51 protein-coding genes, 2 tRNA genes and 1 pseudogene (2 of these 54 running past the window's edge) are annotated in these 55,844 nt (G+C 70.8%); 25 read left to right on the top strand and 29 right to left on the bottom strand.

Annotated elements, in window-relative coordinates:
- Both DS837_RS09315 and DS837_RS09320 read right to left on the bottom strand, forming a co-directional pair.
- Positions 1-1,301, bottom strand: partial view of a sensor histidine kinase gene (locus DS837_RS09315; RefSeq protein WP_149164487.1) — the 5' portion only. Its footprint begins 262 nt before the window's first position; only the first 1,301 of its 1,563 coding nucleotides appear in the window; the start codon lies at positions 1,299-1,301; the stop codon falls past the left edge of the window.
- A gap of 11 nt (positions 1,302-1,312) precedes the next feature.
- Positions 1,313-1,783, bottom strand: coding sequence for a putative pterin-binding protein (locus DS837_RS09320; protein WP_247889836.1), 471 nt, complete (start codon positions 1,781-1,783; stop codon positions 1,313-1,315).
- 271 nt (positions 1,784-2,054) lie between these two features.
- On the opposite strand from DS837_RS09320, the pseudogene DS837_RS32625 reads away from it, so the two are divergent.
- Positions 2,055-2,378: pseudogene (locus DS837_RS32625) on the top strand (2-amino-4-hydroxy-6-hydroxymethyldihydropteridine diphosphokinase); the annotation flags it as partial.
- A gap of 186 nt (positions 2,379-2,564) precedes the next feature.
- Here the strand turns inward: DS837_RS32625 and DS837_RS09330 are convergent.
- On the bottom strand, positions 2,565-3,293 hold the full coding sequence (locus DS837_RS09330) for an SDR family NAD(P)-dependent oxidoreductase (RefSeq protein WP_149164490.1): 729 nt from the start codon (positions 3,291-3,293) through the stop codon (positions 2,565-2,567).
- 47 nt (positions 3,294-3,340) lie between these two features.
- Positions 3,341-3,417 (bottom strand) — tRNA-Arg (locus tag DS837_RS09335).
- A 215-nt stretch (positions 3,418-3,632) separates the two neighbouring features.
- On the opposite strand from DS837_RS09335, the gene DS837_RS09340 reads away from it, so the two are divergent.
- Positions 3,633-5,321 (top strand): hypothetical protein, encoded by a 1,689-nt coding sequence (locus tag DS837_RS09340; RefSeq protein WP_149164491.1) that lies wholly within the window; start codon positions 3,633-3,635, stop codon positions 5,319-5,321.
- Between the two features lie 25 nt (positions 5,322-5,346).
- Here the strand turns inward: DS837_RS09340 and DS837_RS09345 are convergent, their stop codons facing one another.
- The 5 genes from DS837_RS09345 to DS837_RS09365 form a co-directional block, all read right to left on the bottom strand.
- Complete coding sequence (locus DS837_RS09345; RefSeq protein WP_149164492.1) at positions 5,347-6,645, bottom strand: bifunctional folylpolyglutamate synthase/dihydrofolate synthase; 1,299 nt, start codon at positions 6,643-6,645, stop codon at positions 5,347-5,349.
- Between the two features lie 7 nt (positions 6,646-6,652).
- A complete protein-coding gene (accD, locus tag DS837_RS09350) occupies positions 6,653-7,654 on the bottom strand; it encodes an acetyl-CoA carboxylase, carboxyltransferase subunit beta (RefSeq protein WP_149164493.1) in 1,002 nt (333 codons plus the stop codon).
- 62 nt (positions 7,655-7,716) lie between these two features.
- On the bottom strand, positions 7,717-8,571 hold the full coding sequence (gene trpA, locus DS837_RS09355; protein WP_211102151.1) for a tryptophan synthase subunit alpha: 855 nt from the start codon (positions 8,569-8,571) through the stop codon (positions 7,717-7,719).
- Positions 8,568-9,785 (bottom strand): tryptophan synthase subunit beta, encoded by a 1,218-nt coding sequence (gene trpB / locus DS837_RS09360; protein WP_014238652.1) that lies wholly within the window; start codon positions 9,783-9,785, stop codon positions 8,568-8,570. Before trpB ends, trpA begins: the two co-directional genes overlap by 4 nt.
- Before the next feature lie 208 nt (positions 9,786-9,993).
- Positions 9,994-11,037: an amino acid ABC transporter substrate-binding protein gene (locus DS837_RS09365; protein WP_170295793.1), complete on the bottom strand. Its 1,044-nt coding sequence runs from the start codon at positions 11,035-11,037 to the stop codon at positions 9,994-9,996.
- Between the two features lie 230 nt (positions 11,038-11,267).
- On the opposite strand from DS837_RS09365, the gene DS837_RS09370 reads away from it, so the two are divergent.
- Complete coding sequence (locus DS837_RS09370; RefSeq protein ID WP_149164495.1) at positions 11,268-14,897, top strand: ATP-binding protein; 3,630 nt, start codon at positions 11,268-11,270, stop codon at positions 14,895-14,897.
- 87 nt (positions 14,898-14,984) lie between these two features.
- Positions 14,985-17,339: a PAS-domain containing protein gene (locus tag DS837_RS09375; protein WP_149164496.1), complete on the top strand. Its 2,355-nt coding sequence runs from the start codon at positions 14,985-14,987 to the stop codon at positions 17,337-17,339.
- Positions 17,340-17,362: 23 nt separating this feature from the next.
- On the opposite strand, the gene DS837_RS09380 is transcribed toward DS837_RS09375, so the two are convergent.
- From DS837_RS09380 to DS837_RS09390, 3 genes are all read right to left on the bottom strand, one after another.
- On the bottom strand, positions 17,363-18,724 hold the full coding sequence (locus tag DS837_RS09380; RefSeq protein ID WP_149164497.1) for an NAD(P)/FAD-dependent oxidoreductase: 1,362 nt from the start codon (positions 18,722-18,724) through the stop codon (positions 17,363-17,365).
- A gap of 113 nt (positions 18,725-18,837) precedes the next feature.
- Entirely contained in the window at positions 18,838-20,217 is a 1,380-nt protein-coding gene (locus tag DS837_RS09385) for an ATP-binding protein (protein ID WP_149164498.1), read from the bottom strand.
- A 1-nt stretch (position 20,218) separates the two neighbouring features.
- On the bottom strand, positions 20,219-20,944 hold the full coding sequence (locus DS837_RS09390) for a response regulator (RefSeq protein WP_149164499.1): 726 nt from the start codon (positions 20,942-20,944) through the stop codon (positions 20,219-20,221).
- A gap of 186 nt (positions 20,945-21,130) precedes the next feature.
- Here DS837_RS09390 and DS837_RS09395 point away from each other — a divergent pair, with 186 nt between their 5' ends.
- Positions 21,131-21,709 carry a Spy/CpxP family protein refolding chaperone gene (locus tag DS837_RS09395; protein ID WP_149164500.1) on the top strand — a complete coding sequence of 193 codons (579 nt, stop codon included), beginning with the start codon at positions 21,131-21,133 and terminating at the stop codon, positions 21,707-21,709.
- A gap of 75 nt (positions 21,710-21,784) precedes the next feature.
- Here the strand turns inward: DS837_RS09395 and DS837_RS09400 are convergent, their stop codons facing one another.
- Positions 21,785-22,807, bottom strand: coding sequence for an NAD(P)/FAD-dependent oxidoreductase (locus DS837_RS09400; RefSeq protein ID WP_137115202.1), 1,023 nt, complete (start codon positions 22,805-22,807; stop codon positions 21,785-21,787).
- Positions 22,808-23,017: 210 nt separating this feature from the next.
- Between DS837_RS09400 and DS837_RS09405 the strand changes: the two genes are divergently transcribed.
- From DS837_RS09405 to DS837_RS09445, 9 genes are all read left to right on the top strand, one after another.
- On the top strand, positions 23,018-23,443 hold the full coding sequence (locus tag DS837_RS09405) for a hypothetical protein (protein WP_149164501.1): 426 nt from the start codon (positions 23,018-23,020) through the stop codon (positions 23,441-23,443).
- Positions 23,444-23,462: 19 nt separating this feature from the next.
- A complete protein-coding gene (gene tsaE, locus DS837_RS09410; RefSeq protein ID WP_149164502.1) occupies positions 23,463-23,960 on the top strand; it encodes a tRNA (adenosine(37)-N6)-threonylcarbamoyltransferase complex ATPase subunit type 1 TsaE in 498 nt (165 codons plus the stop codon).
- The gene (locus DS837_RS09415) at positions 23,957-24,970 is read left to right on the top strand and encodes an aminoglycoside phosphotransferase family protein (RefSeq protein WP_247889837.1); all 1,014 of its coding nucleotides are present in this window, start codon (positions 23,957-23,959) and stop codon (positions 24,968-24,970) included. The genes tsaE and DS837_RS09415 overlap by 4 nt, the downstream gene beginning before the upstream one ends.
- A gap of 2 nt (positions 24,971-24,972) precedes the next feature.
- A complete protein-coding gene (locus DS837_RS09420; protein ID WP_149164503.1) occupies positions 24,973-25,758 on the top strand; it encodes a nucleotidyltransferase family protein in 786 nt (261 codons plus the stop codon).
- Positions 25,759-25,872: 114 nt separating this feature from the next.
- A complete protein-coding gene (gene addB / locus DS837_RS09425; protein WP_149164504.1) occupies positions 25,873-28,851 on the top strand; it encodes a double-strand break repair protein AddB in 2,979 nt (992 codons plus the stop codon).
- 151 nt (positions 28,852-29,002) lie between these two features.
- Positions 29,003-32,473 (top strand): double-strand break repair helicase AddA, encoded by a 3,471-nt coding sequence (gene addA, locus DS837_RS09430; protein WP_149164505.1) that lies wholly within the window; start codon positions 29,003-29,005, stop codon positions 32,471-32,473.
- Between the two features lie 211 nt (positions 32,474-32,684).
- Positions 32,685-33,008, top strand: coding sequence for a thioredoxin TrxA (trxA, locus tag DS837_RS09435; protein WP_014238663.1), 324 nt, complete (start codon positions 32,685-32,687; stop codon positions 33,006-33,008).
- 275 nt (positions 33,009-33,283) lie between these two features.
- Positions 33,284-34,180, top strand: coding sequence for a transcriptional regulator GcvA (gene gcvA / locus DS837_RS09440; protein WP_149164506.1), 897 nt, complete (start codon positions 33,284-33,286; stop codon positions 34,178-34,180).
- 106 nt (positions 34,181-34,286) lie between these two features.
- Entirely contained in the window at positions 34,287-34,484 is a 198-nt protein-coding gene (locus DS837_RS09445; protein WP_149164507.1) for a DUF1127 domain-containing protein, read from the top strand.
- A 10-nt stretch (positions 34,485-34,494) separates the two neighbouring features.
- Here the strand turns inward: DS837_RS09445 and DS837_RS09450 are convergent, their stop codons facing one another.
- The gene (locus tag DS837_RS09450; RefSeq protein WP_149164508.1) at positions 34,495-34,968 is read right to left on the bottom strand and encodes a low molecular weight protein-tyrosine-phosphatase; all 474 of its coding nucleotides are present in this window, start codon (positions 34,966-34,968) and stop codon (positions 34,495-34,497) included.
- 69 nt (positions 34,969-35,037) lie between these two features.
- Here DS837_RS09450 and DS837_RS09455 point away from each other — a divergent pair, with 69 nt between their 5' ends.
- Together DS837_RS09455 and DS837_RS09460 are read left to right on the top strand one after the other, a co-directional pair.
- Positions 35,038-35,784, top strand: coding sequence for an NAD-dependent deacylase (locus DS837_RS09455; protein WP_149164509.1), 747 nt, complete (start codon positions 35,038-35,040; stop codon positions 35,782-35,784).
- Positions 35,781-36,371, top strand: coding sequence for a uracil-DNA glycosylase family protein (locus tag DS837_RS09460; protein ID WP_149164510.1), 591 nt, complete (start codon positions 35,781-35,783; stop codon positions 36,369-36,371). Before DS837_RS09455 ends, DS837_RS09460 begins: the two co-directional genes overlap by 4 nt.
- Positions 36,372-36,373: 2 nt before the next feature.
- Here DS837_RS09460 and DS837_RS09465 read toward each other — a convergent pair whose 3' ends face one another.
- Complete coding sequence (locus DS837_RS09465) at positions 36,374-36,727, bottom strand: metallopeptidase family protein (RefSeq protein WP_149164511.1); 354 nt, start codon at positions 36,725-36,727, stop codon at positions 36,374-36,376.
- Positions 36,728-36,922: 195 nt separating this feature from the next.
- Here DS837_RS09465 and DS837_RS09470 point away from each other — a divergent pair, with 195 nt between their 5' ends.
- Positions 36,923-37,225, top strand: coding sequence for a 4a-hydroxytetrahydrobiopterin dehydratase (locus DS837_RS09470; RefSeq protein ID WP_014238670.1), 303 nt, complete (start codon positions 36,923-36,925; stop codon positions 37,223-37,225).
- 155 nt (positions 37,226-37,380) lie between these two features.
- On the opposite strand, the gene modD is transcribed toward DS837_RS09470, so the two are convergent.
- Genes modD through DS837_RS09495 form a run of 5 tightly spaced genes read right to left on the bottom strand, consistent with a single transcriptional unit; the run spans position 37,381 to position 40,774 of the window.
- Positions 37,381-38,208: a ModD protein gene (gene modD, locus DS837_RS09475; RefSeq protein WP_149164512.1), complete on the bottom strand. Its 828-nt coding sequence runs from the start codon at positions 38,206-38,208 to the stop codon at positions 37,381-37,383.
- A 20-nt stretch (positions 38,209-38,228) separates the two neighbouring features.
- Entirely contained in the window at positions 38,229-39,218 is a 990-nt protein-coding gene (locus DS837_RS09480; RefSeq protein ID WP_038525742.1) for a magnesium transporter CorA family protein, read from the bottom strand.
- Complete coding sequence (gene folD, locus DS837_RS09485; protein ID WP_149164513.1) at positions 39,215-40,123, bottom strand: bifunctional methylenetetrahydrofolate dehydrogenase/methenyltetrahydrofolate cyclohydrolase FolD; 909 nt, start codon at positions 40,121-40,123, stop codon at positions 39,215-39,217. The genes DS837_RS09480 and folD overlap by 4 nt, the downstream gene beginning before the upstream one ends.
- Positions 40,116-40,490 (bottom strand): DUF167 family protein, encoded by a 375-nt coding sequence (locus tag DS837_RS09490; protein WP_149164514.1) that lies wholly within the window; start codon positions 40,488-40,490, stop codon positions 40,116-40,118. Before DS837_RS09490 ends, folD begins: the two co-directional genes overlap by 8 nt.
- A complete protein-coding gene (locus DS837_RS09495; RefSeq protein WP_014238675.1) occupies positions 40,490-40,774 on the bottom strand; it encodes a YggT family protein in 285 nt (94 codons plus the stop codon). Before DS837_RS09495 ends, DS837_RS09490 begins: the two co-directional genes overlap by 1 nt.
- 206 nt (positions 40,775-40,980) lie before the next feature.
- On the opposite strand from DS837_RS09495, the gene DS837_RS09500 reads away from it, so the two are divergent.
- Positions 40,981-41,056 (top strand) — tRNA-Ala (locus tag DS837_RS09500).
- A gap of 139 nt (positions 41,057-41,195) precedes the next feature.
- Here DS837_RS09500 and DS837_RS09505 read toward each other — a convergent pair.
- From DS837_RS09505 to DS837_RS09535, 7 genes are all read right to left on the bottom strand, one after another.
- Positions 41,196-42,233, bottom strand: a complete 1,038-nt coding sequence (locus DS837_RS09505; protein WP_149164515.1) for a DMT family transporter — start codon at positions 42,231-42,233, stop codon at positions 41,196-41,198.
- 82 nt (positions 42,234-42,315) lie between these two features.
- Complete coding sequence (locus tag DS837_RS09510; protein ID WP_149164516.1) at positions 42,316-43,005, bottom strand: ABC transporter permease; 690 nt, start codon at positions 43,003-43,005, stop codon at positions 42,316-42,318.
- 3 nt (positions 43,006-43,008) lie between these two features.
- Positions 43,009-43,713 carry an ABC transporter permease gene (locus DS837_RS09515; RefSeq protein WP_149164517.1) on the bottom strand — a complete coding sequence of 235 codons (705 nt, stop codon included), beginning with the start codon at positions 43,711-43,713 and terminating at the stop codon, positions 43,009-43,011.
- An 89-nt stretch (positions 43,714-43,802) separates the two neighbouring features.
- A complete protein-coding gene (locus DS837_RS09520) occupies positions 43,803-44,636 on the bottom strand; it encodes a transporter substrate-binding domain-containing protein (RefSeq protein ID WP_149164518.1) in 834 nt (277 codons plus the stop codon).
- Between the two features lie 121 nt (positions 44,637-44,757).
- A complete protein-coding gene (locus tag DS837_RS09525) occupies positions 44,758-45,564 on the bottom strand; it encodes an ABC transporter ATP-binding protein (RefSeq protein WP_145622999.1) in 807 nt (268 codons plus the stop codon).
- A gap of 215 nt (positions 45,565-45,779) precedes the next feature.
- Positions 45,780-47,459 carry a putative transporter gene (locus DS837_RS09530; RefSeq protein ID WP_149164519.1) on the bottom strand — a complete coding sequence of 560 codons (1,680 nt, stop codon included), beginning with the start codon at positions 47,457-47,459 and terminating at the stop codon, positions 45,780-45,782.
- Positions 47,460-47,530: 71 nt separating this feature from the next.
- On the bottom strand, positions 47,531-49,210 hold the full coding sequence (locus DS837_RS09535; protein ID WP_149164520.1) for a putative transporter: 1,680 nt from the start codon (positions 49,208-49,210) through the stop codon (positions 47,531-47,533).
- A gap of 381 nt (positions 49,211-49,591) precedes the next feature.
- On the opposite strand from DS837_RS09535, the gene ccmA reads away from it, so the two are divergent.
- Together ccmA and ccmB are read left to right on the top strand one after the other, a co-directional pair.
- Positions 49,592-50,296 (top strand): heme ABC exporter ATP-binding protein CcmA, encoded by a 705-nt coding sequence (gene ccmA / locus DS837_RS09540; protein ID WP_149164521.1) that lies wholly within the window; start codon positions 49,592-49,594, stop codon positions 50,294-50,296.
- Positions 50,293-50,958: a heme exporter protein CcmB gene (gene ccmB / locus DS837_RS09545; RefSeq protein ID WP_014238686.1), complete on the top strand. Its 666-nt coding sequence runs from the start codon at positions 50,293-50,295 to the stop codon at positions 50,956-50,958. The genes ccmA and ccmB overlap by 4 nt, the downstream gene beginning before the upstream one ends.
- Positions 50,959-50,961: 3 nt before the next feature.
- Here the strand turns inward: ccmB and DS837_RS09550 are convergent, their stop codons facing one another.
- Together DS837_RS09550 and DS837_RS09555 are read right to left on the bottom strand one after the other, a co-directional pair.
- Positions 50,962-51,396, bottom strand: a complete 435-nt coding sequence (locus DS837_RS09550; RefSeq protein ID WP_149164522.1) for a type II toxin-antitoxin system VapC family toxin — start codon at positions 51,394-51,396, stop codon at positions 50,962-50,964.
- A complete protein-coding gene (locus DS837_RS09555) occupies positions 51,393-51,647 on the bottom strand; it encodes a FitA-like ribbon-helix-helix domain-containing protein (protein ID WP_149164523.1) in 255 nt (84 codons plus the stop codon). The genes DS837_RS09550 and DS837_RS09555 overlap by 4 nt, the downstream gene beginning before the upstream one ends.
- Before the next feature lie 216 nt (positions 51,648-51,863).
- Between DS837_RS09555 and DS837_RS09560 the strand changes: the two genes are divergently transcribed.
- The 5 genes in view from DS837_RS09560 to DS837_RS09580 are tightly spaced (at most 55 nt apart) and all read left to right on the top strand, a layout consistent with a single transcriptional unit that may run on beyond the window.
- The gene (locus DS837_RS09560) at positions 51,864-52,583 is read left to right on the top strand and encodes a heme ABC transporter permease (RefSeq protein ID WP_137139735.1); all 720 of its coding nucleotides are present in this window, start codon (positions 51,864-51,866) and stop codon (positions 52,581-52,583) included.
- A gap of 31 nt (positions 52,584-52,614) precedes the next feature.
- Positions 52,615-52,833, top strand: a complete 219-nt coding sequence (gene ccmD, locus DS837_RS09565; protein ID WP_149164524.1) for a heme exporter protein CcmD — start codon at positions 52,615-52,617, stop codon at positions 52,831-52,833.
- Complete coding sequence (ccmE, locus tag DS837_RS09570) at positions 52,830-53,285, top strand: cytochrome c maturation protein CcmE (protein ID WP_149164525.1); 456 nt, start codon at positions 52,830-52,832, stop codon at positions 53,283-53,285. The genes ccmD and ccmE overlap by 4 nt, the downstream gene beginning before the upstream one ends.
- A 55-nt stretch (positions 53,286-53,340) precedes the next feature.
- Positions 53,341-55,332 carry a heme lyase CcmF/NrfE family subunit gene (locus DS837_RS09575; RefSeq protein ID WP_149164526.1) on the top strand — a complete coding sequence of 664 codons (1,992 nt, stop codon included), beginning with the start codon at positions 53,341-53,343 and terminating at the stop codon, positions 55,330-55,332.
- 13 nt (positions 55,333-55,345) lie between these two features.
- Positions 55,346-55,844: the 5' portion of a DsbE family thiol:disulfide interchange protein gene (locus DS837_RS09580; RefSeq protein WP_149164527.1), read on the top strand. It continues 38 nt past the right edge of the window; only the first 499 of its 537 coding nucleotides appear in the window; its start codon is at positions 55,346-55,348; the stop codon falls past the right edge of the window.

Raw genomic sequence — 55,844 nt, forward strand, 5'->3', positions numbered from 1 at the left:
GCGATGACGAAGCCGCCCTGCGGGTCCAGCCACGCCTGCACCTCGATCACCGACGGGGCGGTGCTGAACTTCACCGCGTTGGACAGCAGGTTCAGCAGCATCTGCCGCACGGCCCGCTCGTCGGCTTGAAGCACCGGCCAGACCGCCCCCGCGGCCGTCCGGATCGTCCGGCCGCGCCCGGCCTGGGTGCCCAGCACGGTGGCGATGGCGGTGCCCGTCACCTTGCGCGGGTCCACCGAATCGAAGGTCAGATTGGCATGGCCCGATTCCATCTGGGCGACCGTCAGGATGTCGATGACCAGACCCAGCATGTGCCGGGCGCTGGTCAGGATGTAGCCCGCATACTGGGCGTGCTCCCGGCGGGAACTCTCCCTGGCGTTTTCCTTCGTGCTTCCGGGCGTCGTTCTTCCGGAAGGGGCGCCGACGGCGCCGGAGCGACCGCCGCCATGGATCTCGCCGTCATCGCTGATCAGTTCCGAAAAGCCGATGATCGCGTTCAGCGGGGTGCGCAGTTCGTGGCTCATGGTCGCCAGGAAGCGGGTCTTGGCCTGGCTGGCCTCCTCCGCCTGGGCGATGGCGGTTTGCAGCGCGCCGGCCATCGCCTCCATCCGGTCGTGCGCCCGCCGGATGGCCCGGTTCTGGATCAGCAGCACGGTGATGAACAGAACGCCGCAGACCGCCAGACCGGCAGCCAGCGCGGAGAACAGCCCATGCAGATAGAGCAGGTGGTCGTGCCCCTCGTCCACCAGTTCCCCACCGAACTGGGAAGCGACGGAGGCAAAGGCGTTGAGTTCGCGGTCGACGGGTTCCAGCACCGCCAGGGCGGCCAGAGCCTTGTCCGCCGGCGGCAGCGGCCCGGCCAGAATCGTGCCGACGGTGTTCAGCGCCTCCTCCAGCCGGGCCACCGTGCGGCGATGCTGCGGGTAGCGGTCCATGAAGAGGGAAGCCTGCCCCCGCCCCAGCACGGCGATGCGGTTGCGCACGATGTCCAGCCGGAGCTGCACCTCCTCCGCATCGACCTTGGCCCCCGGAAGGGCGCTGGCCAGGATGCGCTGCTCCAGCCGCGTCACCTCGCCCACCGTCTGGCTGGCGGCCCAGGCGAAGTTGTAGGGCGCGGCACCGCGCAGCGCCTCGCCGTAATTCACCACCAGCAGCGACAGATAGGCGGCGGCCAGGCCGAATCCCCCGGTCAGGATGGCCAGCCAGAGCCCAATGCGGCGCGTGCGGTCCTCCGACGCCCAGCCCAGCAGGCGGGACAGCCGCGAGCTCCCTTTCGGCGCGGTCTCGGTCGGCGGAGTCACGGGGAGTGCCTTCACTTCACGGTCAGACGGGCAACCTGCCAGACCGAGCGTCCGAAATATTTCTGCCGGTTGGCTTCCGGATCATGGTCGAAATCATAGACGATGAACAGCGGTCCCTTGTCGCTGACCGGCATGTAGGCCCCGTCGCGCTTCAGCGCCAGAATCACCTTGCGGTTGCGCACGTCGTCCATGGGGATTTCGCCGGTGTAGTCGTTCAGCGCCGTCGCGGTCAGCGTTTCGCCGCGCGCCTCGACACGCTCCATGAGGCGGGCCAGCGGCACCCCCTCGAAGGTCACCGGTTCCTTGTACCAGGGGGTGGCGGTGGTGAAGGTCACCATGCCCAGCGCCTCCAGCATGGGACGGTCGAAGACCGCCATACCGTCGCGGTTGGTCACCCCGATCTGGCCCGACACGACCAGGATCGGCTTTTCCGTCGGCTCCGGCAGCGTCCCGGCGCTGGCCGCACCGGCAAGTACAAACAACGCCAGGGCGATAAGACGGCAAACAACTCTATCCACCATATCGGCTAACCGTCCGCTATTCGGCCATGCAACCTTTATCATGATTGCATTCTACGAACGATCCAACGAAAATTCTGTAAAAATCAGCCCCTCAATTTTCTCATGCGGAAAGGCATATCGAAATTCGTTCATATTTGGCTCATGAAATGACCAGCCTGCAACGATTCGGCATCATTGTTTCTCTCCGGCTTTTCACATCCTTCGCATGCACATCCCAACCAACGGAACGCTTATGGACGCATTGATTCCGATCCCCTCCGCCCCCCTGCCACCGGCCGGCTACATCCTGGGAATCGGAACGAACGTGGAACCGGATCGGAACGCCGTGCGGATCGCCAGCCGTCTGGCCGACCTGTTCGGGTCTGTCCTGATCAGCCGCTTCTACCGAACGGACCCGGTCGGCATGTCGAGCGCCCACCCCTTCGTCAATTACTGCGCCTATGTGCCGAGCGCGCTGGAGCCGGCCTGCTGCAAGAGGCTGTGCGTGGAGATCGAGCTGGCGCTGGGCCGCGACCGCGCACACCCCTGCTGCAAGACGCGCGACCGCCCCGCCGACATCGACCTGATCGGGCGGGTGAGCCGCCCGATCGCGGCGGACGGCCTGACGGCCCTGCGTCCCGATGCCTATCTGGCCGCCCCCTTCGCGGAGATCGTCGCTCTGCTGACCGGGCGTAGCGTCCCGCCGCCGCGGGGCGAGCTGTGCGCCGCGGCCATGCCGGGTTGCCAGAGCGGTTCCCCCCGGTTAGGCGAGACGCCGGCCGCCGTCCACCGCGATGACGGCGCCGGTCTGGTAGTGGTTCTGAAGGATGGCCTCCACCGCCACGCCGACGGCCTCCACCCCGCCCTCCTCGCCGAGCAGAGTCTCTGACAGCACCCGCGTCCGCGCCTCGGGGCCGTGCCACTCCTTGAACAGGATCGGCCCCGGCTGGACGACGTTGACCTTCACCTTGGGGGCCAGCCGCTTGGCGAAGGACAGCGCGAGGTTCTGAAGCCCGGCCTTGCTGGCGCAATAGGCGTCGAAGGCCGGGTTTGGGTTGTCGGCGTAGATGTCGGTGATGTGGACGATGTCGGCCCGCCGCGCCGAACCGGCGTCCAGCAGCGGCGCCAGCTCGCGGTTCAGCGCGAAGGGAGCGCGGACGTGCACGGCGTGGAAGACGTCGAGCTGCCGCAGCGCGTCCGCGGTGTCCGCCGCCGTCACCTCGAAGGCCGAGGCGTTGTGGATCACCGCCCGCAGACTGCCGGCCACGCCCCGCACCGCTTCGGCCAGCCGCGGCCCACCGTCCGCATCGGCCAGATCGCCTTGCAGACAGACCGCCCCGGCGGCGCGCAGCCGCTCCACACCGTCGGTGGGCGTGCGGTAATGGGCGACGACGGGGTGCCCCAGCGCCATCATCCGCTCGGCCAGATGCAGCCCGACGCGGCGGCCCGCGCCGGTGACGAGAACAGCGTCCTGCAACAGGGGTGCGGTCATGGGCAGGGCCTTCGGCAGACTGCGGAACCGGTCGCGGAAGGAGGTGGTGGTGACCCCGGCTGGACTCGAACCAGCTGCCTACGGTTTAGGAAACCGTCGCTCTATCCAGATGAGCTACGGGGCCACGGCGCTGAACATAGCGGCTCCGCCGCGACTTGCCAACCATCCGTCTCTGGCCCGTCTCTGGCCCGTCTCCGGCCCGTCTCCGGCCCATCCGGGGGCCCGTCCGGAGGCCCTGCGGGCCGGCATGCCGAAAAGGTCACCGATGGCAGCCGCGCGGCGCATGGCCCGGCCGGCGAATCCGCTGGGCATGGGCACGCCGCTGCGTATACTGCGCCCATGGCACGCATGCTTTACCTGCGCGACATCGAGGTCGATGTGCACGTCCGCTGCCGCGCCTGCGGCCACGAGGGCGTGCTGCCGCGCGCGGACATGAACCGGCGCTTCGGCCCCAACTACCCGGTCCTGTCCATCGCCCCCCATTACCGCTGCTCGCGCTGCAATTCCCGCGACACCGAAAGCCGTCCGGCGCCCCCGCCCTTCGCCACGCCGGTGACGGCGATGCCCATGGAGGAGGACGCCCCGTCCTTCGCCGGCCCGCTGGCCGCCCTGCAAGGGCTGCTCGACGCGATGCGGACCCGCGGCGAGCCGATGGACGAGCCGGAGGCAGAGGACGCGACTCCGGCCATACGGGCGCCCGCTCCCGCACCGACCGCCGCTCGGCATGACCCCGACGCGCTGGATCTGGACTTGGATCTGGAACTGGAGCGGCTGGTCGCGGACGGTGGCGCCGCTCCCGAGGCGGGCCGGCGCCCGCTGTGGGAGCCGGTGTCGCTCGCCGATCTCGCCGGCCACGACGATGACGCGGTGGATAACGCGGAGCGGAGCGCCGACGGGACGGATTTCGACGACGACGAGGATTGGAGCCCGCGCCGCTGGACTCTGCTGGACCCGGACGCCGATCAGGATGACGGTGAGGACGACGAGGCGGATCGGGCCGAGGCCATCGCCCCACCGCCGGCACCGCCCATCCGGTCGAGCCACCCGGCGGTTGCAGACGATCCGGACGACGCCTCCCGCTCCTTCGACCGCACCATCGCGGCGCTGCGCAGCATCCTGGACGGCCGTGGCGACGGCGCCCGCGTGGAGGAGGCTGCGTCTCCGTCGCCTCCCCCGCCGCCGGCCTTTTCGATCACGGACGCCATCGATCAGCCGGGCGAAGACGACCCCGGCGATGACTCCGACGAGGCGGAACCGTCCAACGACGACATCCTGGGCTTCGCCATCCGCGATCCGGACAAGGCTCCGCCGCCGTGGCAGCGCCCTCGTGAGCGTGACCCCGCACCCACCGGCAGCGAACCGCTGGACCGCACCATCGCCGCCCTGCGCAGCATGGTCCAGAAGGCCGCCGCCGACCGCGACGAGGACGAGGACGAGAGCAGGGACGAGAGCAGGGACGACCGCGACGGCGGCGTGGTGACTCCGCTGTTCGGCCGGTCGCGCAAGCCGGCCGACGATGTCAATGTTGAGGACGACGGCCTGGAGGAGGAGGACCGGAAGGCCGGCGCCGACGACGCCTTCTGGGACCGCAAGGACGCGGATAGGGACGACGAGCCGGACGAGGACGGCGCCCCGGTGCTGCGCAAGTCCACGCAGGAACAGGAGATGGAGGAGGCGCTGCGCGCCCTGCGCGCGCTCGTCGAAGCGGAAAGCGATCTGGACGACCCGCCCAGCCCGGCCTGGACAAGCGAAGCGACCACCCGTCCCGAGGCGGACGCCCTGCCCGGCTTCAAGCCGCTGCCGCGCCGCACGCCGGAAGCGCCCCCGGAAGAGGACGCCGACGAGCCTCTGGACCTCGTTGCGCCGGCCCCGGTGATCGAACCGGAAAAGCCCAAGCCCAGCGCCGGAAAACGAGCCGAAAGCAACGAGTCCGCGAAGAATGCCGCCAAGGACGATTCGGGCACGCTCGGCAAGACCCTCGCCGCGCTGCGCAACATGCTGGAGTTGGACGGCAAGCAGGGGCGTTGAGGCCCCGCTTGCCCGTCCCTTTGGATCAGCCGTTTTCCGCCAGGACCGTGCCCGCCAGATAGAGCGAGCCGCAGATCAGCACCCGGGCCGGGCCATCGACCTGCCCCCTCAGGCTTTCCAGCGCACCCGCCACATCCGCCGCCGCCGCGCTGTCGGCGATGCCGCAGGCGCGGGTGGCCGCGGCGGTGTCCTCCGCCGTCAGCGACGCCTCCTCGCCGGGGATGGCGACGGTGCGGGCGGCGGTGACGAAGGGCGCCAGCGGTCCCAGGAACTCCCGCGGCTCCTTGCTCGCCAGCATGCCGTAGACCAGCAGCAGGGGCCGCTCCGGCTCCTCCTCCGCCCAGCGGGCGGCCTGGACGGCCAGCACCTCGCCCGCCGAGTCGTTGTGGCCGCCGTCCAGCCACAGGTCCCAGCCGGCGGGCAGGGCCTCGGTCAGGGGGCCGCGGGTCAACCGTTGCAGGCGGGCCGGCCACTCCACGGCGGCGAGGCCGCGGCGCACCGCCGCGTCATCCACCGCCTCGGCCACCACCACCGGCAGATGGTCCAGGCAGGCCAGCGCCACCCCGGCGTTGACGATCTGGTGCGCCCCGGCCAGACCCGGCAGCGGCAGATCGATGCGGCGGCGGTTGCTCTCGAAGCGGAAACCGCCCTCGGTCGGGGTGACCGACCAGCCGGAAACCGGCGCGCCCACCGTCTCCGCCCGGACGGCCAGGGTGCGGGCGGCCTCCTCGGCGGGCTGCGGGTAGATCACGGCGGGGACGCCCGGCTTGAAGATGCCGGCCTTCTCGCCCGCGATGGCTTCCAGCGTGTCGCCGAGGAACTGGCGGTGGTCGTAGGAGATGCGCGTGATCGCGGTGACCGCCGGGCGGTCCACCACGTTGGTGGCGTCCAGCCGCCCGCCAAGCCCGGTTTCCAGCAGCACCACGTCCGCCGGCTCCCGCGCGAAGGCGAGCAGGGCGGCGACCGTCGTCACCTCGAAGAAGGTGATGGGTCCGCCGCCGTTGGCGACCTCGCACTCCTCCAGCAGGGCGGCCAGCCGGTCGTCGTCGATCAGCGTCCCGGCCAGCCGGATGCGCTCGTGGAAGCGCACGAGGTGGGGCGAGGTGTAGACATGCACCCGCAGTCCGGCGGCCTCCAGCATCCCCCGCAGGAAGGCGAGCGTCGAGCCCTTGCCGTTGGTCCCCGCCACATGGACCACCGGCGGCAGGCGCCGCTCCGGATGGCCCAGCGCGGCGAGCAGCCGGTGCACGCGGTCCAGCGACAGGTCGATGACCTTGGGGTGCAGACCCTTCAGCCGGTCGAGAACCGGATCGGCGAGCGACATGGCGGGATCAGGCCGCCTGCTCGGAGCCGGTCCTCTCGGCGCCCGCCCTTTCGGCACCAGCTTGGGCCGGCGTCTCGTCGGCGGCCTCGGCCTGGCTGCGCGGCTCCTCCACCTGGACGGCGGCCGGCGCGGCCGGCAGCGCTTCCGGCGCCACGGCCAGGACCGGCTGCATCAGCAGGGTCAGGACGCGCGACAGGGTCGGGCGCAGGTCGCGGCGATGGACGACCATGTCCACCATGCCATGCTCCTGGAGGTATTCGGAGCGCTGGAAGCCCTCCGGCAGGGTCTCGCGGATGGTGCTCTCGATCACGCGGGCGCCGGCGAAGCCGATCTGCGCGCCCTTCTCGGCGATGTGGATGTCGCCGATCATCGCGAAGGAGGCGGTGACGCCGCCGGTCGTCGGGTCGGTCAGCACCACGATGTAGGGCAGGCCGGCTTCCTTGACCATCTCCACCGCGATGGTGGTGCGCGGCATCTGCATCAGCGACAGGATGCCTTCCTGCATGCGCGCCCCGCCCGAGGCCGGGACGACGATCAGCGCCGCCTTCTGGGCGATGGCGGTGCGGGCGGCGGCCAGGATGCCCTCGCCCACCGCGATGCCCATCGAGCCGCCCATGAAGCCGAAGTCGAAGGCCGCGACGACCGCCGGCTGCCCGCCGATCAGGCCGGAGCCGACGACGATGGCGTCATGGCGGCCCGTCTTGGTCTGGGCTTCCTTCAGGCGGTCGGTGTAGCGCTTCTGGTCGCGGAACTTCAGCGGATCGACCACCGACTTCGGCAGCTCGACCGACTGGTAGTCGCCCTCGTCGAACATCGAGGCCAGCCGCTTGATCGGGTCCAGCCGCATGTGGAAGCCGCAATGCTGGCAGACGTTGAGGTTCTCCTCCAGATCGCGGTGGAAGAGCATCGCCTCGCAGCTCGGGCACTTGTGCCAGAGGTTGTCGGGAACCTCCTTGCGGGCATAGAGGGCGCGGATCTTGGGGCGGACGTAGTTGGTAAGCCAGTTCATCGAATTCTTCCTGATATCCCGCTCAGCCGGCGCTCTCGGTCCGGCGATCTAGGCCGGCGCGCTCAGACGCGCGCGCCGCGCACGCCGCCGGCCAGTTCCCGGACGAAGCCCAGCACATCCTCGGCCAGACCCGGACGGGCCTTGCCGTCCGTGTCCAGCCCGCCGGCCAGCCGCGTGACGATGGCCGAACCGACCACCGCCGCGTCGGCGACGCGGGCGACATCGGCCGCCTGCTCCGGCGTCTTGATGCCGAAGCCGACCGCCACCGGCAGGTCGGTGTGGCGCTTCAGCCGCTCCACCGCGGCGCCCACGGCGGCGTTGTCGGCGCTGGCAGCACCGGTGATGCCGGCGATCGACACGTAATAGACGAAGCCCGAGGTGTTCTGGAGAACCGTCGGCAGGCGCTTGTCGTCGGTGGTCGGCGTCGCCAGGCGGATGAAGTTCACCCCGGCCTTCAGCGCCGGAATGCACAGCTCCTCGTCCTCTTCGGGCGGAAGGTCGACGACGATCAGCCCGTCCACCCCGGCCTCGATGGCGTCGGCCAGAAAGCGGTCCACCCCATAGGCGTGGATCGGGTTGTAATAGCCCATCAGGATGACCGGCGTGTCGGCGTCCGTCGCGCGGAAGCCGCGCACGAGGTCCAGCGTCTTGCGCGCCGTCGTCCCGGCGTGGAGCGCGCGCAGGCTGGCCGCCTGGATCGCCGGGCCGTCGGCCATCGGGTCGGAGAAGGGCAGCCCCAGCTCGATCAGGTCGGCGCCCGCGGCGGGCAGGCCGTGCAGGACGGCACGGCAGGTCTCCAGGTCCGGGTCGCCCGCCGTGATGAAGGTGACGAGGCCGGCGCGGCCCTCCGCCTTCAGCGCGGCGAACCGCCGGGCGATGCGGCCATTGTCGATGGCCTTGTCGTTGAGGGCGCTCACAGCTTCACTCCCAGATGCTGGGCGACGGAGAAGATGTCCTTGTCGCCGCGGCCCGACAGGCAGAGCACCATCAGGTGGTCCTTGGGCAGTTTCGGGGCGCGCTTCACGATCTCCGCCAGCGCGTGCGCCGATTCCAGCGCGGGGATGATGCCCTCGGTGCGGGCGCAGAGCTGGAAGGCGTCCAACGTCTCCTGGTCGGTGGCGGAGACATACTCGACGCGCCCGATGTCGTGCAGCCAGCTGTGCTCCGGCCCGACGCCCGGATAGTCGAGGCCGGCGGAGATGGAGTGGCCCTCCAGGATCTGCCCGTCCTCGTCCTGGAGCAGGTAGGTGCGGTTGCCGTGCAGGACGCCGGGGCGCCCGCCGGTGATCGAGGCGGCGTGGGCCAGCGGCCCCTTGTCGATGCCGTGGCCGGCGGCCTCGACCGCGACCATCTGGACCGACGGATCGTCGAGGAAGGGGTGGAACAGGCCGATGGCGTTGGAGCCGCCGCCGACGCAGGCGACCAGGCTGTCCGGAAGGCGGCCCTCCAGCTCCTGCATCTGCACGCGCACCTCGTCGCCGATCACCGACTGGAAGTCGCGGACCATGGCGGGGTACGGGTGCGGGCCGGCGGCGGTGCCGATCAGGTAGTAGGTGTCGGCGACGTTGGTGACCCAGTCGCGCAGCGCCTCGTTCATCGCGTCCTTCAGCGTCCGCGCGCCGGAGGTCACCGGAACCACCTCGGCCCCCAGCAGCTTCATGCGGAAGACGTTGGGCTGCTGGCGGGCGATGTCGGTCTCGCCCATGTAGATGACGCAGGGCATGTCGAACAGCGCGCAGACCGTGGCGGTCGCCACGCCGTGCTGGCCGGCGCCCGTCTCGGCGATGATCCGCTTCTTGCCCATGCGGCGGGCGAGCAGGATCTGGCCGATGCAGTTGTTGATCTTGTGCGCGCCGGTGTGGTTCAGCTCCTCGCGCTTGAAGTAGATCTTCGCGCCGCCGAGCTTCTCCGTCAGGCGTTCGGCGTAATAGAGCGGGTTCGGGCGGCCGACATACTGCTTGAGCTGCTCGCGGATCGCGCCCTCGAAGGCGGGATCGGCCCGGGCCTCGCGGTAGGCTTTCTCCACCTCAAGGATCAGGGGCATCAGCGTCTCGGCGACGAAGCGTCCGCCATAGATGCCGAAATGCCCGCGCTCGTCGGGACCGGAACGGTAGGTGTTGGGTCTGGTCATGGCCTGGGAAACTGCCTGAAGCGGGCCGCGCGGCGCCCGGAAGGCGCCACCATAGCGGCGGATCGCCCGGATTTGAAGCGTTCGCCGAACCTTTCGCCGAACATGCCCACAACATGGGAAAAGCCGCGGCGAAGGCAATGAGGCAATGCGGCATGGCCGGCCAAGCGGCATGGCGGAGCGCCGCCGCCCGCCCCCCGCTCACCCGCCCTCATCCCCCAAGCGGCGGGGCGTAGTGCAGGCCGCCGTTCATCCACAGCCCGTTCATCCCGCGGTCGATGCCCAGCGGCGAGGCGGCGCCCAGATGGCGGTCGAAGATCTCGCCGTAGTTCCCGACCTGCGTGACCACGCGGATGGCCCAGTCGTCGTCCAGCCCCAGCCCCCAGCCAACCCCCGTAGCGGCCCCGAGGAACCGGCGCACCTCCGGGTCCTGCGCCTCCTCCCTCAGGCGGGCGGCGTTGGCGGCGGTGATCCCCTTCTCCTCAGCCAGGACGGTGGCCAGGAACACCCAGCGCACGACGTCGAACCACCGCCGCTCGTCCGGGCGGACCATCGGCCCCAGCGGCTCCTTGGAGATCGCCTCCGGCAGGATGACGTAGTCGTCGCGCTCGGGGGCCTTCAGCAGGCGCTGGGCGTGCAGGCCGATGCGGTCGCTGGTGTAGAGGTCGCAGTGATGGTTGAAGAAGGCCGACAGCGCACCCTCGGTCGAGCGCACCGGCTTCAGACGGAAGCGCACGCCGGTGCGGGCCATCCAATCCTCCAGGTTGCGCAGGCTGGTGGTCTGCTCGATCACGCAGACCGAGGCGCCGGCCGGCAGGTCGGACAGGCGGGCGACGCCCTGGGCGCGGTGCGCGATGAATCCCTGGCCGTCGAACAGGTAGACCGCCGGGAAATCGATGCCGAAGGTGGCGTCGCGCTGCAGGGTCCAGGTCGTCCCCTCCATCACCACGTCCACCTCGCCGTTGCGCAGGATGGCGAAGCGGTTCTCGGAGTTGGTCTCGACGAACTCCACCCGGTCGGCGCTGCCCGCGACGGCGGCGGCCAGCGCCCGGCACATGTCCACGAAGAAGCCGCGCCAGTCGCCGCTGTCGTCCACCGCCGCCAGACCGGCGCCGCTGGACGAGACGCCGCAGCGCAGCAGCCCGCGCTCCCGCACGTCCTCCATGGTTTCGGCCCGCGGACCGCCGGATGGCGCGGACACCGCCGTCGCCAGAACCGCGGCGACCACCGCGGCCCGCGCGAAAGACCGGACCAAGCCCATCGACCACCCCTCTGTGCCACCCGTGATCAGCTTTGGTCCGGCAACCGAGGCGGGTCAAGTCCGCCCGGCGCCCGCGGCGCCCCCTTGCCCGTTGCCCCCTTGCTGGTTGCCCCCTTGCTGGTTGCCCCATGGCGCAGCGTGTGATTGCGGCGCGGGTGTGTGAATTGCGCCCGGTCGATTGCCCGTGTTATCTCAAGCGGACGACAAGAAAGCGAGGCACGGGCATGCGGCTTCCCCGGCTGGGCGTGGCGTTTCGCATCCTGGCGGGTCTGACCGTGATCGCCGGCCTGACCGCCGCCACCGGCGTGGTGGCCGTCTCCCTCTTCGCCCGCTTCCACCAGGGGTTCGAGCAGATCGCCACGGCCAAGGTGCCGGGCCTCGTCAACGCCTCGCAACTGGCCCAGCAGAGCGGCACGCTGGCCGCCAACGCCCCGGCCCTGGTGGCGGTGCAGAGCCAGTCGGTGCGCGAATCGGTGATGGCCCGGCTGAGCGACCAGATCGCCCTGCTGGAAGATCTGATGAACCGGCTGCGCGACCGCGGCACCGACCTGGCCGACGTGGCCGAGTTGCAGCGCCGCAAGAACGAGCTGATCGCCAACCTGATGACCCTGAACACCCAGGTGGAACGCCAGCTCGCCGCCGCTGCGGAAACGGGCGGGCTGGTCGGCCGCCTGATGCAGCTGGCCGAGCGCATCCGCGACGCCGAGGAATCGCTGAGGGACAAGACCCCCGCCCCCAGGACCCTGGCGGAGTGGGAGGCGGCCCAGGGCGTCGAACGGCGGGTCGACCTGTGGACGGCGGAGGCGCAGCACGCCATCCTGCTGATGCTCGCCGCCTCCCGTGCCGACCACGAGGCGCGGGTGGACCGGCTGCGGCAGGATTACCGCGCCGCGATGGACCGCGCGGCGGAGGTCGTGGCCGACCTGCCGCCCGGCGCCGCCTTCGACCTGGAGCCGCTGTACCGGGAGCTGGAGGCGCTGGGGCTCGGGGAACACAACCTGTTCAACAGCCGCCTGACGGAAATCGCACTGGCCCGCGCCATCAAGGGGTCGATCACCCGCAATCAGAACGTCTCCGACCGTCTGGTCGGTGCCGTATCCGACCATTTCCTGTCCATCGAACAGGACATCGCCGCCCGCTCCGGCGAATTCGAGCGGGTGATCCGCGACGGCAAGAACGCCATCCTGGCGATGGCCGTGGTGTCCATCCTGGGTGCCCTCGGCATCTTCCTCTACATCCACCGCAACGTGGTGCGGCGGCTGCGCGGGCTGCAGACGGCCATGACCGCGTCGGCCGCCGGGCGGCCCGTCGCCATCCCCACCCGCGGGCAGGACGAGATCGCCGACATGGCGCGCGCCCTGCACTATTTCGTCGCCACCATCCGCTCGCGCGAGCACGCCCTGTCGGACAGCGAGCGCCGCCTGCGCGCGATCCTGGAGCAGAGCCCGGTCGGCGTGTCGATCGGGCGGCCCGACGGCTCGGTGGCCTTCGCCAACGCCCGCGCGGCGGAGCTGGCCGGGCTGCCGCCGGACGCCTTCGTCGGGCGCCGCCACGCGCTGGCCCTGCCCGGCGCCACCCTGCAAGGGCGCGCCCTCCCGCAGGACGGTGCCGGGCTGGTCGCCCGCGACGTCGAGGTGGCGGTGGACCGGCCCGACGGCAGCCGCGTCTGGGCGCTCCAGACGCTTCAGCGCACGGAGTTCGAGGGGGAACCGGCAATCCTCGCCTGGAGCTACGACATCACCGGCCGCAAGCGCGCCGAGGAGGATCTGCGCCACGCCAAGGACCAGGCGGAGGTCGCCGCCCGCTCCAAGTCGGAATTCCTGGCGACCATGAGCCACGAGATCCGCACCCCGATGAACGGCGTGCTGGGCATGCTGGAGCTGATCGCCCTGACCCCGCTGGACGCGGAGCAGACCGAGCTGGTCACCACCGTGCGCGACAGCGCGACGGCGTTGCTGCGGATCATCGACGACATCCTGGACCTGTCCAAGATTGAGGCCGGCAAGCTCGACCTCGACGAGATGGACCTCGACCCGCGCGAGCTGGTGGAGGGGGTGGCCGAGCTGCTGGCCCCGCAGGCCCACCAGAAGGCGCTGCTTCTCGTCTGCGACCTCGACCGCAAGGTGCCCACGGCGGTGCGCGGCGACCCCGGGCGGCTGCGCCAGATCCTGTTCAACCTCACGGGCAACGCCATCAAGTTCACCGACGCCGGCCGGGTGGTCCTGCGCACCCGGCTGGAGCCGTCCGACGCCGGGTCGGACCGGCTGCGCCTGCGCTTCGCGGTGGAGGACACCGGCATCGGCATCAGCACCGCCGGCCAGGCCCGCCTGTTCCAGCCCTTCAGCCAAGCGGACAGCTCCACCACCCGCCGCTTCGGCGGCACCGGGCTGGGGCTGGCCATCTGCGCCCGCCTCGTGGAGATGATGGGCGGGCGCATCGGGGTCGAATCGGCGCCGGGCTGCGGCGCCACCTTCTGGTTCACGGTCGATCTGGCGCCGGGGGACCCGCGCACGGTCCCCGGCGACGACACCGACCTGACCGGCCTGTCCATCATCGTGGCGGACCCGGACCCGGTGCAGCGCGCCGTCCTGATCCGCACGCTGGAGGACAAGCGCGCCGCCGTCGCCGACGCCACCACGGCGGACGAGGCGGTGGAACTGCTGACGATGGCCGACGCCGACCTCCTGGTCCTCTCCGACGGCCTGCTGGAGCATCATCCGGACGACGCGCCCGGCGCGCCCAACCCGCGGCTGTCCGCGCCGGCGGTGCTGGCCCGCGTCGTCGCCGCCGGGGCCCGCCCGCCCCCGACCCTGCATCTGATCGACGGGCGGGAGCAGGCCGGCGACTGCCCGCCGGAAAGCGGCGAGGACGGCGCTCCGTTCACCGGCCTGCCGCCGCGCCACGACCATCTCGGTCGCCCGATCCGCCGCGACGCCCTGTTCCGCCGGCTGGCCGCCCTCGCCGGGCGCGCCGCTCCCCCGGACCGCCACGCCGACTCCCCGCTTGCCGTGACGGATGGCAGTCCGGCGGCCCAAAACATGACGGACCCCGACGCGGCCGCGCCCCCGCCGATCATCCTGGTGGCGGAGGACCACCCGACGAACCAGCAGGTGATCCTGCGCCAGCTCCGCCAACTCGGCTTCGAGGCCGACCTGAGCGGCGACGGGCTGGAGGCGCTGACCGCTTGGCGGGCGCGGCCCTACCGCCTGCTGATCACCGATTGCCACATGCCGCGCATGGACGGCTACGAGCTGTCGCGCCAGATCCGCAACGCCGAATCGGCCCCCCAATCGGCTCCCGGTCCCCGCCCGCGCACCGCCATCATCGCCATGACCGCCAACGCCCTGGCCGGGGAGATGGAGCGCTGCACCGCCGCGGGCATGGACGACTACATCGCCAAGCCGGTGACCCTGAGGCAGCTTGCCACCGCCCTGAACCGGGCGCTGGGCGAGGGCAGCGTCGCGGCCCCCGACGAGCCGCCCGCGGCGGAGATCGCCGGGGCGGCGGAGCAGACGCTGGACCTCGACCATATCCGCACCACCTTCGGCGGTTTCGACGCGGCGTCGCTCGACATGCTAGATTTCTTCCTGGAAACCACCCGCCCCCTGCTGGACGAGGCCGCCGCCGCCCTGCAACGGAGCGACCTGGAGGCCGTCCGCGGCACCGCCCACACTCTGGCCGGGGCGGCGCGCACGGCGGGGGCCAACCGGCTGGGCCGCTCCGCGTCCGCCTTGGAACTCGCCGCCCATCGCGGCGACCCGGACGGGGCCGGGCACGCCCTGGCGGCGGTGCGCACCGCCTACCCGGCGGTCGAAGCGGCGATCCGCGCCCTGCGGATCGGGGAGGCGGTGTAGCCGGGAGAAAGGGCCGCACCACCCCGAAAGTGGCACCACCCCCGGCCCGCCTTGCTCCGCCGGGAGGCGTGGACTAGTCTCACCCGCGTGAGCGTCCTGACCCGATCATACGCCTTTGCCGCGCTGGGGCTGGCGGTGGGAGTCGGCCTGATGGCCGGACCCTCCGGCTCGCCCGCCATGCTGGGCTTTGCCGGTGTCCTCGGCGCCGCCGGTTTCGGCGGGCTGTTCTGGACCGGCAAGGAACGCCGCCGCAGCGACCGGCTGGCGGCCGACGTGGCGCGCCTGGAGGCTTTGCTGGCCGCCTCCCCCAACCCCTGGTGCGCCTGGGACGCCGATGGCGCCGTCAGTGCGGCGCCGGGCTGCGCCGGGCTGCTCGGCGCGACGCCGGGTCAGGACATCGCGGGGGCCTTCGCCGACACCGACGCCCCGCGGGTCGCCGAGGCCGTCCGCCGTCTGCGCGCCGCGGGCGAAGGCTTTCGAATCGAGGCGACGACCCGCAGCGGGCGGCGCCTGCTGCTGAGCGGGCGGCGGGCCGCCGAGCATCAGAACGTCGTCTGGCTGGAGGACATCACAGACCGCAGCGCCGAGCGCGAGGGGCTGACCCGGGGGCGGCACGACGCCGAATCGGCGCTGGCCGAGCTGCGCGCGGCGGTGGACGCCCTGCCGCTGCCGGTGTGGCTGCGCGGCGCCGGGCAGACGCTGTCCTGGTGCAACCGCGCCTACGCCCGCGCCGTGGATTCCGAACCCGCCGCCGTGCCTGAGAGCGGCAAGGAGCTGAGCGACGCCGGGCGCGCCCTGGCGGAACGCGCGCTTCGCAGCGGGGTCGCCCAGTCGGAGCGGGTCTCCGCCGTCATCGGCACCGAGCGCCGCCTGCTGGAGGTCACCGAGGCCCCCCTGCCCGCCCCCGACAGCGGCGGCACGCTGGTCGTCGGCTACGCGCTGGACGTCACGGCCGAGGAGGAGATGCGCGGCGAGCTGAGCCGCCATCTCGCCGCCCATGGCGAGGTGCTGGAGCGGCTGGGCGCCGCGATCGCCATCTTCGGCGCCGACACGCGGCTGACCTTCTTCAACCAGGCCTACGCCCGGCTGTGGGACCTGGAGGAGTCCTGGCTGCGCAGCCAGCCCACCCACGGCGAGATCCTGGAGGAGCTGCGCACCCGCCGCCGCCTGCCCGAATACGCCGACTACCAGAGCTACAAGCGCGAGCGGCTGAGCCGCTACACCCGCCTGCTGGAGCCGGTCGAGGAGCTGATGCACCTGCCGGACGGCACGACTCTGCGCAGCCTCGCCGCCCCCCACCCGCTGGGCGGGCTGATGCAGATCCTGGAGGACGTGACCAACACGCTGGCCCTGGAGTCCTCCTACAACACGCTGATCGCCGTGCAGCAGGAGACGCTGGACAATCTGGCCGAGGGCATCGCGGTGTTCGGCGGCGACGGGCGGCTGAAGCTGTCCAACCCGGCCTTCGCGCGCATCTGGGACCTCGACGACGACGATCTGCTGGGCGAACCGCACATCTCCGCCCTGTTCGAGCGGATGCGGCCCTTCCTGGAGAACGGCGGCGACTGGGACAGCCTGAAGGACGAGATGATCGGCGCGACGCTGGAACGCGCCGTGCGCTCGGGCCGGCTGGAGCGGGCGGATGGTTCGGTCGTCGAGTTCTCCACCCTGCCGCTGCCCGACGGGGCGGTTCTGAACAGCTATCTCGACGTCACCGACAGTGCCCGGCTGGAGCAGGCGCTGCGCGCCTCCAACGCCGCGCTGGAGGCCGCCGACCAGTTGAAGAGCGAGTTCATCGCCAACGTCTCGCACCATCTGCGCAACCCGCTGAACGGCATCATCGGCTTCGCCGAGGTGCTGGCGAACCAGTATTTCGGGGAGCTGAACCCGCGCCAGATCGAGTATGTGAAGGGCGTCCTGAACGCGGGCGAGCGGCTGCTGGAGCTGATCGACGACGTGGTCGACATGACCAGCCTGGGGGCCGGGGTGACCACGCTGGACCGCGGCACGGTGGACGTGCCCGACCTGCTGGAGACGGTGGGCGAGCTGACCCGCGAATGGGCGCGGCGCGAGGGGCTGCGCCTCGACCTCACCGCCCCGTCGTCGCTGGGCGAGATGGAGGGCGACGAGCGGCGGCTGAAGCAGGCGCTGTTCACCCTGGTCGTCGGCGCCATCCGCCACCCGCCGGCGGACCGCCGCATCCTGCTATCGGGGGAGCGGACCGCCGGCGCCCTCGTTCTGACCGTGGGCAGCGGGGCCGGGCCGGGCGAGGCCGCCATGCCCTCGCGCTACGACCGCAACGACCCGCGCGGCGCCGCGGCCCTCGGCCTGTCGCTGGTGCGCAATGTCATGGAGCTGCACGGCGGGCGGCTGGAGGTCGAGGAGTGGCCGGGCAACGGCACCCGCTTCCGCTGCGTCCTGCCGCTTCCCCCCGCCTCCTGATCGGCCACCGTGATCCGACGCCCTCAGCCCTGGCCGCGCCTCACCCCCCGAAAGGGCTCGGCCTTCTCCCCATGCGGTGATGTGACGGATTCCGCGACCGCCACCGGACGGTCGGTGGTGATCAGCCGCGCGCCGCGCTGGTAGGTGGCCCAGCGCCACAGCCATTGCATGGTGACCAGCACCCGCTTGTGGAAGTTCACCAGAAGATAGACGTGGATGATCGCCCACAGCACCCAGGCGAACCAGCCCTTCAGCTTGCGCGTCCCGAAATCGAAGACGGCGGCGCTGCGCCCGACGATGGCGGTGTTGCCGCGGTTGCGGAAACGGAAGGGCTCCAGCGGCTGGCCGCGCAGCAGGCTGGCCTCCAGCCCGCCGCCGAGATGCTCGCCCTGCTGCTTGGCGACCTGGGCCAGTCCGGGCAGCGGCTTGCCGTCGTCGCCGGCCAGCGCCGCCGTGTCGCCCAGTGCGTAGACATCGGGCACGCCCGGCACCGCCATGTCGGCGCCGACCGGGATGCGCCCGCTGCGGTCGGTTTCCACCCCCAGCCAGGACCCGGCGGGCGAGGCCTTGACCCCGGCGCCCCACACGATGGCCCCTGCCGGGATGAAGCGCCCGCCGACCGTGGCACCCTCCGGCGTGATGCTCTCCACCGCCTGCCCGGTCAGCACGACGACGCCCAGCTCCTCCAGCTTGCGGCGGGCGTACTGGCCGAGATCGTCCGGGAAGGTGGAGAGGATGCGCGGCCCGGCCTCGACCAGCAGGACGCGGGCGGTGCGCGGGTCGATGCGGCGGAAGTCGCGGGCCAGCGTGAAGCGGGCCAGTTCCGCCACCGCCCCGGCCATCTCCACCCCGGTGGGGCCGCCGCCGACCACGATGGTGGTCATCAGCGCCTTCTGCCGGGCCGGGTCCTCGCACATCTCCGCCTGCTCGAAATTCATCAGCAGCCGGGCGCGGATCCGCCGGGCGTTCTCGATGGTCTTCAGGCCGGGGGCGATCTCCGCCCAGTCGTCGTGCCCGAAATAGCTGTAGGAGGAGCCGGTGGCCAGCACCAGCCGGTCGTAAGGGACGAAGCTGCCGTCGGCCAGCTCCACCCGCTTGGCGGCGCGGTCGACGCCGGTCACCTCGCCCATCACCACGTCGATGTTGGGGTGGCGGCTGACGATGCGGCGGATCGGCTCGGCGATGTCGGCGGGCGACAGGGCGGCGGTCGCCACCTGATAGAGCAGCGGCACGAACAGGTGATAGTTGTTCCGGTCGATGATGGTGACGCGGATGTTCGTTCCGCCCAGGGCCTCCGCGCAGGCCAGCCCGCCGAACCCCGCCCCGACGATCACGACATGGGGGCGGCTGTCCACGGGCGCGGGGGTGCGGTCGATCTGCGGCACGGCGGCAACCTCCGGTGAAGTCGATCCTGCACCGATAACCGTCCGTTCCCTCCCGATGTTGCGGTGCGTAATCCCTTCTCCCCTCTGGGGCGAGGGCTTTCACGCCCCCGCGATCACCGCGGCAGGGTCACCGTCACCCGCAGCCCTCCCTCCGGGCGATTGGAGAGCGCGATGTCGCCGCCATGGCCGCGCACCACCGTGCGGGCGGTGGCCAGCCCCAGCCCCACCCCGCCGGTGTCGCGGGAGCGCGAGCGCTCCAGCCGGTAAAAGGGGGCGAAGACCTTCTCGAACTCCGCCTCCGGGATGCCGGGGCCGCCGTCCTCGATCTCCACCCGCAAATCCCCATCCCCAAGACACAGCCGCACGGTCAAGCCGCCGCCATAGGCGATGGCGTTGTCCATCAGATTGGCGAAGGCGCGGCGCAGGGCCACCGGACGCCCGTCCACCGTCGCGTGCGCCGGCCCCTCGTAGGTTGCCTCGTGCCCGGCGTCCACGCGGTCGTCGCACAGGCTCTGCAGCAGGTCGGCGAGGTCGAGCGGGCCGCGCGGCTCGTGCTTGGCGTCGTCGCGGGCGAAGGCCAGCGTGGCGTTGATCATCGCCGCCATCTCGTCGAGGTCGGCGAGCATCTTGCGCTGCATCTCCGGGTCCTCGACCAGTTCGGCGCGCAGGCGCAGCCGGGTCAGCGGCGTGCGCAGGTCGTGGCTCATCGCCGCCACCATCTGGGTGCGGTCGGCGACGAAGCGGGCCAGACGCGCCTGCATCCGGTTGAAGGCGCGGGTGGCGGCGCGCAGCTCCTGGGGGCCGGCTTCGGGCAGGGGCGGCGCCTCGCCGTCCACGCCCAACCGCTCCGCCGCGTCGGCGAAGCGCGCGATGGGGGCGGTCATGCGGCGCGCCGTCCAGACCGAGACCAGAGCCACCGCCCCGACGATGCCGGCCATCCACAGCGCGAAGCGCAGCAGCCGGAACGGCCCCTCCAGCGGGTCGCCGCCGACGAAGGTCAGCCAGGACCCGTCCCTCAGCCCCACCGACAGCCGGACGTCGGTGCCCCAGCGGTGCTCCTCCACCGGGAAGGGGCCTGGCATGGGACGTTCCCGCCGGACCTCGACCACCACGGCGCGGTCGGGATCGTCCAGCTCGCCGCGGATGGCGCGGCGCAGCCGGTCGAAGGGAAAGCCCTCGCGCTGGTTGGCGAAGCGCGGCGTCTCGGGAGTCCAGTCCACCCGCAGCACGGGGTCGTCGATCGCCTTCACCAGCCGCCGCCGCTCCTGCGGCGGTGTGCTCTCCACGAGCTGGACGATGGCGGTGACGCGCTGGACGAGGACGCGCATGCTGTGGGCCGGCGGTCCCGGGGGACGGTCGGTCAGGTAGACCAGCGCGCTGACCGCCTGGGTCAGCAGCAGCGCCAGAACCACGGTCAGCACCAGCCGGGAGGCGATGCTGTCCGGCAGCCAGCGCCGGGCCACCAGCAGGCGGCTCTTGCGGGCAGTCTCCAACTCAGCCTCCCGTCACCGCCGGGGTGAACAGATAGCCGCCGCCGCGCACCGTCTTGATCATGGTGGGATCGGCCGGGTCAGGTTCGATCTTGCGGCGCAGGCGGCTGACCTGCACGTCGATGGAACGGTCGAAGGGCACCGCCGAGCGGCCGCGCGCCAGATCGAGCAGTTGGTCGCGGGTCAGCACCCGCTGCGGATGCTCCACGAAGGCGACCAGCAGGTCGTATTCGCCGGCGGACAGCTGCACCAGCACCCCGTCGGGCGAGCGCAGCTCCCGCTTGGCGAGGTCGAGCGTCCAGCCTTCGAAGCCCAGCGTCTTGCCCGTGGCACCACCGGCCACCGGCGGGCCGGAGGCGCGGCGCAGCACGGCCTTGACGCGGGCCAGCAGCTCGCGCGGGCTGAAGGGCTTCGCCAGATAGTCGTCGGCCCCCATCTCCAGCCCGACGATGCGGTCCGTCTCCTCGCCCATCGCGGTCAGCATGATGACCGGCGTCTGCGCCGTCTCGGGGGCGGCGCGCAGGCGGCGGCACAGGCTCAGCCCGTCCTCCCCCGGCATCATCAGGTCGAGCACGATCAGGTCCACGCGCGCGCTGTCCAGCGTGCGCATCATCTCCACCCCGTCCTTGGCCCCGGTGACGCGGAAGCCGTGCCGCGTCAGGAACTGCGACAGGAGGGTGCGGATTTCGCGGTCGTCGTCGACCACCAGCAGGTGAGGGGTGCGGTCCATGGAGCGCATGATCCGACGCGCGGGCGCCGGGGTGAAGAAGAAATGTGTAACGCCACGTTACGGGGAGGCCGGCTGTTACACAGCGTTACCAATTCACGGAAGGCCGGACATCAAGCGGATACGTTGCCGGCCCATCATCGGGGTCATCGGGAACGCAAGACCCCGTCGATAACAAGGAGCATCCCCATGAAACGCGCTATGATGACCACCGCCGCGCTGGTTCTCGGTCTCGGCCTCGCCGTGCCGGTCTTCGCCCAGCAGCAGCCGGGTCCCGGCGCCGGCCCTGGCCCCGGTCCGGACGGCGGCCGGCATTTCTCCCGGATGTGCGAGGACCAGGACGCCCGGCTGGCCGGCATGCTGGCCTACGCCGAGAAGAAGCTGAACATCACCGACCAGCAGCGCGCCGCCTGGACCAAGTTCGCCGACACCGCGAAGGCGAGCCAGAAGCCCACCCAGGACCTCTGCGCCAAGTACAAGGACCAGCCGATGCCCGCCGCCGCCCCGGCCCGGTTGGAGCGCATGGAAGCCATGATGTCGGCCCGCCTCGCCCAGCTTCAGCAGGTGCGCCCGGCGCTGACCGACCTCTACGCCCAGCTCACCCCGGACCAGCAGAAGCAGGCCGACCGCTTCCTCGACCGCGCCGGGCACGGCATGATGGGCGGTGGCATGGGTGGTCCGGGCATGCGCCACCACGGCCACGGCCCGATGCACGGCGAAGGCCCTGGCCGCGGTCCGGGTCCGGGTAATGGCCCCCGCGGCGGCTGATCTCATGCCTCCCGTCAGCCGCTGACGGAGCGGGCCGCCGGTTTCCCCGGCGGCCCGTTTCCGTTTTGAATCAGCTTACTCGGCGCCCGGAACGCCCTTGGAGGTCGAGTATTCGAAGTGCAGCGCCTCGCCCGGATGGACCAGCGGGTGGATGGCGTGGGCCGCCTGCGCGGCCTCGGAGAAGCCGCAGAGGATCAGCTTCAGCTTGCCGGGGTAAGTCGCGATGTCGCCGATGGCGTAGACGCCGGGCGCGCTGGTGGCGCAGCCGGGCAGGCTGACGCCGATGTGGCTGCGCTCCAGGTTCAGGCCCCACTCGGCGATCGGCCCCAGATTCATCGACAGGCCGAAGAAGGCGAGCAGCGCGTCGGCCGGCAGGTCCTTCTCCTCGCCGTCGAGCGTGGCGACGCGCACGGCGGAGAGCTGGCCGTTCTCGCCCACCAGACCGGAGAGCTGATAGGGCACCACCATCTCCACCTTGCCCTCGCGGACCAGGACGTCCATGCGGGCGACGCTCTCCGGGGCGGCGCGGAACTTGGGCCGGCGGTGGACGACATAGACCTTCTCCGCCACGTCGGCCAGCGACAGCGTCCAGTCCACGGCGGAATCGCCGCCGCCGGCGATCACCACGCGCTTGCCGGCGAAGTCCTGCTTGCGCCGGACCATGTAGAAGACCGACGTGCCCTCATACTGCTCCAGCCCGTCCAGCGGCGGGCGGTTGGGGCCGAAGGCGCCGCAGCCGGCGGCGATGATCACCGCCTGGGTGTCGATGCGCGTGCCGATGCTGGTCTCCACCAGCCAGCGCCCCTCGTCCGTCCGGGTCAGCTTCTCGACCTGCTGGCCCAGGTGATAGGTCGGGCTGAAGGGGGCGGCCTGCTCCGCCAGCCGGTCGATCAGGTCGGCGGCCTCGATGGCCGGGTGGGCCGGGATGTCGTAGATCGGCTTTTCCGGATACAGCGCGGTGCACTGCCCGCCCACCATGTCCAGCGCGTCCACCACATGGCATCGCATCTTCAGCATGCCGCATTCGAACACGGCGAAGAGACCGACGGGGCCGGCGCCGACGATGACGACGTCGGTGCGATGGACGGTGTGCGACATGGGACGCGCTGCCTTGTGCAAACGGGGGAACGATGACGCCTTCAATTGTCCGGTTTCGCGCCCCCGGTCAACCCCGCCCTGCACGGGGAGGGCGAACGGCGCGCGCAAAATGGGTGCGGTCCCGCCGATTTCCTTCGGGGCGTGCGGTCGCGGTGGGGTAGGATTTGCCCGTTTCCCCCGTGCCGGAGCGGCCGCAATGAAGGACTGGCGATGAAGGAGCTGCGCTGCCTCGTGTTCACCGACCAGGAGGTCGTGAAGGCCGTGCTCGACCGCCGCCGCCGGATGCGCGAGCCGCTGCCCAACGGCACGGTCGGCAAGGTCACCTACCGCCCCGGCCAGCCCGGCGGCGGCGGGGTGGAGACGCTGATCCAGGTCACCGGGGACGAGGGCGACGACCGCAGCATGACCCTGCACGAGTCCGAGGTCGCGGCGGCGCTGGTGTCCTACTGCATGGGGCGCAAGATCCCCCTGCCCGTCGAGTCCGACAAGATGATCCACCTGATCAACGGCGCCCTGACGCTGATGATCACCATGAACTTCAAGAAGCCCCCGCGCTTGGTGGAGGACCGCATCGAGGCGGCGGAGCCCGCCCCCACGCCCGGTCCGGTGCCGCGCAAGGCGGCATCACGACGTTAATTTGGCCCTATCCACTGACATGACCCAGACCGATTCCCCCAACACGCGTGCCGTGGCGCTGCCGAGCGAGGAGGCGACCGCCGCGCTGGCCCGCCGTTTGGCAGCGGCGCTGGCGCCCGGCGACCTCGTGGCCCTGCGCGGCGACCTGGGCGCCGGCAAGTCCGCCCTGTGCCGCGCTCTGATCCGCGCCGTGACGGAGGAGGACGCGGAGGTGCCGTCCCCTACCTTCACGCTGGTGCAGACCTACGAGACGGACATCGGCCCGGTCTGGCATTTCGACCTCTACCGCCTGTCCGGCCCCGACGAGGTGACCGAGCTGGGCTGGGACGAGGCCCGCGCCGAGGCCGTCCTGCTGGTGGAATGGCCGGACCGGCTGGGTCCGCTGCTGCCCGCCGACCGCCTCGACATCGCGATGAGCTTCGCCGGACCGACCGAGCGCCGCGCCACCCTGACCGGCCACGGCGCCTGGGGCGCGCGGCTGGACGCCCTCGACCTTTCCGCACTGGAGCGGCCGTGACCGACCGCGCGTCGCAGATCGCCGCCTTCCTCGCCCGCCACGGGCTGGAGGGCGCCAAGCGGGAGCCGCTCGCCGGCGACGCCTCGGCACGCCGCTACGAGCGGCTGACGACGCCGGACGGCGGCACGCTGATCCTGGTTGACACCCCCGCCCCGGTGGAGGATCTGGTGCCCTTCATCGCCATCGGCGCCACCCTGGACCGGCTGGGCTTCTCCGTCCCCGCCATCCTGGCGGCGGAGGTGGAGGCGGGGCTGGCCATCCAGGAGGATTTCGGCGACGGCACCCTGACCCGCCTGCTGAACGCGGGGGAGGAGCCGCGCCCGCTCTACGAGCTGGCGACCGACGTTCTGATCGAGCTGCACCGCCGCTTCCCGGTGGAGGCGGCGGCCCGCCTGAACCTGCCGCTCTACGACGCGGCCCTGTTCACGCAGCAGGTGGCGCTGTTCGCCGAGGTCTACATGCCCGCGGCGACGGGAAAGCCCCTGTCGGACAAGGCCCGGTCCGACTTCGACGCGGCCTGGGCCGCCGTCGTTCCGGAGGCCTGCGCCGGGCCGCGATCGCTGCTGCTGCGCGACTACCATGTGGACAACGTGATGCGGCTGCCCCGGCCCGGCCTGCGGGCGGCGGGGCTGATCGACTACCAGAGCGCCGGGCTCGGCCCCGTCGCCTACGATCTGGTGTCGCTGCTGGAGGACGCCCGCCGCGACCTGCCCGCCGGGCTGGAGGGTGTGCTGCTCGACCGCTACCGCGCCGCCTTCCCGGATCGGGACTGGGACGCCTTCCGCCGCTCCTACGCGGTGCTGGGCGCGATCCGGCACACCCGCATCGTCGCCATCTTCGTGCGTCTGGCGTTGCAGCGCCGACGCGGCTATCTCCTTCACCTGCCGCGCGTCTGGCGGCTTCTGGACGGCCAGCTCGCCAAGCCCGAACTGGCCCCGGTCGCCGACTGGTTCGCCCGTCATCTGCCGCCGGGAACCCGCGCGGAGCTTGTCGTTCCGGAGCCGGATTGATTATGTCGCCTGTCTCGAAGAAGACCCGTACCAAGACCATGCCCGCCCCGTCCGCCGCCGTCCCGCAGAAGGCCATGGTGATGGCCGCCGGGCTGGGCCTGCGCATGCGCCCGCTGACCCTGGAGCGCCCGAAGCCCCTGATCCCGGTGATGGGCAAGCCGATGCTCGACCACGCGCTCGACCGGCTGGAGGAGGCCGGGGTCGCCTCCGCCGTGGTCAACAGCCACTACAAGGGCGACATGATCGCCGCCCATCTGGCCGGGCGCACCGTCCCGGCCATAACCCTGTCGCCGGAGGACACGCTTCTGGAGACCGGCGGCGGCGTGAAGAAGGCGCTGCCCCTGCTCGGCACCGATCCGGTCTATGTGGTCAACGCCGACATCCTGTGGCTCGACGGCCCTTCCCCCACGCTGGCGCGGCTGGCCCGCCACTGGAACCCGGACGAGATGGACGCGCTCCTCCTGCTGATGGCGACCACCAAGGCGGTGGGCTACGAGGGGCGCGGCGATTACCACATGGACCCGCTGGGCCGGCTGACCCGGCGCGGCGAGCAGGAGATCGCCCCCTTCGTCTACGCCGGCGTCCAGATCGTGAAGCCGGAGCTGTTCGGGCAGGACACCCCCGACGGCGCCTTCTCCACCAACCGCGTCTGGGACCGCGCACAGGAGGCCGGACGCCTCTTCGGCCTCGCCCATGACGGGTTGTGGTTCCACATCGGCACCCCCGACGCGCTGGCCGAGACGGAAGAGATGCTGTCGATGAGCGACGTGTCGGTGGTCACCACCTGACCCTCCTCCTGACCGTCCCTTTGTGAGAATTTTTGTATTCCTTGACGCTTTGTGGTCTCATTGCCCCACATCTAGTATCCTCACACGTCTGACGATACAGCTTCCGGGGCAGGCATGAGCGGCAGGGCGGAGCCCAAGGTCTATTCGATTCCCACCGGCGTGTCCTTCGTGGACCAGCTCGCCGCGGGCATCCTGGACCGTGTGGGGAACGACCCGCTGGCGCTGGCCGGGGTGACCGTCCTGCTGCCGACGCGCCGCTCCTGCCGCTCGCTGCGCGAGGCCTTCCTGCGCCGTTCCGGCGGGCAGCCGATGCTGCTGCCGCGGATGAGCCCGCTGGGCGAGCTGGACGCCGCCTCCCTCAGCCTGACCTCGGCGGAGGAACTGCCCGGCGTGCCGCTGGAGCTGCCCGACCCGATCAGCGGACTGAAGCGCCAGATGATGCTGGCCCGATTGATCCTCCAGGCGACCGGCGTGTCGGCCACCACCGCGCAGGCGGTGCGGCTGGGCGCCGACCTGGGGCGGCTGATCGATGCGGTGTGGACGGAGAACGTCGCCTTCGACCGGCTGGCCTCGCTGGTGCCGGAGGATTATGCCCAGCACTGGCAGGTGACGCTGGAGTTCCTGAAGATCGTCACCGAGCACTGGCCGGCCATCCTCGGCGCCAGCGCGCTGACCGACCCGGCGCAGCGCCGCAACCTCGTGCTGCAGACCCAGGCCGCGCTGTGGCGGGCGGAACCGCCGCAGGGGCTGGTGATCGCCGCCGGCTCCACCGGCTCCATCCCGGCCTCCGCCGACCTGCTGGCGGTGGTCGCCGCCCTGCCGCAGGGGGCCGTCGTGCTGCCCGGCCTCGACCTGGAAGCCGACGAGGCGAGCTGGGACGCCATCCGCGCCGACGAGGCGCACCCGCAACACGGCCTCGCCCACCTGCTGGACCGGCTGTCGGTCGGCCGCGCCGCCGTGCGCCGCTGGAACGACGCGGAGGAGCCGCGGGCCGCCCGCGCCCGCCTGCTGGCCGAGGCCATGCGCCCCGCCGCCACCACGGAAAGCTGGCGGGAGTTGGAGGGCCTGGACGCGACGGCCCTGGACGGGCTGACCCGAATCGACGCCCCGACGGCGGAGGAGGAAGCGTCGGTCATCGCGCTCCTGCTGCGCCACGCGCTGGAGACGCCGGGCAAGACGGCGGCGCTGGTCTCGCCCGACCGCAACCTCGCCCGCCGGGTCGCCATGGCGCTGACCCGCTGGGGCATCGCGGTCAACGACTCGGCGGGCCAGCCGCTGGTCCACACCGCCGTCGGCACCTATCTGCGGCTGACCGCCGAACTGGCCGCCAGCCGTGCCCACCCGCTGGCCCTGCTGGCGCTCGCCAAGCACCCGCTGACCGCCGGCGGGCACGACCCGGCGGAGTTCCGCCGCTCCGCCCGCGCGCTGGAGCGCACCGTCCTGCGCGGCCCCCGCCCGGCGGAGGGCTTCGCCGGGCTGATCGCCGCCGTGAAGGCCACCGACCGCTTCGATCACCCGGACCAGCAGGCCGCCCTGCTCGGCTGGCTGGAAAATTTGGAAACGCTCGCCGCCCCCTTCATGGAGGTGCTGTTCGGCGACGCCCCGCTCGGCGACCTCGTCCGCGCCCACGTCGCCTTCGCGGAGGCGCTGGCCTCGCGCACCGACGCGCCGGGGTCGGAGTTCCTGTGGCGGCAGGACGACGGCGAGGAAGCCGCGACCTTCGTCCATGAGCTTCTGGAGGCGGTGGACGGCTTCCCCGCCGTGCCCGGCAAGGACTATCCGGCGCTGCTCGACGCTCTGATGGCGATGCGCCCGGTGCGCCCGCGCTTCGGCCTGCACCCGCGCCTCTACATCCTCGGCCCCATGGAAGCCCGCCTTCAGCATTTCGACCTGCTGGTCCTCGGCGGGCTGAACGAGGGGACCTGGCCGCCCGACCCCGACGCCGACCCCTGGATGTCGCGCCCGATGCGCCGCGACTTCGGCCTGCCCAGCCCGGAACGCATGGTCGGCCTGTCGGCCCACGACTTCACCCACGCCTGCGGCGCCGAGGAGGTCGTGCTGACCCGCGCGGAGCGGGTGGACGGCACGCCGACCGTCCCGTCGCGCTGGCTGCTGCGGCTGGAGACGGTGCTGCGCGCGCTGGGTCTGGACGGGCGGATCGAGCTGGCCGGCGAGCCCTGGCTGGCCTGGGCGCGCGGTCTGGACGAGCCCGACGCCGTGCGCCCCGTTTCCCCGCCGGAGCCGCGCCCGCCGGTGTCCGCCCGCCCGCGCAAGCTGTCGGTCACCAAGATCGAGAAGTGGATGCGCGATCCCTACGCCATCTACGCCGAGCATGTGCTGAAACTCCGCAAGCTCGACCCGATCGCCGCCGACCCCGGCGCCGCCGACCGCGGTCAGTTCATCCACGCCGCCCTCGACGCCTTCGTGAAGGCCTATCCAAGCCAGTTGCCCGACGACGCGCTGCACCGGCTGCTGGCGATGGGGCGCGAGTCCTTCGGCCCGCTGCTGCACAGCCATCCCGACGTCTGGGCCTTCTGGTGGCCGCGCTTCGAGCGCATCGCCGAGTGGTTCGTCGGGCTGGAGCGCGACCGCCGCCGCACCCTGAAGCCGCTCGCCACCGAGGTGTCGGGCGAACTGGCGCTGAGCGGTCCCGCCGGCCCCTTCCTGCTGACCGCCAAGGCCGACCGCATCGATTCGGGCGGCGAGGGGCTGGTCCTGATCGACTACAAGACCGGCACCCCACCCTCGACCCGCGAGATCGAGCTGGGCTTCGCCCCGCAGCTGCCGCTGGAGGCCGCCATGGCCGAGGCCGGCGGCTTCGCCGGGGTCGCGAAGAACCGGGTGGCCGAGCTGGCCTTCTGGCGCCTGTCCGGCGGCGACCCGCCGGGCGAGGAGAAGGCGGTGAAGGGCGACCCGGCGACGCTGGCCGCCGAGGCCCGCGCCGGGCTGGAGGAGCTGATCCGCCATTTCGACGACCCCGCCACCCCCTACCGCTCCTGCCCCCGCCCGGCCATGGCCCCGCGCTACACCGACTACGCCCACCTCGCGCGGGTGCAGGAATGGTCGGCGGGCGGCGATGGGGGTGAGGGGTGATGCGCCGCGGCCCCCTCCCTAGCCCTCCCCCGCTTTGCGGGAGAGGGGACTGCCGCCGCGTTGCGCAAAATCCCCTCCCTCGCCAAGGGCGGGGGAGGGTCAGGGAGGGGGCACCCGCAACCTCCGCCGTTCCACACCCCACGACCCGCCCATGACCGTCCTCGACTTCCCCGTCCGCGACCTGCCGCTGGACCCCAACGTCGCGCAGCGGCTCGCCTCCGACCCGCTGTCGTCGGTGTGGGTGGGCGCCTCCGCCGGGTCCGGCAAGACGAAGGTGCTGACCGACCGCGTGCTGCGGCTGATGCTGTCCGGCACCGCGCCGGCGCGCATCCTCTGCCTGACCTTCACCAAGGCGGCGGCGGCGGAGATGTCCATCCGCATCAACCGCACGCTGGGCATCTGGGCGACCCTGCCCGACGAAGGGCTGGAGGACCGGCTCGCCGACCTGTGCGGCGAGCGCCCGAGCGCCGAGACCCGCACCATCGCCCGGCGGCTGTTCGCCCAGGTGGTGGATTGTCCGGGCGGCATGAAGATCCAGACCATCCACGCCTTCTGCCAGTCGCTGCTCCGCCGCTTTCCGCTGGAGGCCGGCCTCGCCCCGCATTTCGAGGTGATGGACGAGCGCACCGCCGCCGGCCTGCTGACCGAGGCGCGGGACGAGGTGCTGCACGCCGGCCGCGCCGCGCCCGACAGTCCGCTCGGCAAGGCGATGGCCCGGCTGACCGCCGAGCTGAACGCCGAGGAGTTCGCCGACATCCTGGCCGAACTGGCCAGCGAGCGCGGGCGCATCCAGCGCCTGTTCGAGAGTTTCCACGGGCTGGACGGCGCAGTGGACGCCGTCCACGAGGCGCTGGGCGTGCCGCCGGGGATCACCGAGGCCGCCATCCTGCGCGAGGCCTGCGCCGACCACGCCTTCGACGTGCCGGGGCTGCGCGACGCCTGCCGGGCGCTGTCCACCGGCAGCAAGACCGACGAGGAGCGCGGGGTCGGCATCCAGAGCTGGCTCGACGCCGCGGACAGCCGTGTGCGCGCCTTCCAGATCTACGCCCGCCATTTCCTGACGGCGGAGGGCGGGGCGCGCAAGACCCTGATCACCAAGAAGCCGGCCACCTCCTTCCCCGCCGCCCTGACGGCGCTGGAGCGTGAGGCGGAGCGGCTCGTTTCGCTGATGAAACGGGTTCGCTCGGCCGGAGTCGCGGCTTCCACCACCGCCCTGCTGACTCTGGCGGAGGCGCTTCTGCACGCCTATGAGGCCAAGAAGAAGGCCAAGGCGCTGCTCGACTACGACGACCTGATCCTATCGGCCAACGCCCTGCTGAGGGGCAAGGACGGCGTGCCCGCCGTGCCCTGGGTGCTGTTCAAGCTCGACGGCGGCCTCGACCACATCCTGATCGACGAGGCCCAGGACACCAACCCGGAACAGTGGCAGGTCGTCGGCTCCATCGCCGAGGAGTTCTTCGCCGGACTCAGCGCCCGTGACGGGGGCGAAACGACCCGCACCGTCTTCGCCGTGGGCGACGAGAAGCAGTCGATCTTCAGCTTCCAGCGCGCCGACCCCGCCGAGTTCGCCCGGATGCGCCGCCATTTCCAGACCCGCGCCAAGGCCGCCGAGCGCGACTGGCACGCGGTGGCGCTGGACATCTCCTTCCGCTCCACCGCCACCGTGCTGCAAACGGTGGACGCGGTGTTCGGACTGGACGGCGCCAAGGATGGTGTCGCTTCCGAAACGAGCCCGGTGATCCGCCACCGCGCCTTCCGCCGCGGTCACGCCGGTCTGGTCGAGCTGTGGCCCCCGGTGAAGCCGGCGGAGGCCGCCGACCCGCCCGCCTGGGCGCCGCCGGTGGAGCGCGAGGCCGCCGATTCGCCGTCGGCCCGGCTGGCCGCGGTGATCGCCGACACCATCCGCGACTGGACCCAGCGCGGCGAGTCGCTCGAGTCGCGGGGCCGGCCGATCCAGCCCGGCGACGTCATGGTGCTGGTCCGCCGCCGCACCGCCTTCGTGACGGAGCTGGTGCGCGCCCTGAAGGACCGCGCCGTTCCGGTGGCCGGCGTCGACCGCATGGTGCTGACCGAGCAGCTGGCGGTCATGGACCTGATGGCGCTGTGCGAGTTCCTGCTGCTGCCGGAAGACGACCTGACGCTGGCCACCGTCCTTAAGGGGCCGCTGATCGGGTTGAGCGAGGACCAGCTGTTCGACCTCGCCCATGGGCGGCGCGGTACGCTGTGGCGGGCGCTGGTGGCGAAGGCGGAGGACGATCCCGCCTACCGCCCGGCCCGCCGCTATCTGGGGGCGCAGCTTGCCCGCACCGACTTCCTGGCGCCCTACGAGCTGTTCGCCGGGCTGCTGGCCGCCCCCTGCCCGGCCGACGAGGGCGGCTCCGGCCGCCGCGCCCTCCTGACGCGGCTCGGCCCCGACGCGCAGGACCCGCTGGACGAGTTCCTGGCCGTATGCCTGACCTTCGAGAAGACCGAGCCGCCCTCCCTCCAGAACTTCCTGGCCTGGCTGGCGGCCAGCGAGGCGGAGATCAAGCGCGAGCTGGAGCAGGGTGGCGGACGTGTACGCATCATGACGGTGCACGGGTCGAAGGGGCTGCAAGCGCCCATCGTCTTCCTGCCCGACACGCTGGGCACGCCGACCCAAAGCCCGCCGATCCTCTGGCCGGACGAGGGCTGCGCCGTGCCGCTCTTCGCCGCCCGCCGCTCGCAGGAGGACGCGCTGTGCGCCGAGGCGCGCGCCCGCGCCAACCGCCGCCGCGACCAGGAGTACAGGCGCCTGCTGTACGTCGCCCTGACCCGTGCCGAGGACCGGCTGTACGTCTGCGGCTACCAGGGCAAGAAGGAGCCGTCGGAGGCCTGCTGGTACAAGCTGGTCGAGGCCGCGATGGGCGAGATCGGCGTGCCGCATCCCTTCGACTTCTCCACCCTCTGCCCGGACGGCTGGAGCGGCGAGGGCTGGCGGCTGGCCGATCCGCAGACCGCCGTGCCCAAGCCGGACGGCGCCGGGGGGGGCCGCGTGCTGGCGACGCAGGAGGCGCCGCCCTGGCTGTCCGCCGCCGCGCCGGAGGAGCCGGAACCGTCGCGCCCCCTCACCCCCTCCCGCCCGGACGGGGACGAGCCGGCGATGCGCTCCCCGCTCGGCGAGGACGACGGCGCGCGCTTCAAGCGCGGCCTGCTGATCCACCGGCTGATGCAGACCCTGCCCGACCTGCCGCCCGACGCGCGGGAGGCCGCCGCCCGCCGCTACCTTGCCCGCCCGGGGCATGAGCTGACCGCGGAGCGCCAGGATGAAATCGCATCCGAAACGATGCGTGTCCTGACCGACCCGCGCTTCGCCCGGCTGTTCGGCACCAACTCCCGCGCCGAGGTGGAGGTGGTCGGTCTGGTGACCGGGCGCGCCCTGTCGGGCCGGGTCGACCGTCTGGTGATCGAGGACGACGCGGTATGGATCGTCGACTACAAGACCAACCGCCCGCCGCCCGTCCGGGCGGAGGACGTGCCGCCGGTCTATGTCCGCCAGATGGAGGCCTACCGCGCGGCGCTGCGCGCCATCTACCCGGAGAAGCGGGTGCGCTGCGTCCTGCTGTGGACGGATACCCCCGCTTTGATGGAGCTGCCGGAGTGAGGCGCGCGCGATAGTCCGCCGTGGGAACTTTTCACCCCCGGCCGCGTTGCACGGGACGGCGGATTGGGTTGACGAGACCGCATTCGCGCCCCGGCTTGACCAGCGAGGGGGGTCGGTCATACATTTTGGCAAATTCCACCGATGAGGGATGGGTCCGCCGCCGGTGGAAAATCGGCGCGGCGGTGCCCCTGAACCCAGGCATAGAGGTCACATGAGCGATCCCATCAAGGTCACCGACGACAGCTTCGAGCAGGACGTGCTGAAGGCCGACGGTCCGGTCCTGGTCGATTTCTGGGCGGAGTGGTGCGGCCCCTGCAAGATGATTGCTCCCGCGCTCGACGACCTCGCCAAGGAGTATGGCGGCAAGGTCACCGTCGCCAAGCTGAACATCGACGACAACCCCGGCACCCCGACCAAGTACGGCGTGCGCGGCATCCCGACGCTGATGCTGTTCAAGAACGGCAACGTCGCCGCCACCAAGATCGGCGCCCTGCCGAAGACCGCCCTGTTCACGTGGGTCGACGAGGCTCTCTGAGTCCTGCTCCCCGGACGATCGAGAAGCCCCGCCCCTCCGGCGGGGCTTTTTGTTTGCGCACTGCAAGACCAAACCCCTCTCCCCTCCGGGGAGAGGGTGGCCCGAAGGGCCGGGTGAGGGTCGTCCGAGGATCAAGGCGCTCGTTCTTTGCCGCACCCCTCACCCTTCCCACGCTTCGCGTGGGCCCCTTCCCTCTCCCGGGGCGGGAGAGGGGTGGTACACGGCACCAGCTTCCCCTTGCGGCCAATCCACCTCCGTCGCAGATTTGGCAAACGATGGCCTACCGACTGCCGCCCCTCAACACCCTGCGCCTGTTCGAGGCCGCCGGCCGCCACCAGAGCTTCAAGGCGGCGGCGGAAGAGCTGCACCTCACCCCCAGCGCGGTCAGCCACGGCATCCAGACGCTGGAGGAATGGCTTGGGGTGGAGTTGTTCCTGCGTGGCAACCGCAGCCTGTCGCTGACCCCCGCCGGCCGCGCCTACCTGCCCCGCGTGCGCGACGCGCTGCACGCGCTGGCGCTGGCGACGGAGAGCGTGCCGGGCCGCGCCCCCAGCGGGCGGCTGTCGGTCAGCGCCGCCCCGACCTTCGCCCTGCGCTGGCTGATCCCCCGCCTGCCCGCCTTCCAGGAGCGTCACCCGGCGATCACGGTGGCGCTGGACACCGCCCACCGGGTGGTGGAGTTCCCCCGCGACGGCATCGACGCCGGCATCCGGCTGGGCCGTGGCGACTGGCCCGGTCTGGCCGCGCTGAAGCTGATGGAGGAGGACCTCGTCCCGGTGGCCGCCCCCGCCCTGGCGGCGCGCATCGCCTGCCCCGCCGACCTCGCCGCCGTCCCGCTGCTCCACGTCGCCGACGTGTCGGAGGACTGGACCGCCTGGGCCGAGGCCGCGGGCCTGCCGCCGTCGGCGCTGGACGACGGGCTGAAGCGCGGGTTGCGGCTGGACGCGATCCACATGGCGGTGGACGCCGCGGTGCGCGGGCTGGGCGTCATCATCGGGCGGCGTCCGACCGTCGACCCGGAGCTGGCGTCCGGCCAACTGGTCGAGGTGATGGGGCCGCGCCTGCGCGCGAAAAGCGCCTATTGGCTGGTCACCGCCCAGGACAGCCTGCGTCGCCCGGAGGTCGCCGCCTTCCGCGCCTGGATGCGGGCGGAGTTCGCCCAAGGGCGGTGACCCGCTTCGGGTGAAATCCGCTCACCCGGCGGTGAAAAGGTCCCGTTTGCCGGATCGATGGGGACGGCCGGATGCTGGTGCTTCATCGCACCCGCCGGAGGCCACCATGACGCTGCACGTCCTCCCCCGCACCGCGCCGCCACCGGCCCGCCGCCTTCGCGCGCTGCTGAGCTGGATCGCCCATCTCCGCGAACAGAGCCGCCAGCGCGACGCCCTGCTCTCCCTCTCCGACTACGAACTGCGGGACATCGGCATCACCCGCTACGACGCCGTCACCGAGGCGCGGAAGTCTCTCTGGCGGTGAAGGTCGCGGTTTACAGCCGGTCCCGCCGGATCGCCTCCAACAGCCCCTCGGCCCCGGCCTCACAGAGGTCCAGCACCTCGGTGAAATGCAGCCCCTCGCCGTAATAGGGGTCGGGCACCTCGCGCTTCGGCGCGTCGGGGGCGTAGTCGAGGAACAGGGCGACCCTCGCCCGGCTGTCCGGCGGGGCCATGCGCCGCAACTGCGCCAGATGCCCGCCATCCATCGCCAGGACGTAGTCGAAGTCGGCGAAGTCCGCCGCGGTCACCTTGCGGGCGCGCAGGTCCGACAGGTCCACCCCGCGGGCCTTGGCGGCGCGCTGGCTGCGCGGGTCGGGCGCCTCCCCCACATGATAGCTGTGGGTGCCCGCCGAATCGGTGCCGATGCGGCCCGCCAAACCGGCTTGCCGAACCCGCTCGCGGAACACACCTTCCGCGGTGGGCGACCGGCAGATGTTCCCCGTGCACACGAACAGGACCTTGACCATCCCGGCCTCCTCCTCTCTGCTTTCCCGGTCCGAGATCTAGCAGCCGTTCCCCGAACCCGCCAGGGCACCATGACTTTTGCCAACACGGCTATCGCCAACCATCTGAAACCGACCGACTCCATCGTCATCCTGACCGGGGCCGGCATTTCCAAGGAGTCCGGCCTGGACACCTTCCGCTGCGCCGACGGCATCTGGGCCAAGGTCGATCTGGAGGACGTCGCCACGCCGGAGGGCTTCGCCCGTGACCCGGTGCTGGTCCACCGCTTCTACAACGACCGGCGGCGCAGCCTGCGCGACCCCGCGGTGCAGCCGAACGCCGCCCATGCCGCGCTGGCCGAGCTGGAGCGGCGCTGGAAAGGCGACCTGCTGCTGGTCACCCAGAACATCGACGACCTGCACGAGCGCGGCGGGTCGCAGACGCTGATCCACATGCATGGGGAGCTGAACGCGGTCTTTTGCCGCCACTGCCACAACAAGGTGGAGCACTGGGCCGGCGACCTGTCGGTGGAGGACGTCTGCCCGTCCTGCGCCCGCAAGGGCGGCATGCGCCCCGACGTGGTGTGGTTCGGCGAGATGCCCTACCAGATGGAGCGGATCTACCGCGCGCTGGGCGCCTGCGACCTGTTCGTCTCCATCGGCACCTCCGGCAACGTCTACCCCGCCGCCGGGTTCGTGGCCGAGGCGCGCAACGCCGGCGCCCTGACGCTGGAGCTGAACCTGGAGCCGTCGGCGGGCGCCAGCCTGTTCGCGGACTCCGTCAACGGCCCGGCGACCGAACTGGTCCCGGCCTTCGTGACCGCGCTGCTGGACCTGTGACCGACGATCTTGAGAAACTGTTCGAACAGGCCCGCGCCTGCCGGCTGTGCGCGGGGGTGTTGCCGCACGGCTGCCGCCCGGTGCTGCGCGGCAGCCCGTCCGCCCGCCTGCTGATCGTCGGGCAGGCGCCGGGCGCGCGGGTGCACGCCAGCGGCATTCCCTGGAACGACCCGTCCGGCGACCGGCTGCGCCAGTGGCTGGCCATGGACCGTGACGCCTTCTACGACGAGAGCCGGATCGCCATCGTCCCCATGGGGCTCTGCTACCCCGGCACGGCGCCGAAGGGCGGCGACTACCCGCCGCGCCCGGAATGCGCGCCGCTCTGGCACCCGCCGCTGCGCGCCGCCCTGACCGGGGTGCGGCTGACCCTGCTGGTCGGCAGCTACGCGCAGGCCCATTATCTGGGAAACCGCCGCCGACGGACGATGACCGACACGGTGGCGGCGTGGCGGGATTACCTGCCAGAGTTCCTGCCCCTGCCCCACCCGAGCTGGCGCAACACCGCCTGGCTGAAGAAGAACCCCTGGTTCGACGCGGAGCTGGTGCCAGCGCTGCGCCGCCGCGTGGACGAGGCTCTGGACGGGTGACTTTACCCCTCCAGGGATTCGATGCGCTCCATGTCCTCGTCCGACAGGCCGAAATGGTGGCCGATCTCGTGGATCAGGACATGGCGGACGATGGCGAACAGGTCCTCCCCCGTCTCGCACCAGTAGTCCAGGATCGGGCGGCGGTAGAGGAAGATCATGTCCGGCCCGCTGCGCAGGTCGGCGACGCTCTGCCGCGTCATATCGACGCCCCGATAGAGGCCGAGCAGGTCGAAGGGGCTCTCCAGCTCCATCTCGCGCTCGGTCTCCTCGTCGGGGAAATCCTCGACATGGATCGACAGATTGGCGATGGGAGCCAGGAGTTCCCGCGGAATCGTCTCCAGCGCGTCCTCGGCCATCCGCTCGAGGTCGGGGGTGGAGGGGGGAACGCTGTGAGTGTGTGCCGGTTTGCGCATCATACCGGGGAAGGTAGCGTCGCTTGCCGCCCAGGCCAAGCGGCGCTAAACCGGAAGACGGACCGGAACACCGATTTGATCCACAATCGATCCGTGCCCGTTACGTCTTGCACAGGCCAACCAACAAAGGGGGAAGGAATGTCGGACAAGCTGGTGGGTGCCAAGCGGCAGACCGCGCTGAAGGAACTGCACGGCTGGGCAGAGGTGCTGGAGCGCGACGCGATCCGCAAGACCTACCATTTCCCCGACTTCCCCGCCGCCTGGGGCTTCATGAGCCAGGTCGCCCTGCTGGCGGAGCGGACGAACCACCATCCGGAATGGTTCAACGACATGGGCCGGGTGGAGATCATCCTGTGCACCCGCAGCGCCGACGGCCTGACCCAGGCCGACGTCGATTTCGCCCACCGCGTGGACCAGATCGCCCCGAACCGCGACCGCTGAAGAATCCCCTCTCCCGTCCCGGGAGAGGGAGGGACCCACCGCAGAGCGGCGGGAGGGTGAGGGTATAGCCAAGGATCAGCGCCTCGATCCTCGCGCGACCCTCACCCGCCCGCTGCGCGGGCACCCTCTCCCGGGACGGGAGAGGGACTGGAGCGTCAGGCCGGTTCCAGAACCACCTTCACATCCGCCGGGCGCCCGAAGAAGGGAGCGGTGGTGACCAGCAGCGGGCAACCGGCGGCGGCGTAGGCCGCCGCGTTGTCCTCCGTCACACCACCCGCCGCGGCGACGACCGGCGGGCGCGGCAGGTTGCGCGTCGCTTCGACCACCGCGCGGGCCTCCTCCGGCGTGCGCTTCTCCAGTTGCAGCACGTCGGCCCCGGCGCAGGCGAAGGCGATGGCATCCGCCACCGTGTCGACCTCGACCACGATCGTCTTTTCCGGCGCCCGGCGGCGCAGATCGGCGATCCACGCCTCCGGCGGGCCGGACAGGAAGGCGCGGTGTTCGGCGAAGACCAGAATCGTTTCCGACAGGCCCAGCCGGTGCATCACCGCCCCGCCGGCCAGCACCGCCTTGACCGACAGGTCCTTGGCGCCGGGAAAGTTCTTGCGGGTGCAGGCGACGGTCACGCCGGGGGCGGCCTCGACGATGCGGCGGGCGCGGGTGGCGATGCCGGAGGCGTATTCGACCAGCGTCTGCGCCACCTTCCAGCCGCGGTGCAGGGCGCCCGCCGGGCCGTGCCCCTCCAGGATGAGCGCCCCGGCCTCGACCGCCGTGCCGCTGGGCCGGACGGACGTCACCGTGCCGCCGGCCTTCTCGATCAGGCGGGCGGCCTCCTCCGTCCCGGCCAGCACCATGGCGCCGCGCGCCGCGAAGCGGATGCGCGCCGGGGCGGCGGCGATGCCCAGCGAGTCGGTGGTCAGGTCGCCGTAGGGAACGTCCTGGGCGAGGAGCGCGTCGAGCGCGGCATCGGACAGGACGATCATCGGCGGTTCCCTTCTTCTTGTTAAAGCCACCCGCGGCGGCGGAAGTACCAGAGCGGCACGACGGCGGAGAGCACCATCATCACGATGGCCATGGGATAGCCGAAGTCCCAGTCCAGCTCGGGCATGTGGTGGAAGTTCATGCCGTAGGCCGACGCGATCAGCGTCGGCGGCATCAGCGCGACCGACACGACCGAGAAGATCTTGATGATCGCGTTCTGCTCGATGTTGATCAGGCCGAGCGTGGCGTCGAGCAGGAAATTCGCCTCGTGCGCCAGGAAGCCAGCGTGCTCGTTCAGGGACCGCAAGTCGCGCGTCAGGGTCTTCAGCGCGGCCTTCTGCTCCTTGGTCAGCCGCCCGGCGGCGACGGAGGAGAGGAAGGCGACCAGCCGGTCCAGCCCGGCGAGGCTGTCGCGCACCTTGTGCGTCAGATCGCCGGCCCGCCCGATGCCGCGCAGCACGTCCTGCAGCTCGTCCGGCTTCTTGGAGCTTCCGACCCCCTTGCTGTTCAGCGAGTCGGTGAAGATGCGCGTGGACAGCCCGTCGATGCGGGCGCCGATCAGCTCCAGCACGTCGGCCACCCGGTCGATCACCGCGTCCAGGATGCCCAGCAGCGCGTCCTCCGCGCTGGCCAGAAGCTCCGGCTGGCGGCTGGTCCGCGCGGCGAAGGTGGCGACGGAGCGCGGCTCGGTGAAGCGCACGGTGATCATGTGCCGGGGGGTCAGGACGAAGGTGACCTCGCCCTGCTCCGGCATCGGCGAATCGGCCCGCGCGATCACCGAGGAGGTGAGGTAGACGGCCTCCCCCTCGGTGTAGAGCTGGCTCGACGCCTCGATTTCCTTCATTTCCTCGCGCGTCGGCAGGTCGCAGCCGGTGACGGCGCCGACATGCGCGCGCTCCGCCTCATCGGGGCGGAGAAGATCGATCCACACCGTGTTGGGCGGCAGCGGCTCGCCGAGGGCGAGCGGCTGCTCGACCACGCGGCCGCCCACCCGGGCGTGGACCGTGATCATGCAAGGGCCTCGGCGGGAACCGGCGCGCCGGCGGCGCGGCAGGCCGCGGCCAGCGTGTTCAGCATCAGACAGGCGATGGTCATCGGCCCGACGCCGCCCGGCACCGGGGTGATGGCGCCGGCGACCTTGACGGCCTCGTCGTAGGCGACGTCGCCGACCAGCTTGCTCTTGCCCGGCTCGGTCGGGTGCGGCACGCGGTTGATGCCGACGTCGATGACCACGGCGCCCGGCTTGATCCAGTCGCCGCGCACCATCTCCGGACGACCCACCGCGGCGACCAGAATGTCGGCGCGCCGGCATTCGCCGGGCAGGTCCTGGGTGCGGGAATGGGCGACGGTGACCGTGCAGTCCTGCTGGAGCAGAAGCTGCGCCATCGGCTTGCCGACGATGTTGGAGCGGCCCAGCACCAGCGCCCGCTTGCCCTTGAGGTCGGCGCCCAGCGTGTCGCGGAGCAGCAGCAGGCTGCCCAGCGGCGTGCAGGGCACGATGGCGCCGGCACCGCCGGTCGCCAGCAGGCCGGCGTTGACGACGTGGAAGCCGTCCGCGTCCTTTTCCGGGACGATGCGGGCCAAAACCTTTTGGGTGTCGATGTGCCTCGGCAGGGGAAGCTGGACCAGGATGCCGTGCACCGCCGGGTCGGCGTTCAGCCGGTCGATCAGGGCCAGCAGCTCCGCCTCGCCAAGGTCGGCCGGCATATGGTGGTCGAAGCTGTTCATGCCGAGGTCGGCCAGGGCCTTTTCCTTGGACCGGACATAGACCTGGCTCGCCGGATCCTCGCCCACCAGAACGACGGCGAGGCCGGGGGTGACGCCGTGGCTGGCCTTGAGCGCGGCCACACCCTCCGCCACGCGGGCGCGCAGCCCCGCGGCGAACGCCTTGCCGTCGATGATCTTCGCCTCAGCCATCGCTCTTCCCACCGTTGCTGCTCACCGGGTCGCCGCCCGCGGTTTCCACCAGCGCCGTCAGGCGGCGCATCAGGTCGGCCGGATCGCCGGCCACATGGACAATCTTGTTCCGGTCGGTGGCGCCGGCCACCACCGTCAGGCTGGTCTTGGGCAGTTTCCACGCCTTGGCCAGCAATTTCACCACCGCCTCGTTCGCCTTGCCGTTCTCCGGCACGGCGGTGACGGTCACCTTCAGGGCCGTTCCTCCGGATGCGGTGGCGGCCAGCCCGGCGATGGCGTTGCGCGACGCCTTGGGCGTCACCCGCAGCGCCAGCCGGACGCCGTCCGCCATGGCTTCGAAGGGAGCAGCCTCGAACGGTCCCGGCATCAGAAGCGCGGCCAGTATTCCGCCATCAGGTTGCGGATGAAGAAGATCAGCAGGATCAGCGCGATCGGCGACAGGTCCAGGCCGCCCATGTTCGGCAGGACGCGGCGGATCGGGCGCAGCACCGGTTCCGTGATGCGGTAGAGGAAGTCGCCGATGACATAGACCGCGCGGTTGCGGGTGTTGACGACGTTGAAGGCCACCAGCCAGCTCAGCACCGCCGAAGCGATGAGCAGCCACACATAGAGGCTGAGAACGGTGTCGATCAGCAGGTAGAGCGCAATCATGCCCGGCCCGTCCCTTTATTGTCCGATTTTGCGGGGCACCCTAAGCACAAGCGGCGAGTGCTGTCCAGTGCCGCGCGGCGGGCCGCCACCATCCCCTTCGCCATCCCCTTCTGCCAACCGCCGATGCCCGTGATCGGGCGCGTTCAGAGGGCTTGACAGGCCCCCTCCGCATCACCATTATCCGCCGCACGCCGGTAACGGTGTGTGGGGCCGTAGCTCAGCTGGGAGAGCGACGCGTTCGCAATGCGTAGGTCGGGAGTTCGATCCTCCTCGGCTCCACCAATCACCCCAAGACAGTGATGTGACACAGGAATTCGCCCGGAAGCGGCGGAATTCCCCGCGGTGTGACACCGCCCTGTCGCACGCGGCGTCGGCCGAATCTTCCCATTCTTTTAAAACGTCCGCTGATCCAACCCAAGTCTCAGTGCCTGTGCACGTGGTGGGCATCCGGAAAGTGGGCGTGCCGGTGCCGCAGGCGCACGTGACGATGCCGGTGGGTGTGCGGCTCGGTCACCGGGCCATCGTGATGGTGCCGGTGGTGCTCGTCATGCACATGCGGGTGGTCGTGCTCCATCTCGTCATGGTCGTGCTCATGGTCGTGGTCCTCCGTCAGGTGCAGCCAGACGCCGAGTCCCATCAGGGCCGCGGCCACAGCCAGCCCGACCGTCAGTGGCTCTCCGAAGATCGCCAGGGAGGCGACGCCCCCGACGAAGGGAGCCGTCGAGAAATAGGCCCCGGTGCGGGCGGCACCGATGTGGCGCAGGGCGACCACGAACAGCACGAGGCTGACGCCGTAGCCGACCAGCCCGACCAGCATCGCCGCCGCCGCGGTCGGCGCGGCGGGCAGACCGTCGCCGAGGGCCAGGGCGATCCCGATATTGACGGTGCCGGCCACCAGCCCCTTGATCGTGGCGACGTCCACGGGATCTGCCAGGGACACCTTGCGGGTGAGGTTGTTGTCCACCGCCCACATCAGGCAGGCGGCGGCGACCGCGGCCAGTCCCCAACCGCCGTCCAGGCTGACCGTTCCGCCCCAGGACAGCACGACCGCTCCCGCCACGATGGCGATCATCCCAGCAACGAGCCGCCGGTCCACGCCCTCCCGGAAGACGAACCACGCCAGCAGCGCGGTGAACACCCCTTCGAGGTTGAGCAGCAGCGAGGCGGTGGATGCCGGCGTCGCCGTCAGGCCGGCCATCAGCAGCACCGGCCCGGCGACACCCCCGGCAGCGACGGCGGCGAGCAGCCAGAGCCATTCGGCGCCGCGGAGGCCGCGTTCGCTGCGCTTCCATGACCCTGTCAGCAGCCGGACCAGCCCCAGCCCGATGCCGGAGCCGAGATACAGCAGACCCGCCAGCATCCAGGGGGACAGGTCGTGGACCAGCAGCTTCGCCAGCGGCGTGCTGATGCCGAAAAGGACCGCGGCCAGGATGGCGGTCGTCGCGCCGGTTCGGGGCATGAGCGCCTCGGACGCCTGTTGAGTGAGGGAACCCTTGCCCCCACCCTAACCCTCCCCCGCTTCGCAGGGGAGGGGATGAAGGCTACCCCCGCGCCCGCAGGTAGGGGGTCATGCGCCACTCCGCGTAGCGGATCAGGCGCGAGGCGATGAAGTTCAGCAGCAGATAAATGCTGCCCGCCACGATGAACACCTCGAACACCGCGAAGCTCTGCGCGATGATCTTGCGGGCGATGCCGGTGATCTCCAGCAGCGTGATGGTGCTGGCGAGCGAGCTGGCCTTCACCATCAAAATCACCTCGTTGCCGTAGGCCGGCAGCATCTGGCGGATCGCCACCGGCATCATGATCCGGCGGAACAGCAGCGTGCGCGACATGCCGCAGGCCCGCGCCGCCTCGATCTGGCCCTGCGGCACCGACAGGATGGCGCCGCGCAGGATCTCGCTGGTGTAGGCGCCGGTGTTCAGCGTCAGCGCCAGGATCGCGCACCAGAAGGGCTCGCGCAGATAGACCCAGAGGACGCTGCTGCGCACCAGCTCGAACTGGCCCATGCCGTAATAGATCAGGAAGATCTGCACGAGCAGCGGCGTGCCGCGGAACACGAAGACGTAGCCGGCCATCAGCCGCTCGGTGACGCGGTTGCCGTACAGCCGCAGCAGAGCCACCGCGAAGGCCACGCCCGCGCCGAACAGCAGCGCCAGCCCGACCAGTTGCAGGGTCACCGGAACGCCGCGCAGGAGGGTGGGCACGCTGTCCCACATCAGTTCCCAGTTCATGGGTCAGGCCCTCCGCACGCCGCGATTGGCGTAGCGCTCCGCCCGCTCGAACGCCACCGTGGAGACGGTGGTGAGCAGGAGGTAGAGCACCGCCGCGGTGGTGTAGAACAGGAACGGCTGGCGGGTCGACCCCGCCGCCACATGCGACACGCGCATGATCTCGGCCAGCGCCGTCACGGAGATCAGCGCCGTGTCCTTCAGGGTGAGCTGCCAGACGTTGCCCAGCCCCGGCAGGGCGTAGCGCAGGGTCTGCGGCACCAGGATGCGGCGCAGGATCAGCCAGCGCGACATGCCGCAGGCGCGCGCCGCCTCGATCTGGCCGTGGGGCACCGCCTGGACCGCGCCGCGGATCACCTCCGTCGAATAGGCGCCGGAGATCAGTCCGACCGCCAGCACGCCGATGGAGAAGGCGTTCAGCTCGATGTAGCCCTCGTAGCCGAAGACCCGGCCGACGGCCATGACCGCGCCGCTGCCGCCGAAGAACAGCAAGTAGATGACCAGCAGTTCGGGGACGCCGCGGACGACGGTGGTGTAGACCTCCGCCAACCCGGTGAGGGCGAGGTTGCGGCTGAGCTTCGCCGACGCGCCGAGCGAGCCGAAGACGAGGCCGAGGACGAAGGCCGACACCGACACGGCGACCGTCATCGCGGCCCCGCCGAGAAGCTGGCCGCCCCACCCGTTCGGGCCGAAGGAGAGAAGTTCGAACATGCGCTCCGAAAGGGCTCCGAAAGGGCTCCGAACCGGGTTCCCCTCCCCCCGCGACGGGGAAGAGGGGCATCCCTTCACATGATGGCCGGTTACTTGATCGAGATGTCGTAGCCGAAGTGCTGGGTGCTCAGCTTCGTGATGGTGCCGTCCTGGTTGGCCTCGGCGATGGCCTTGTTGAACAGCTCCTTCAGGTCGCCGTCGGCCTTGCGCAGGCCCACGCCCACGCCCTTGCCCAGCACGCCGCGCGCGAAGGCCGGGCCGAACAGGGTCATGTTGCCGGCGTCCGTCTTGATGATGGCGTCAACCGCCGAACGGTCGCCGAAGATGGCGTCGACGCGGCCGGCGGCCATGTCGATGCCGGCGTTGTCCAGCTTGTCGTAGGTGCGGACCGACACCTGCGGCAGAAGCTGCTCCATGAAATTCGCCTGGATGGTCGAGGTCTGGACGCCCACCGTCTTGCCCTTCAGCGCGTCGGCCAGGGCGGCGATGGCGGCCTTCGGGTCGTCCTTGGACAGGTCGTAGCGCTCGCCGGGGAAGGTCGCCTTGGTGAGCGGCGAGGCCTTCATGGTGCCGAACATCGACGGCTCGGTGCCGTAGGGCCCGGCGAAGGCGATGACCTTCTCACGCTCGTCGGTGATCGACATCGCCGCCATGATGGCGTCGTACTTGCCCTGCTGGATGGCCGGGATCATGCCGTCCCAATCCTGGGCGACGATCTCGCACTCGGCCTTCATCTTCTTGCAGAGTTCCATGGCGAGGTCCGGCTCGAAGCCGACCAGCTTGCCCGACGGGTCCGTCGCGTTCCAGGGGGCATAGGCGCCCTCGGTGGCGATGCGGATCTTCTTCCAGTCCTTGGCCTCGGCGGCGGTGCCGGCGACCGCCACGATGGCGCCGAGCGCCAGCGCCGCAACGATCTTCTTCACGGGAAAACCTCCTCTGTTCTGATGCCCTTATGGATGGCTCTTATGCTCGGGCAGGCTCTGAGGTTTACGGTTTTACAGCGCCAGTCAAGGGAATTGAGCGGGCCGTTCTCGCGCGACCGATTCAGCCGCCGCCGGACAGGTGGCGCGACAGGAACTGTCGCACGCGGTCCGATTCCGGATTGACCAGAACCCGGTCGGGCGGTCCCCGCTCCTCGATCCGGCCCTGGTGGAGGAACACCACCTCCGACGCGACCTCGCGGGCGAAGCCCATCTCGTGCGTCACGAGAATCATGGTGTTGCCCTCCTCGGCGAGCTGGCGGATGACCAGCAGCACCTCGCCGACCAGCTCGGGGTCGAGCGCGGAGGTCGGCTCGTCGAACAGCATCACCTTGGGCTGCATGGCCAGCGCGCGGGCGATGGCGGCGCGCTGCTGCTGCCCGCCGGAAAGCTGCACCGGGTAGGACTCGGCCTTGGCCAGGATGCCCACCTTGTCCAGCAGCTTGCGGGCGCGGTCCACCGCCTCCGCCTTCGGGACGCCCAGCACATGGACCGGCGCCTCGATGACGTTCTCCAGGATGGTCATGTGGGTCCAGAGGTTGAAGCTCTGAAACACCATGCCCAACCGGGTGCGGATGCGGTCCACCTGCCGGGAATCGGCGGGGACGGTCTGGCCGCCGCGCGCCTTCTTCAGGCCGATGGCCTCGCCGCCGATGACGATCCGCCCCTCGTCCGGCACCTCCAGCATGTTGATGCAGCGCAGAAGCGTGCTCTTGCCGGAGCCGGAGGAGCCGATCAGCGTGATGACGTCGCCTTCGCGCGCGGTCAGGGAGACGCCCTTCAGCACCTCCAGCGGGCCGAAGCGCTTGTGGACATTCTCGACGAGGACGGCTTCGGGGGCGTGGGGATTCGTGGGCGGGTGTCGGTGCATGCGGAGCTTGTCGGCGGGGAGCGGTCTGGACCGGCCAACCATGGACGGTGCCGCTAGGCTAGACCGCCGGACAAACTCCCGCAACGCGGATTTTACAGGCCTCGGGGCAACCGCGCGGCGGGGGAAGCCGGCGGGTTTTCTCAACACAGAGACACGGAGACACAGAGGTCCATAAATCTCCGTGCCTCCGTGTCTCTGTGGTTAACCTTCCCCGCTCACCACAGCATCAGCACCAGAAGCTGCGGCGCCAGGATGCGCAGGCACATGGCCAGCGGGTAGACGGTGGCGTAGGCCAGCGCCGGCGCCTCCGACGCGACCACCGCGTTGGCGTAGGCGAGGCCCGGCGGGTTGGTCTGCGCCCCGGCCAGCACGCCGCAGATGCTGAGGAAGTTCAGCTTCATCACGCCACGGGCCAGCAGCCCGGTCAGCAGCAGCGGCACCAGCGTGACCAGCACGCCCCAGGCCATCCAGGGCAGCCCGGCGCCGCTCGCCATCGTCTCGACGAAGCGGTCGCCCGACGCGATGCCCAGAACGGCGAGGAACAGGACGATGCCGATCTCGCGCAGGGCGAGGTTGGCGGCGGGCGGCATGAACCAGACCAGCGGCCCGATGTGGCCGATGCGCGCCAGCACGATGGCGACGATCAGCGGCCCGCCGGCCATGCCCAGCCGCAAGGGCGCCGGCATGCCCGGCAGGAACAGCGGGATGGCCCCCAGCAGCGCCCCCAGCGTGATGCCGACGAAGACCGGGATCATCTCCACCGTCTGCAGCCGCCGTTCGGAGTTGCCGATGATGCAGGCGGCCGCCTTGAGGTCGTCGGGCTTGCCGATCACCGTCAGGATGTCGCCGAACTGCAGCTTCAGCGCGGCGTTGGGCACCAGCTCCACGCCGGCGCGGTTGACCCGGCTGACCACCACGTCGCACGCCCCCTTGAGGTTCAGCGCGGCGATGGACCTGCCCAGCACCGGGTTGGCGGTGACGACGATGCGCTCCCACCGCAGGTCGCTGCCCTTGGTGGTCAGCCGGACGTCGGCCTCCCGCCCCATCAGCAGGCGGACCTGCTCCAGCTTCGGGCGCGGGCCGACCACGTGCAGCACGTCGCCCTCCTCCAGCCGCGTGTCCTCGCCGGGCACGCGGAGCTGGCCGCCGCGCAGCAGCCGCGACGCGCAGACCCCCAGGCTCGGCAGCAGGGTCAGGTCGCCCAGCCGCACCCCGCGCAGGGCCGGGTTGGTGACGGCGATGTCCATGGTGTCGAGCGCCGCGACCTCGGCGCGCCGGGCGGCCTCGAAGGCCCTGGCCTCCTCCTGCGGGTCGATGCGGAAGGCGATCCGCACCACCGCCATGGCCAGCAGGTTGCCGGCGATGCCGAAGGGATAGGTGACGGCGAAGGCCAGCCCCGGCAGGGCCATCACCGCGGCGTCGGCCCCGACCTCCTTCAGCACCTGCTGCGAGGCGGCCAGCGCCGGGGCGTTGGTCACCCCGCCCGCGAAGACGCCGAGGCCGGAGCCCAGCGGCACGAGGTCGAACAGCACCAGGATCGCGGTCAGCAGGATGCTCGACCCCACCATCAGCAGCGCCAGCCCGTTCAGCGCCAGCCCGGACTTCTTCAACGCCGCGAAGAAGCCGGGGCCGACCTGGATGCCGATGGTGTAGACGAACAGGATCAGGCCGAAGTCGCGGATGAACTCCATCATCTCGGCGTTCAGCGTCACCCCCGCCTGCTTGGCGAAGTGGCCGACCGCGATGCCTGCGAACAGCACGCCGCCGATGCCCAGCCCCACGCCGCGCAGCCGTATGTGGCCGAGCGCCAGCCCAAGGGCCGAAGTGATGCCCAGCATGAACACCACGCGCGCGATCGGCGGCATGGCCAGGAAGAGGTCGATGAGCGCGTGCATGGCCGCGTCTCCTCACGCGAGGACAGACCGCCCGCCGATCCCGCGGGAAGCGCTCCCGCAGGGGCACCCCCTTACCAGAGGAACAGGACGATCAACTGCGGCGCAAGGATACGCAGAAACATAACCATAGGGTAAACAGTGGCATAGGCGAGGGCGGGAGCCTCCGATGCGCTCATTGCGTTTGCAAATGCGAGCGCGGGCGGGTCCGTCATGCTGCCGGACAGTAGGCCGCAGATCGTCAGGTAGTTCTGGCGGGCGAAGGCCCGCGCGACGAAGCCGACGACCAGCAGCGGGATCAGCGTCACCAGCACGCCGCAGCCGATCCACAGCAGCCCGTCGCCGTGCACCAGAGTCTCCACGAAACGGTCGCCGGACATCAGCCCGACCACCGCCAGGAACAGGACGATGCCGATCTCGCGCAGGGCCATGTTGGCGGCGGGCGGCATGAACCAGACCAGCGGCCCGATGTGGCCGATGCGCGCCAGCAGGATCGCCGCCACCAGCGGCCCGCCGGCCAGACCCAGCTTCAGCGGCGCCGGCATCCCCGGAATGTAGAAGGGGATGGAGCCGAGCAGCACGCCGAGCAGGATGCCGATGAAGACCGGCACGAACTCCACCTGCTGAAGCCGCCGCGCCGAGTTGCCCATCAGCGCCGCCACCCGCTGGAGGTCCGACGGCTTGCCGATGGCGGTCAGGATGTCGCCGAACTGGAGGTGCAGCGCCGGGCTCGGCACCAGCTCCACGCCGGCGCGGTTGACCCGGCTGACCACCACGTCGTAGGCGTCGGCGAGGTCGAGCTGGCCGATGGCCTTGCCCAGCACATGCTCGCTGGTGACGACCAGCCGGTCCCAGCGCATGTCGGTGCCCTTGGTGGTCAGGGTGACCTCCGCGGCCTCGCCGAGCAGCCGCTTCGTCGCTTCCAGCTTCACCCGCGGCCCGACCAGATGCACGACGTCGCCGGCGCGCAGGCAGGTGTCCGGGTGCGGCACCTGGAGCCGCCCCTCGCGCAGCAGGCGGGACACCATCACCCCCTGATCACCGAACAGCGCCATCTCGTGCAGCGGCAGCCCCATCGCCGCGCGGTTGCGCACGGCGACGTCCAGCGTCTCCAGCGTCTCCACCTGGGCGCGGCGCTTGCGTTCGAAGGCCTCGGCCTCCGCCGCCGGGTCGATGCGGAAGACGACGCGGATCATCCCCATGGTGATGAGGATGCCGACGATGCCGAAGGGATAGGCGACGGCGTAGCCGAGGCTGGGCGTGTTGATCTCCGCCGCCGAGGCCCCGACCTCGCGCAGCATCTCCTGGGCCGCACCCAGCGACGGCGTGTTGGTGACGGCGCCGGAGAAGATGCCGAGCACCGCCGGCAGCGGCACTCCGCCGATCTCGTGGATCGCCACCGCCACCAGCACCCCCAGCCCGACCAGCGAGGCGGCCAGCAGGTTCAGCGTCAGGCCCGACTTCTTCAGGGCGGCGAAGAAGCCGGGGCCGACCTGCACGCCGATGGTGTAGACGAACAGGATCAGCCCGAACTCCCGCATGAAATGCAGGACGTGATGGTCGAAGGTCAGGCCGAACGCCTTGGCGACGTGCCCCGCGGCGATGCCGGCGAACAGCACCCCGCCGATGCCCAGGCCCACGCCGCGCAGCTTGATCTGCCCCAGCGCCAGCCCCGACGCCGCCACCACGCTGAGCATCAGCATGATGCGGGCAATGTCGGGAAGGCCGTTGAACAGGTCGATCAGCACGGTCATGGAAGGCACCCGGTCCGGTTGAGCATTGAGGTAGCGAAGGCGCCTATGAATGCCCGCTCCGCTCCGCCTCGGCAATGCCCTGGAGTGAGAAGGGACATTCATCGGATCAAAATTTCGCCACTTTCTGGCCCTAAACCGGAGGAAGCCTTACGGCATCAAGTGGCTGGCCGGACCCGTGAACCCCTGCGGCCCGGCCCCTAAGCGACGATCAGGGCTCCGGTTTTCCGGCGCCCCCAGCCAGGCCCCGGCTGGATCGACGGCCATCGCAAGAACCCCCTTGCGATGGCCGTTTCTTTTTTGGGGCCGTTTCTTTTTGGCACCCGGACGGGCTGTGCTATAGCTCCCCCCGCCCCGTCCACCGCAAGAGCCCTGCCCGTCGCCATGCCCGTTTTCGCCGGTTCCGCGCTGACCTGCCTCCGTGGCGACCGGCTGGTCTTCACCGGGTTGGACTTCCGGATCGCGCCGGGGGAGGCGCTGTTCCTGCTCGGCCCCAACGGCAGCGGCAAGTCCAGCCTGCTGCGCGTCATGGCCGGGCTGCTCAAGCCGATTCGCGGCCGGCTCTCCTGGGACGATGTGGCGGTCTCCGACGATCCCGACGGCCACCGCGGCCGCATCCACTATGTCGGCCATCTCGACGCGGTGAAGCCGGTGCTGAGCGCGGTGGAGAACCTGTCCTTCTGGGCCACGCTGGGCGGCGCCGCCGACCCGCGGGGCAACGCGTTGAAGGCGCTGGACCGGCTGGGCGTGCCGCACATCGCCAACGTGCCGGGGCGCTACCTGTCGGCGGGGCAGAAGCGGCGCCTGAACCTCGCCCGCATCATCGCCGCCCCCGCCGCCCTGTGGCTGCTCGACGAACCGACCGTGGCGCTCGACCGCGCGGCGATCGCCCTGTTCGAGGAGATCATCGCGGAGCATCGGGCCGGCGGCGGCATGGTCGCCGTCTCCACCCATGTGGACATCGCCATGCCCGGCGCCGGGGAACTGCACCTCGACGAGTTCACCCCCGTCCCCCACGACGAGGACGATGGGGGCGAGGACGATGGGGGCGAGGACGACGAGGTTTTGGAAGAGGAGGACGCGTCGTGACCCGCTTCCTGCGCCTGATCGGGCGCGACCTGCGGCTGGCGCTGCGCCAGGGGTCGGACGCCAGCATCGCCGTGATGTTCTTCGTTCTGTGCGTGGTGCTGTTCCCCTTCGGCGTCGGGCCGGAGCCGAACATCCTCGCCCGCATCGCCGCCGGGGTGATCTGGGTGGCGGCCCTGCTCGCCTCGCTGCTGTCGCTGGAGCGCCTGTTCCAGAACGACTACGAGGACGGCTCGCTGGAGCTGCTGTCGCTGTCCACCCTGCCGATGGAGGCGGTGGTGCTGGCCAAGACGCTGGCCCACTGGCTGGTGACCGGCCTTCCGCTGATCGCCGCCGCCCCGCTTCTGGCGCTGCTGCTGAACATGGACGCGGAGGGCTTCGGGGTGCTGGTGCTGACCCTGCTGGTCGGCACCCCGATCCTCAGCCTGATCGGCAGCATCGGGGCCGCGCTGACGCTGGGCGCCCGGCGCGGCGGCGTGCTGCTGTCGCTGCTGATCCTGCCGCTCTACATCCCCGTGCTGATCTTCGGCGCCGGGGCCATCGACGCCGCGCTGAACGGCCTGACCCCACGCCCGCATCTGCTGCTGCTGGGCGGCCTTCTGGCCGGCGCCCTGCCGCTCGCCCCCTGGGCCAGCGCCGCCGCCCTGCGTCAGGCGGTTGAATAAGCATTACGCAAGCGCGTTCAAAGCGATGACGCTGCCCGCAAGAGCCGGAAACCGCTGAGCGACGCCAGCGAAGCGAAGGTCGGCCGTTATGACGGGCACACCGGTTTGCCGCGCAAGCGCGAGATACAAACAATCGTAAACCGGGTGATTCACCTCAGCGGACAGGCGGCAGGCGTGATCGACCAGATCGAAGTCCCGCATCCATGCAAATGGTCCGGATCGCAGAACGGCCAGAGCCGCCATGGCGGTGTCCTGGCCTATCTCCCCTCGCCTTTGATGCTTCCAGAGAATGTTGGCGCATTCCACAAGAAGAAGATCGGGGGCGAACAAGGTTCGCCCAAGACCGACAGCCTTCGCCTTGTCGCTGTCCTCTTCCGCGACGACCCATTTCACCACCAGGCTGGCATCGGCGACGATGGACGACGGCAGGCGCTTCATGGCTCGCCGAGCCGCTGCGACCGCTCCTCCCGCATCTCGGCGGAAATCACACCGCTGTCGGAAACGACGCTCCCCCCGAAGCTGGCCCGAAGCCGGTCCGCGCGCTCCCAGAAATCCTCATGGCTCCGGCGGACGGATTGGGCCAGCGTTTCGCGCACCTCCTCCTCCAGAGACCGGCCGGCGGCGCTGGCGCGGTCGGTCAGAGCCTTCAGAACCGAATCGTCGATGTCGCGCACGGTGATCATGCCCATGGCAGGCCCTCGGACTTTTTTGCCCATCCCACACCAACGTAGCATGGAAAGGCCGCGTCAACCCGTCGTACCGTCAGTGCGACAGGCCGCCGCACCGTCCTGAAAACACCACGGTGTGCGGCCATGTTTCCTGACCAAGATCAAGGCGAAACCCCTCGCGCTGGGGCATCACTGAGCTTATATCGTCCGCAGCACGACCAGAGGCCCATAGGTCCTATGCATCGATTTGCAAATCCTGCCCGCTTCCAGCGCCTGTCGGCGGCGATCCTGCCCTGGACGGCGGGGGCGACCGTGATCCTGCTGATCGTCGGGCTCTACATTGCGCTGATCGGGTCGCCGCGCGACTATCAGCAGGGCGACACCGTGCGGATCATGTACATCCATGTCCCCGCCGCCTGGATGAGCCTGTTCGTCTACGTCAACATGGCCATCGCCGCCGCCTGCGGTCTGGTGTGGAAGCACCCGCTGGCCGACCTGTTCGCCAAGGCCGCCGCCCCGGTCGGCGCCGGCTTTACTCTCATCTGCCTCGTCACCGGCTCGCTGTGGGGAGCGCCGATGTGGGGGACGTGGTGGGTGTGGGACGCGCGGTTGACCAGCGTGCTGATCCTGTTCTTCCTCTATCTGGGATACATGGCGCTGGTGAACGCCTTCGACGACCCGCAGCGCGGGACGCGGGCGGGCAACGTGCTGCTTCTCGTCGGCATCGTGAACGTGCCGATCATCAAATTCTCGGTGGACTGGTGGAACACCCTGCACCAGCCGGCCAGCGTCATCCGCATGGGCGGACCGACCATCGACGGGTCCATGCTGGTCCCGCTGCTGGTCATGGCGCTGGGCTTCACCGCCTACTTCATCACCGTGGTCCTGCTGCGCCTGCGGGCGGAGATCGTGCAACGCAAGATCCAGACCATGCGCCTGACCGAGGCGCAGGGCTGAGGCACGGGAACAGGCTGGGCCGGAGGCAAGGATGGCAGAGTTTTTCGCGATGGGCGGCTACGCCGCGTATGTCTGGTCGTCCTACGCTCTGGCGGCGCTGGTGATGGTCGGCCTTCTGGTCGCCACGCTGAAGGCGCTGCGCAGCGCCGAGACGACCCTGAAGGCGCTGGAAGGCAGCCGCCCGCCGCGGCGGCGCCGGGCGCGCAACGGAGCCGCGGCGTCGCCCGCGGCGGAGGTTGGTGAAGGATGACCCGCAAGAAACGGCGCCTCTACATGCTGGGCCTCGCCCTGCTGGGCCTTGGCGCGGCCACCGCCCTGACGCTGACGGCGTTCGAGGACAACATCGTCTTCTTCTTCAGCCCGACGCAGTTGCAGACCCAGGACATCGGCGACCGCAACTTCCGCCTGGGCGGCCTCGTCGAAGAAGGCAGCGTGAGCAAGATGGCCGACGGGGTGACGACGCAGTTCCGCGTCACCGACACGGTGCACACCGTCGCGGTCAGCTACCGCGGCCAGCTTCCCGACCTGTTCCGCGAGGGGCAGGGCGTCATCACGGAAGGCCGCATGATCAACGGCGTCTTCCAGGCGCGCGAGGTGCTGGCCAAGCACGACGAGAACTACATGCCGCCAGAAGTCGCCGACGCGCTCAAGGAAGCGGAGCACTTCAAGGCGAACTCGAAGGAGCAGAAGCCCAGCTCGTGACGCTGACGGCTTCCTGTCTTCTCCACATTCCGTTCTTTAAGGGAGCATCGGGCCCGTGATTCCCGAACTCGGCCATTACGCGCTGGTGCTGGCGCTGTTCGTGGCGCTGGTGCAGTCCGGCGTCCCCCTGGTGGGTGCCGCCACCGGCAACGCCGCCTGGATGGGCGTCGCCCGCCCCGCCGCCGTCGCGCAGTTGCTGCTGGTGCTGGTCGCCTACGGCGCGCTGACCTGGGCGCATGTGGTGTCGGACTTCAGCGTGTCGAACGTGGTCCAGAACAGCCACTCGATGAAGCCGATGCTCTACAAGGTGTCGGGCGTGTGGGGGAACCACGAAGGCTCGATGATGCTGTGGGTCGTCATGCTGACGGCGTTCGGCGCGGCCGTCGGCATCTTCGGGCGCAACCTGCCGCCCTCGCTGAAGGCCCGCGTCATCTCCGTCCAGGGCATGATCGGCGTCGGCTTCCTGCTGTTCATCCTGATCACCTCCAACCCCTTCCTCCGCGTGGTTCCGGCGCCGCTCGATGGCAACGACCTGAACCCGCTGCTCCAGGACCCCGGCCTCGCCTTCCACCCGCCCTTCCTCTACGCGGGCTATGTCGGCTTCTCCATCGCCTTCTCCTTCGCGGTCGCCGCCCTGATCGAAGGGCGCGTCGACCCGGCCTGGGCGCGCTGGGTGCGGCCCTGGACGCTGGCCGCCTGGTCGACCCTGACCGCCGGCATCGCGCTCGGCTCCTGGTGGGCCTACTATGAGCTGGGCTGGGGCGGCTGGTGGTACTGGGACCCGGTCGAGAACGCCTCCTTCATGCCCTGGCTGGCCGGCACCGCGCTGCTGCACTCCGCCATCGTGGTGGAGAAGCGCGACGCGCTGAAGACCTGGACCATCCTGCTGGCGATCATCACCTTCTCGCTGTCGCTGATGGGCACCTTCCTGGTGCGGTCGGGCATCCTGACCTCGGTCCACGCCTTCGCGGTGGACCCGGCGCGCGGCGTCTTCATCCTGGTCCTGCTGGCCATCGCCACCGGCGGCTCGCTGCTGCTCTACTCCGTGCGGGCGCCCAGCCTGAAGACCGGCGGCCTGTTCGCTCCGGTCAGCCGCGAGGGCTCGCTGGTGCTGAACAACCTGCTGCTCTCCACCGCGACGGCAACGGTCTTCATCGGCACGCTCTACCCGCTGTTCCTCGACGTGCTCGACCTCGGCAAGGTGTCGGTCGGCCCCCCCTTCTTCAACGCCACCTTCATCCCGGTCGCCATCCCGATGGTGATCGCCATGGTGGTCGGCCCCTTCCTGGCCTGGAAGCGCGCCGACCTGCTGGGCGCCCTGACCCGGCTGTGGACGGCGGGCGTGGCGACCGTGGCCTGCGTCGCCATCGCCGCCTACGTCACCAACGGCGGCGGCCCTCTGCTGGCGCTGGTCGGCGTCGCGCTCGCCGCCTGGGCCTTCTTCGGCTCGCTGGCCGAGTTCGCCGAGCGCATCCGCCTGTTCCGCATTCCGGTGAAGGACAGCTGGAACCGCGCGGTCAACCTGCCGCGCAGCGCCTGGGGCATGACCATCGCCCACGCCTCCATGGGCATCGCCATCGCCGGCATGACCGGCACCTCGGCGTGGCAGAGCGAGACCATCCAGGCGATGAAGCCGGGCGACAACGCCACGGTCGGCGCCTACGCCGTGCATTTCGACCGCGTCGGCACGATGCAGGGGCCGAACTACAGCGCCGAGCAGGGCGTCTTCACCGTCACCCGCGACGGCAAGACCATCGCCACCCTGACGCCGCAGCGCCGCAGCTACCCGGTCACCCGCATGACGACGACCGAGGCGGCGATCCACACCACCTGGCTGTCCGACGTCTATGTGGCGCTGGGCGACCCGACGCAGAACGGCACGGCCTGGACCGTGCGGCTGTACCATCACCCGCTGGTGCCGTGGATCTGGATCGGCTCGCTGGGGATGATGCTGGGCGGGCTGGTCAGCCTGTCCGACCGCCGCTTCCGCGTCGGCGCCCCGGAGCGCCGCCGCGCCGCCAAGGGCACCCTTCAGCCCGCCGAGTAAGGACACGCTTCCGATGCGCCGCCTGATCTATCTGTTGCCGCTGCTGCTGTTCGTCGGTGTCGGCGTGGCTTTCCTGCGCGGGTTCGACCGCGACCCGCGCGACATCCCCTCCGCCCTGATCGACAAGCCGGCGCCGGAGTTCGCGCTGCCGCCGCTGCCGGGCCACAAGGAAGGGCTGTCCAACGCGACGCTGAAGGGCGACGTCACGCTGGTGAACGTCTTCGCCTCCTGGTGCATCCCCTGCAAGGCCGAGCACCCGATCATCACCCGGCTGGCCCGCGAGCAGGGCGTGACGGTGCGCGGCATCAACCACAAGGACAAGGCGGAGGACGCCATCGCCTGGCTGAACCGCAACGGCGATCCCTACGCCAGCATCGGCGTCGATCTGGACGGCCGCGTGTCCATCGACTGGGGCGTCTACGGCGTGCCGGAGACCTTCCTGCTCGACCGCCAGGGCCGCATCCGCTTCAAGCATGTCGGCCCCCTGACCCCGCAGGTGGTCGAGGAGCAGA

This window comes from Azospirillum brasilense (assembly GCF_008365405.1).
Lineage (GTDB): Bacteria > Pseudomonadota > Alphaproteobacteria > Azospirillales > Azospirillaceae > Azospirillum > Azospirillum brasilense_D.

What these genes read in the sequence shown, in the direction of transcription:
- folD (WP_149164513.1), bottom strand. Translation starts at nt 40,123, where the DNA reads ATGGCTGAGGCGAAGATCATCGACGGCAAGGCGTTCGCCGCGGGGCTG.
- DS837_RS09390 (WP_149164499.1), bottom strand. Translation starts at nt 20,944, where the DNA reads ATGGACCGCACCCCTCACCTGCTGGTGGTCGACGACGACCGCGAAATC.
- DS837_RS09550 (WP_149164522.1), bottom strand. Translation starts at nt 51,396, where the DNA reads ATGAAGCGCCTGCCGTCGTCCATCGTCGCCGATGCCAGCCTGGTGGTG.
- DS837_RS09370 (WP_149164495.1), top strand. Translation starts at nt 11,268, where the DNA reads ATGCGGCTTCCCCGGCTGGGCGTGGCGTTTCGCATCCTGGCGGGTCTG.
- trpB (WP_014238652.1), bottom strand. Translation starts at nt 9,785, where the DNA reads ATGACCAGACCCAACACCTACCGTTCCGGTCCCGACGAGCGCGGGCAT.
- DS837_RS09340 (WP_149164491.1), top strand. Translation starts at nt 3,633, where the DNA reads ATGGCACGCATGCTTTACCTGCGCGACATCGAGGTCGATGTGCACGTC.
- DS837_RS09420 (WP_149164503.1), top strand. Translation starts at nt 24,973, where the DNA reads ATGTCGCCTGTCTCGAAGAAGACCCGTACCAAGACCATGCCCGCCCCG.
- DS837_RS09505 (WP_149164515.1), bottom strand. Translation starts at nt 42,233, where the DNA reads ATGCCCCGAACCGGCGCGACGACCGCCATCCTGGCCGCGGTCCTTTTC.
- DS837_RS09490 (WP_149164514.1), bottom strand. Translation starts at nt 40,490, where the DNA reads ATGCCGGGACCGTTCGAGGCTGCTCCCTTCGAAGCCATGGCGGACGGC.
- DS837_RS09345 (WP_149164492.1), bottom strand. Translation starts at nt 6,645, where the DNA reads ATGTCGCTCGCCGATCCGGTTCTCGACCGGCTGAAGGGTCTGCACCCC.
- accD (WP_149164493.1), bottom strand. Translation starts at nt 7,654, where the DNA reads ATGAACTGGCTTACCAACTACGTCCGCCCCAAGATCCGCGCCCTCTAT.
- addB (WP_149164504.1), top strand. Translation starts at nt 25,873, where the DNA reads ATGAGCGGCAGGGCGGAGCCCAAGGTCTATTCGATTCCCACCGGCGTG.
- DS837_RS09455 (WP_149164509.1), top strand. Translation starts at nt 35,038, where the DNA reads ATGACTTTTGCCAACACGGCTATCGCCAACCATCTGAAACCGACCGAC.
- DS837_RS09400 (WP_137115202.1), bottom strand. Translation starts at nt 22,807, where the DNA reads ATGTCGCACACCGTCCATCGCACCGACGTCGTCATCGTCGGCGCCGGC.
- tsaE (WP_149164502.1), top strand. Translation starts at nt 23,463, where the DNA reads ATGACCCAGACCGATTCCCCCAACACGCGTGCCGTGGCGCTGCCGAGC.
- DS837_RS09530 (WP_149164519.1), bottom strand. Translation starts at nt 47,459, where the DNA reads ATGCACGCGCTCATCGACCTCTTCCTGGCCATGCCGCCGATCGCGCGC.
- ccmD (WP_149164524.1), top strand. Translation starts at nt 52,615, where the DNA reads ATGGCAGAGTTTTTCGCGATGGGCGGCTACGCCGCGTATGTCTGGTCG.
- DS837_RS09560 (WP_137139735.1), top strand. Translation starts at nt 51,864, where the DNA reads ATGCATCGATTTGCAAATCCTGCCCGCTTCCAGCGCCTGTCGGCGGCG.
- DS837_RS09510 (WP_149164516.1), bottom strand. Translation starts at nt 43,005, where the DNA reads ATGAACTGGGAACTGATGTGGGACAGCGTGCCCACCCTCCTGCGCGGC.
- DS837_RS09395 (WP_149164500.1), top strand. Translation starts at nt 21,131, where the DNA reads ATGAAACGCGCTATGATGACCACCGCCGCGCTGGTTCTCGGTCTCGGC.
- modD (WP_149164512.1), bottom strand. Translation starts at nt 38,208, where the DNA reads ATGATCGTCCTGTCCGATGCCGCGCTCGACGCGCTCCTCGCCCAGGAC.
- addA (WP_149164505.1), top strand. Translation starts at nt 29,003, where the DNA reads ATGACCGTCCTCGACTTCCCCGTCCGCGACCTGCCGCTGGACCCCAAC.
- DS837_RS09445 (WP_149164507.1), top strand. Translation starts at nt 34,287, where the DNA reads ATGACGCTGCACGTCCTCCCCCGCACCGCGCCGCCACCGGCCCGCCGC.
- DS837_RS09465 (WP_149164511.1), bottom strand. Translation starts at nt 36,727, where the DNA reads ATGGCCGAGGACGCGCTGGAGACGATTCCGCGGGAACTCCTGGCTCCC.
- DS837_RS09330 (WP_149164490.1), bottom strand. Translation starts at nt 3,293, where the DNA reads ATGACCGCACCCCTGTTGCAGGACGCTGTTCTCGTCACCGGCGCGGGC.
- ccmA (WP_149164521.1), top strand. Translation starts at nt 49,592, where the DNA reads ATGCCCGTTTTCGCCGGTTCCGCGCTGACCTGCCTCCGTGGCGACCGG.
- DS837_RS09470 (WP_014238670.1), top strand. Translation starts at nt 36,923, where the DNA reads ATGTCGGACAAGCTGGTGGGTGCCAAGCGGCAGACCGCGCTGAAGGAA.
- DS837_RS09480 (WP_038525742.1), bottom strand. Translation starts at nt 39,218, where the DNA reads ATGATCACGGTCCACGCCCGGGTGGGCGGCCGCGTGGTCGAGCAGCCG.
- ccmE (WP_149164525.1), top strand. Translation starts at nt 52,830, where the DNA reads ATGACCCGCAAGAAACGGCGCCTCTACATGCTGGGCCTCGCCCTGCTG.
- DS837_RS09495 (WP_014238675.1), bottom strand. Translation starts at nt 40,774, where the DNA reads ATGATTGCGCTCTACCTGCTGATCGACACCGTTCTCAGCCTCTATGTG.
- trxA (WP_014238663.1), top strand. Translation starts at nt 32,685, where the DNA reads ATGAGCGATCCCATCAAGGTCACCGACGACAGCTTCGAGCAGGACGTG.
- gcvA (WP_149164506.1), top strand. Translation starts at nt 33,284, where the DNA reads ATGGCCTACCGACTGCCGCCCCTCAACACCCTGCGCCTGTTCGAGGCC.
- DS837_RS09450 (WP_149164508.1), bottom strand. Translation starts at nt 34,968, where the DNA reads ATGGTCAAGGTCCTGTTCGTGTGCACGGGGAACATCTGCCGGTCGCCC.
- DS837_RS09405 (WP_149164501.1), top strand. Translation starts at nt 23,018, where the DNA reads ATGAAGGAGCTGCGCTGCCTCGTGTTCACCGACCAGGAGGTCGTGAAG.
- DS837_RS09515 (WP_149164517.1), bottom strand. Translation starts at nt 43,713, where the DNA reads ATGTTCGAACTTCTCTCCTTCGGCCCGAACGGGTGGGGCGGCCAGCTT.
- DS837_RS09555 (WP_149164523.1), bottom strand. Translation starts at nt 51,647, where the DNA reads ATGGGCATGATCACCGTGCGCGACATCGACGATTCGGTTCTGAAGGCT.
- DS837_RS09525 (WP_145622999.1), bottom strand. Translation starts at nt 45,564, where the DNA reads ATGCACCGACACCCGCCCACGAATCCCCACGCCCCCGAAGCCGTCCTC.
- DS837_RS09535 (WP_149164520.1), bottom strand. Translation starts at nt 49,210, where the DNA reads ATGACCGTGCTGATCGACCTGTTCAACGGCCTTCCCGACATTGCCCGC.